Here is a 43,816-nt window from a genome sequence, read left to right on the forward strand (position 1 = left end):
AACCAAGGAAGTTTAAGTGCTGGATCTAATTATAGTATTACTTATGTAAGTAAGGATTTTGTGATCACCGCCAAACCTATTACAGTAACAGCAACTCCAACGCAAACAAAAGTTTATGGAACAACAGATCCCGTTTTTGCTTATACCACTTCACCAAGTTTAGTAGGTGGTGATTCTTTCATTGGAGCTTTAACAAGAACTGCTGGAGAGAACATTGGAAACTATCCAATCACACAAGGAAGTTTAAGTGCTGGATCTAATTATAGCATTACTTATGTAAGTAAGGATTTTGTTATCACCGCCAAACCTATTACAGTAACGGCCGATGCTTCACAAACCAAAGTATATGGAACGGCAAATCCTATTTACTCTTATACTTTTTCGCCAAGTTTAGTAAGTGGTGATTCTTTCATTGGAGCTTTAACCAGAACTGCTGGAGAGAACATTGGAAACTATCCAATCACACAAGGAAGTTTAAGTGCTGGATCTAATTATAGCATTACTTATATAAGCAAAGATTTTACTATTACGGCAAAACCGATCACAGTAACAGCAAATGCTTCACAAACCAAAGTATATGGTACAACAGACCCTATTTTTGCTTATACTGTTTCTCCGAGTTTAGTAAATGGCGATTCATTCACTGGGACTTTAACAAGAGCTACTGGTGAAAACGTTGGCGTTTATGCTATAACACAAGGCTCCTTGAGCGCGGGTGGAAATTATACTATTACCTATAATGGCTCCGATTTTACTATTACAAAAGCTGATCAAGTAATTACTTGGAATCAGACTTTGGAATTAGGTTGTAATGGAGAAACTAGTCTTGTTTTGACTGCTGTCAGCAATAGTGGTTTAGCCATAAATTATACCTCTTCTAACACGGCTATTGCTAGTGTTTCAAATAATTCATTATTTTTCCAAAATTACGGATCCGCAACCATAACGGCTTCGCAACCAGGTAATATGAATTACAATGCAGCCTCAACTGTAGTCCGACAAGCTGTAACGCGTCAACCTAACCTGATTAGAAAACAATTTGAAAACATTATTTTCTTTGACAATAGTTCTAGGAGTTTTAAAGCCTATAGCTGGTATAAAAATGGGGTTTTAGTTCCGAATCAAACGTCACAATATTTCAAAGAAAGTGGTGCCTTGAATGGTACTTATTATGCTGTAGCCACAAAATTAGACGGAACATTAATTACAACTTGTCCGTTGACTTTATCTCCTTCAGGGGAGGATGAGTATATAAGAATTGTTCCAAACCCTGTTAGTAGTAATGCGAATTTCCAATTACTGACGAATATTAGTCCAAACAAATTACAAAATGCACGTGTTGAGCTCTATAGTTTAACTGGAAACTTGTTGAGCACTATAACAACAAGTCAAAGCACTATTGACATGATAGCTCCAAGTATTGAGGGCATTTATATTATAAAAATGACCTTAGCAAATGGTAAATACTTTACTAAAACCCTTTTAGTAAGAAAATAATTTACAGAATATGACATCCTCATTTTTAATGAATGGGGATGAATTATTCTAATAACAAGTAAAAAATTGCCATTACCAATAAGTTTGTGTGAACTAAAAACTAATAAATAAAAAGTAAACCGAGCGTAGCGAATTGGCGAAACATAACATACAGAAAAGCTGACAAATAAATTTTACATCTATGAAATCGCCATTAACAATAGGTTTGTTGCAAACAAACACGAATAAGAAAAAGCGATACCATATATGACCACTAACAAATAACTTTTATATATGAAATTCAATATTAAAAACATAATTGGAACTATAGTTTTATTCATTTCCCAAGGAGTAGCTGCACAGTTTTATATAGGTATACAGTCTGGAATAGCAGCTATTGAAAGTGATGTTGATGGTATACAGACAAGTAATCGCCTAGGCGGAGCTATAAAAGCAGGTTATATCTACTCTTTAAATACGCATTTTGGTATTGGTTCGGGGCTAGAATTCTCACAATACAAACAAGAAGTTTCTTTGTATCAACCTTCTGCAACACTTTCAAGTATAGAAATTGATGCATCAACTTCAGCATTTATTTATAACGTTACTACAAAGAATTATAAAGAAAGACAAACTTTACATGCCTTGCAAATCCCTCTTTTTATTCAGTATAAAACAACTATTAATAAGGGTATTGAGTTTAATTTTAGAGCTGGAGCTAAATATTTTTTACCTGTAAACTATACCATTAAAGCAACAGCCGATTACGTAAATGGAAGCGCTTACTATCCAGATGTAAACTTGACTATCGATGATTTACCAGAATATGGTTTGGGGCGTCTTGACAATTATTCCTCATCAGGAGAGTATAAAACTAAGGGAATTGTAATGAGTTCTTTCGAATTAGGATTTACATTTGATATGGGAAGTAAGCATTCGTTATATGCGGCTATGTTTCTAGAAAATGGATATGGTACAATTTTAGACCAAAACAAGAATGAATCCTATATTAGCTATAATCCAACATCTACATCTGATAGAAAACCAAATGGCTTGTACAGCACCAATAAAGATGCTGAAATTAAACCTGTAGCTTTTGGTGTAACACTAGGATGGAACTTTAGATAAATTCATTTTTCAAAATAATACGAGGGGTATTGACTCAAAATCAGAGTCTTTTTTTGAAAAATATTAGCTTTCATGGAAGTCAATAACACCAAGACAAAACAGATAAAATCATCATTAGAAAATAGTTTTACCCCTTAAAACAAAAAGCTGTTCTGAAATTACTTTCGAACAGCTTTTTGCGTTAATCGAATAGCGTTGGACTTGATTAACTATTCTAGTACTATTTTAACATCGCTTTTACCTCATCGAAATCGCCATCTATAGCTTCCATTTTTAATCCTAGGATTGCAGCAATTAGCGGATAAACACTAACGTTTCGAAAAGACTTTACTTTTTTGCCTGTTTTAAAGTTAGGTCCTTTGGCATAAAAAATAGCTTGCATGTCTTTCATTTTGTTATTATAACCATGTGTGCCTCCAGTGATTTTTTGATCGGGTTTGTTAACTAAACTATAGCCTGCATCAGCTTCAATAACAAAATCTAACGCTCTGGGATTGGTTCCAAAATGTAGTCGCTTGGGTACTTTATTAGTAGGAAACCATTTGATATGAGGTACTTTTTTTAAGGCATTAGCAATCGAATCTTTATACCCTGTTTTGGCTTCAATACTCATAATCGGGTTGATTACTGCGGCATATCCGTACCACTCTGGTTTGAGATAGTCTAAAATAGTCACTTTTTTGTCATTACTGATGGCTGCCATTCCGTGGTCTGATACTACAATTAGATTAATTTCTTTACCGATTGGAAGTGCGTCTAATTTTTGCATGAGTTGCCCAATGACAGCATCGACTTTTGGAACCATTTTTTTATTTTCTTCTGACAAAGGTCCGTGATTATGTCCTGTTTCATCGGGTTGGTCAAAATATAGCGTAATTAAATGAGGACGCTCTGCTTCGGGCAGATTAAGCCACTCGATTACGGTATTGATTCGGGTTTCGTAACTAACCGATTCGTCGTATTCTTTGAATGTACTTGCGCTTTTAACTCCTGTGTCTGAGCCAGGCCAATAGAAACAAGCGGCTTTAACGCCTTGTTCTTCTGCTAGATTCCAAATAGGATTACCGCCGTAAAATTCACTGTTTTTTTTGGCTTCTGTTTTTAGGGTAAATATTTTTTGAGTGGTTGGATCATAAAAATTGTTATTGACAATTCCGTGATGATCTGGGTATAATCCTGTGGCGATGGAGTAATGATTGGGAAAAGTTTTGGTTGGATAGCTGGGTTGCATGGACTTGGCTTTTACTCCATGTTTGGCCAAACTATCAAGATTGGGTGTTTCAAAATACTTTGGATAATCCCATCTAAATCCATCTAAAGAAACCAAAATTACATATGGTTTTTTTTGCTCTTGCGCTGTCATTCCTAATCCTAACAAAAGGAATAACCCTACCACTATTTTTTTCATATTCTTGTTTTGTGCCGCAAAGATACGATAAGAAATGACAGGGAAAAGTTAGCCTTGATGGCAACGCGTTAAGAATAGATTAATTAACTTTTTGGAGCTGCTTACAAAATAGCACAATTGCTGCTCTTAGCCCCGGTAGGAGCGGCATCCTTTGCCTTTTTTCTTAACCCAGAATCCGCATTAGAAATCTACTACAACTAAATTCTTCTTCAAAACCAAGAACTTACTCCCATTTTTAAATTCAAAATACAAAAGTATTACATCTTCAAAAATAGTCCGTGAGCTCTTGCTTTTATTGAATAATTCAGTTTCGCTACGAAGTCTAATGCGGATTCTGGGTTAAGAAAAAAGGCAAAGATATAGCGGATGACGGGTGTGTGCTAACTGATACGCCCATTGTAACTGCTCCTAAAAAAATTAAAAATCAAAATGCACTCCAAAGTTAAATGACCACTGAAATTGGTTGAAGGATTGCTCTTTTAGCGGGCTACTAAATAGATTCATGCCTGGTTCTACAAACAAATGTGTTTGGGGAAAAACTTTGTATTGAAGAGTACTGCTCAACAAGGTTCCGTACACCATATCGTTGACTTGATTGCTTGCGCCAATGAATTCGCCATTGAGGAAAAACTGATTAGAAACCAGCTTGCCAACGAAACCTCCTGTATTGAGTTGAATGTTGGTTTTACTTTTTTGGAAGAGCACATAAGAAACGGTAAGCGGGATCTCTACATACTTAAGATTTTGTGCTATATCTCCAGATGAAAAAGCCATTGGATTGAATGCCATTGACTTGGTTTGAGCAAGGAAAATATAGTCTGAATTGGTAGAAATAGCGTTTACATCTGATTTTTCTGCCACAATTACGCCATTGATTCCGGCTCCTTGTACCATTTGGTTGTTGTAATACGATACACCTTTTAGTTGTTGTCCTAGTTCGTTAAGTTTTAAACCTGAACCTACAGCCCATTTTTTATTGAGTTTGTAATGGGTTGTCACGCCATAGGTTTTGCCTTGTTGTGCTTCGCTTTTTACCCCAAGGGTTTGTTGATTGTTATAATTTTGAGAAGTATTGACTCCAGCTATAACTTGCATAGACCATTTTGACAAAGTTTGTTGTTTTTTGTCTTGTTTGTCCTTGGGTTCTGGTTCTTGTCCTTTTGCTTTTTGCTCTAAAACGGCTAGCTCTTGCTGAATTTGTATTTGCTCTTTACTATTAGCGTCTGAGTTTACGGCAGCAATGATTGTTTTTTTATTTTCATTTATGTGGCTAACACTACTTGAATTAGAATTGTTTTTTACATCATATTCTAGCGAGCTCTCTTGTCTTTCGCTATTATTTGATGCATTAAAAATGGTCTCGAACTTGGATTGGCTTTGAGGTTCTGTTGCTACAATTGCTGGGTTATTCCCCGATGCATGCGGAATGTGGGAGTTGTTTTTTACTTTTTGTTGAAGGGTAACAAAAGGCGAATAGCTTTCTTCGTTGTTGGACTGCCTTACTCCTATTACCTTTTTTTGACCGCTATTCTTTTGTATATGTTGGCTTGATTTGGATGCCATATTGTTGATGTGAATTGTTGCTGATTCGCTTTCAGAGGCTGGACTTGAAAGGACTATCACTGCATTATGATGCTCTTTCGTGCTTTTGCTTGAAAGACTTGTTGTTGATTTTTTAACTGATGTTGTTTCAGTTGATGAATTTTCTTTGAAAACTACTTTTGAATTGCCATCGGTTACTACCGGATTTGACAAAGGGTTTGATTGGGTTTGAAAAAACAAATAGGCGGGTATACCTAAGCCAACCAACAAGCAGGCTGCAGCAAACCACCAAGCCACTACTTTCTTTTTCTTTTTGGGTGTGTCCAATTCTCTTTCTATAGCATCCCACAATTCTGGTGGCGGTGTGCTAGAGAAATTTTCCATTGAAGAAAACATTGTTTCTATCTTTTCTTTTTTCATGCTATTTTAGAATTAAATGCGGCCAAAATTCTTCTCTTCAGATGGCTTTTAGCTCTATTCAAATTGGATTTCGAGGTGCTTTCTGTAATATTAAGCAATTGAGAAATCTCTTTATGTTTCAGTTTTTCGAATACATACAAGTTGAACACCAATCGGTATTGATCTGGTAAATCTTGTATGTATTCAAGCAACTGCTCTTCGCTAAGAGCGGTACGGTCCATCTCCTCTTCTTCGAAACTTTCGTCTATAGGATCATCGTATACTTCAAGTAAAAAAAGGTTTTTTCTGTTCTTTTTTAAAGTTTCGATGCATTTGTATATAAAAATTCTCTTGAGCCAACCTTCAAAACTTCCTTCAAATTTAAATTGATAAATCTTTTGATAAGCTATAACAAAGGCTTCTTGAAACACATCTTTAGCATCGTCTTCATTTTTCATATACTTCAAACAAAGACCATATAAAACAGGAGCGAACAACTGATAGAGCTTTTGCTGGGCCGCCCTATCGTTTTCAACACATTTTTTAATCAGTATTTCTAAGTTGTCTTTCAATTTGTCTTACACTTATAACTTTTAGGCCTACACTCTTGCAAAAGTAACGTTATTCTTTTTGCCTTTAACCACTCCAGAAAATGATTAATTCTTGGTTTTTAATAAAGTGATTTTATCTTGAAGTCTTTTCTTAAAACTTAAGATTGCCGAGCTTTGGTCTGCGGTATCGTCATTATCCAAATAAATTTTGGTCACGACACCACCTTGATGCCACTCGAAATAAATCCCACCTTGATCATGCGAATCTGGAGAACCGTATGTTTTTGTTTGCCCTTTTAGACTGGAAACTTCGCTAGGAATGCCACCAAGAAAAGTAGTGTAATCATCTTTGTATACTAGGCCGGTAAAACCATATTTTGCCATCGTATAATCTCCGTATACGACATCTTTAAAACGTAATACTTTTTGAATATCCAATCGATAGAATTCTTGACATGCACTTCCGGTACAAGCTCCTCTAAAACTACCAATAATGGCATATTCGTTATTTTGTCCTACACGTTGTAAGTAAATAGGTTTAGATGTTTTTGGCATAGCAATCACGTCTTTGGGATAAGTTGTTACGGGAGCCACTACATCGCCAACTTTGGGAGCGACTTCGTAGAACGAAACCACCACCTCACAATCGGTTTCAACAACAGCTTGTATTTTTATATCGTAGCCTTCTGAAGGTTTTTGTCCAGCAAATAGTCCCACCAAACTTGTCGTGGTAAAATCAATTGCAACTGGAGGAGTACACGGTTTAAAAGTAGCATTAAATTTTTCTTGGGAATCGATGATAATAGCTTTGGATGCTACTGTTTCTGTAATCAAGGTATTGCAAGTATTGAAACTTTTATATGCTACATTTCTGGTATTACCACAAGAAATTGAATCCGATTCTGAGTTTAGGGAGCATGAGGTTATCCCAAATGCTATCGCGATAAAAAGAACTATTTTTTTCATTGTAAATGTGTTTTGTTTGTTTCTTTCATAGAGTAGGTTTGGAACAAAAGGTTGCGTTGAAAAACAAAAAATAAATTAATTAATTCTCGAAAAAAGGAATTGATATTAATTCTTACTTTTACTTTTCAAATACACTCAATCTATGTCTGAATTATTTTCTTTTTTATTGGTCTTCATCGTTGCTTTTGGTCTTGGTCTTTTCATAGGCAAACTGTTGTTTACTGCTCGTTTTGAGTCACAAAAAATAAGCTTGGAAGAGAAAATCAATGCTGCTCAACATTTGCTACAACAACAAAAAGAACAAGCTGTATTGGACAAAACTACTTTCGAAAAACAATTACAAAATAGCCTTCAAGAAAAAGAAGCCATCCGAAATGAAAAAGATAGTTTGGCTATTCAACTCTCTAAAAAAGAAGTAGATTTTGACAATCTATTAGAGCGTCATAGAGAACAAAAAAATGAAGTAGAGCATCTTCAGGAGAAATTCACTAAAGAGTTTGAAAATTTGGCCAACAAAATTCTTGACGAGAAATCGAATAAATTCACCGAACAAAACAAGGAGAATATAAAGAATATTTTGAGTCCTCTTCAAGATAAAATTCAGTTATTCGAGAAAAAAGTCGAAGACACCCACAAAGAAAGCATTGACTATCATGCAGCACTGCGCCAGCAAATTCTTGGGCTTCGTGAAATGAATTTACAAATGAGCAAAGAAACCCTCAATTTGACCAAAGCCCTAAAAGGCGACAGTAAAATGCAAGGAAATTGGGGCGAACTGGTATTGGAACGAGTACTCGAAAAATCAGGTCTAGAAAAAGGACGCGAATACGAAGTACAACAAAGCCACGTGACCGAAGCAGGCAGCCGCGTGTTTCCTGACGTGGTGATTAATTTACCCGATGGTAAAAAAATGATTGTCGACTCAAAAGTTTCATTGACTGCCTACGAAAAATACATCAATGAAGAAGATGATAACATCAAAGCCTCTTTATTGAAGGAACATGTCTTTTCTATAAAACGTCATGTGGATCAATTGGGTGAGAAAAACTACCATGATTTGTATCAAATGGAAAGTCCAGACTTTGTCTTACTTTTTATTCCGATAGAGCCTGCATTTGCCATTGCTTTGAATGAAGATGCTGCCTTGTACAACAAAGCCTTTGAGAGAAATATTGTGATAGTTACTCCATCCACTTTACTGGCCACACTACGCACCATTGACAGCATGTGGACCAACCAAAAACAACAAGAAAATGCAGTAGAAATCGCTCGTCAAGCAGGGGCTTTATATGATAAATTTGAAGGCTTTGTAGCTGATTTAATAAAAATTGGAAAAAAAATTGACGAAAGCAAAGTAGAATACGGAGCCGCAATGAATAAGCTTGTGGACGGAAAAGGTAATCTAATTGTGAGTGTAGAAAAACTGAAAAAGATGGGAGCCAAAGCTAAAAAAGCCTTACCCGAAAATGTATTAAAAAGAGCTGAAAATGATACAAACAACCTTTTAAACTAAAACAAATGAAAAAAATTGCCACTTTATTACTACTAGCCGGAGTACTTGTTGTTGCTATATACATGGCTTTCATTTATTATATTCCAGTTAGCGATGGTGTTCGCTCCGGAGAATTAATTAGGTTAAGTCACAAAGGCGTGATTATCAAAACTTGGGAAGGCGAATTGAGTCAAGGTATTTCGGGGGCACAAATTTTTCGTTTTTCAGTACTAGACAAAGACAAAGCAGTTATCGATAGTTTGAAAATTCTACAAGGTCATTATGTTCGCTTAACTTATGAAGAAAAAAAACGCACTTTTATGTGGTGGGGCGAAACCCGTTTTTTCATAACCTCTGTTCAAAAAGAAGCCTCCCCGTTTAATAATAGATAACTCATGACCAATATATTCAAACCAGTTTCCGCATCACATGTCACCATTTCGGAACTAATGCTGCCCTCGCACACTAATTTTAGTGGCAAAATACACGGAGGTTACATTCTTTCCTTACTAGATCAAATTGCCTTTGCAAGTGCCTCCAAATTTTCAGGAAACTATTGCGTTACAGCCTCGGTAGATACGGTAAACTTTTTGCAACCCATAGAAGTAGGAGAATTGGTTACTATGAAAGCCTCTGTAAATTATGTGGGAAGAAGTTCAATGATTGTAGGTATTCGAGTTGAGGCAGAAAATATACAAACTGGTGTCATCAAGCATTGTAACTCCTCATATTTTACGATGGTCGCCAAAGACGATCACGGCAAAAGTGTTCCCGTTCCAGGATTACAGCTCAAGACTTTAAATGATGTACGTCGTTTTAGTAATTGTTTGAAACAAATTGAACTCAAAAAAGTACACGAAGTACACGAAGAAGAATTCGATTATTGTTCTGCAGAAAATCTGGCACATTTATCACAATACAACATCCAATTATCCTTGTAACTCAAATTAGAAAGCACACAAGATATCGAAAAATAATTGCTAAAAACAATTAAAAAATGTAACTTTAAGAGATGCAATTTTTTAATTCACATGAAAAAAATTACCATTCTTTTCTTGTTACTTTTTTATTTCTTTACACAAGCACAAGAACGATTATCTTCTTCGAAAGGAGTACTCAATTTTGAAGCTTCTGTTCCTTTATTTGAAGAAGTGAAAGCTACTAATCAAGAGGTAAGTTGCGAAGTGGAGTTAAAAACTAGCTCGATAAACTGTACCGTTTTTATTGAAAAATTTCAATTCAAAAGAGATTTGATGCGTACCCATTTTAATGACAATTACTTAGAAAGTGATCGCTATCCCAAAGCCACTTTTATTGGTAGAATCGATAAATTGGATTACAAATCCCTCTCCAATCAACCCACAGAATACCAAATTAAAGGTATTATCAGAATACACGGTAAGTCCAAACCTATAGCCTGTAAAGCCCTTATCCTAAAAGTAAACAAAGGAATGGAAATCAACACCACGTTTGTCTTAAATACCGATGACTTCAATATTGAAATACCTTCTATTGTAGCTTCAAAAATATCCAAGCAAGTGACCACTACATTAAAAATCACACCTACAGAATAAGTTATTGATTTTAAGTACAATACAATAAAAACAATTTTATTTTCGTTGTTAAACAAATTCCAAAAACAATAAAGTATGAAAACATTGTATTCTATCAAGCGAAGTCTTGTACTTCTCGGTTTAACTTTGCTACTCTATTCCTGTAGCAATGACGACACCAACTCTAGCACCACTAATTCTCCTGATAATGTAGCGGCTATTGTAAAATCTGGTACATGGAAAATCACCTATTACTTTGATACTGATAAGGAAGAAACCAGCAACTTTAGTGGCTACAACTTTACCTTTGCAAATAATGGCGTTTTAACGGCCACAAATGGCACCTTAACTCAAACGGGGACTTGGTCCATTACAGACAGCAACAGTAACGATGACAGCATAAGCGATTTGGATTTTAATATAGGTTTCTCCTCCCCTGCAACCTTTGCCGAACTAACCGATGATTGGGAAATTATAGAAAAAACAGCAACGGTAATCAAATTAAAAGATGTTAGTGGTGGTAATGGCGGAATCGATTATTTGACCTTTACAAAAAACTAAACTTTAACCTTTAGCTCTATTTTTAAAACGTTGAACAAACCTCAACGTTTTTTTTATGCCAATCTTTAATTGTTTAACTTTACAATACAAGGCAAAAAAAATTGTTCTTTTTATAAATACAAACCGCTATGAATCGACTACAGAATTTCCTTGATTTACACACTGGAGAAGAAGACAAACAAAAAGTATTAGAGAACGTAAAGTCAAATATTTCGTTTAGAGGATCTACTGTCTGGATACTAGCTTGCGCGATTGTAGTTGCGTCAGTAGGGCTAAACGTAAATTCGACGGCGGTTATCATTGGTGCCATGCTCATTAGTCCTTTGATGGGGCCAATTGTGGGCGCAGGTTTTAGTCTAGGAATTTATGATTTTGAATTATTAAAAAAAGCCGCCAAAAACCTTGTTATTGCTACTTTAGTGAGTTTGTTGGTCTCCACGATTTATTTTACGCTCAGCCCATTCAAAGAAACACAATCTGAATTATTAGCCCGAACCTCACCTAATATTTATGATATTTTGATAGCTTTTTTTGGTGGTCTTGTGGGAGTAATCGCAATTACTAGAGTTGAAAAAGGAAACCCAATCCCAGGAGTTGCCATCGCCACCGCCTTGATGCCTCCTTTGTGTACGGCTGGCTACGGACTCGCCATAGGTAACTGGAAATACTTCTTCGGTGCTCTTTTTTTATACACTATTAATTGTGTGTTTATCTGTATTTCGACTTTTGTAATTGTCAAATACTTGAAATACCCAGAGGTAACTCATATCAATCCCAAGTATAGAAAACAAATAAAATACACCATTTCAACTATCATTGTCTTACTGATTGCTCCTAGCGTATATTTTGCCTATGTGTTGATACAAGAAAAAAAATATAAACAAAGAGTAGAGTTGTTTTTAAATGATGAATTCACCGAAAAAGGTTTCGCTATTCTGTATCAAAAAATCAATTATAACAAAAACCCTAAAAGCATCGAATTAGCTTTTTTAAACAAAAAAATAGATAGAAAAGAAACACAAGAACTTTCTGCTCTGCTTAAAAAATATAAAATCGAGAATACGCAATTATTGATTAAACAAGATACCACTGATATAAAAAAATATATCTTAGAAAACAATGCTACCGAAAAAGCAAGAGAAAATGAAAAAGATCTTATGATACTACATCTAGAAAACAAACTCAAATCGTATAACTTCAACAACAAAGCATTACGAGAAGAAATCTCTATATTGTTTCCAGAAATCAAAAACATTTCAGTAGCGAATCATGTATTTAACGAAAACACAGATAGCACTATGACTAAAGCCATCGCGATTTATAAGAGTTCCAAAAACTTAAATTCAAATGACGAAGAAAGACTCAAACAATGGCTAAAGAAAAGAATCGCGAAAAACGATGTTGAATTGTACCGAGATAAAGAAAACTAATTTATTTCAGTACACGATTTACTTGGGCAAAATTTCGGTGGTAATATCCTTCTTTAGTCGAAGAAATGATGACACCACTATTGGTAGAAGAATGAATGAATTTAATCTCATCTCCAATTACATCTACCACCATACCAACGTGGTTGATACGACCACTACCTCTGGTTTTAAAGAAAATCAAGTCTCCTTTTTTTGCCTCTGTAGGAGTAACTCTAATCCCAATATTTGACATCTCACTGGACGACCTTGGAAGCTTAATATCTAATGCACTAAACGTTGAGCACATTAAACCAGAACAATCAAAACCCGCTCTTGTAGTACCTCCGGATCTATATCGAATACCTAAATTATCTGAAGCTTTAGCAATTAAATCATCTGCTATAGAATAATCTCCAAAAAACTTATCAGAACTTGATGCTGTAACTACTGAATCTACCTTAGCCTCCGTTTCATTCTCCGCTAGAGCAGTGGCTCCCTCTTTAATTTTCAACACTGCACCAACTCTCAATTTTTTATGAATCGAAGGATTTAGTTTTTCCAATTCAGCGACAGTAATTCCGTATTTTTTGGCAATGCCAAATTTGGTTTCTTTTGGTAATACTTCATGAACAATCGCTGTAGTTTCAGGTAAGGAAATAGTATTTGTAACCGAGGTTTCTGCTACAACTTGTTCATTTGCTACAGTAACAGGATTTTCAACTTTAACTTCAGACGGTTGTGAAACCTCAATTGCTTGAACCAGTTCGATTGCCTTGTTTTGCAAAGGCACATTTAATTTCTGACCTATTTCAAGTCCCTTGGTTACAATATTAGGATTTAATTTTTCAAGTGCATCAACCGAAATCCCATAGCGTTTAGAAATACCGTATTTTGTCTCAGTAGCTTTCACTTCATGAATTTGCTGTCCTTCGTTCGAAGCATTTGAAGTCACAAATTCACTAATAGAATTATTACTTGAGGAGATGGTTGAGTTTTTTTCAGATTCATTTAATGTAGCAACAACTGGTTCTTCTTTCAATTCGAAGTTTTCAGGCACTACCAATTTTATTTTTTTACCAATTTGTAGGCCTAACTTATCAATCGTGGGGTTACTTTTTTTAACAGCTTCTACTGAGAGATTGAACTTTTTAGCAATACCAAATAAGGTCTCCTTTGGCAAAACAACATAATCTATTTCTTTTGTATTCTTCTTTTTAGTTGACAGCTCTTTTTGAGCCACCTCTTTTTTAAAATTCTTGTTTGGAATTTTTAATACCGAATTCAATTTTAAAATCCCTGAAGCTTTTGGATTTAAATTAAAAATTACTTTTTGACTAACATGGTACTTTTCGGCTATTGAAGAAATCGTTTCACCCTGAGAAATTTTGTGAGAAATAAATTTTTCTTGTGAAAAAACAGTTGTCGTGGTACACACCAAAAGCCAAAATAGTATCGTAAAGTACTTCATTCTAATTTTTTACAAATTGTGGTATTATTTTTATCAAAAAGCTTATTTCACAGAAATTAGATTAAAAAAAACGATGTTTTTAATCTAAAAATCACATTTTTATCAAGAATTACAAATATACTTTTTTTTGGTAATTTAAAAATGTTAAAACTATTATAAAATCAATTTTAACGATCATACTAGAATAAAAAAAAGCTCCAAAGTTTCCCTTTGAAGCTTTCTTCATTGCTTAATTTTTTGTTTTATGCTTGACCTGCTGCTGCAATTAAATTGAGTGCTGAACCTGCAACAAACCATCCTATTTGACTGTCATTGTATGTATGATTCGCCAAAATATTTTCCTTTGTTCCATCAGAATGAACTAATTCTATAGTCAAAGCTTTACCAGCTGCAAACTCAGTCAAATCCAAGAAATTGATGGTGTCATCTTCTTGAATTTTATCATAATCCAACTCGTTTGCAAAAGTTAAAGCCAGCATACCTTGTTTTTTTAAATTCGTTTCGTGTATACGAGCAAATGATTTTACCAAAACAGCTTTCACTCCCAAGAAACGTGGTTCCATAGCCGCATGTTCTCTTGAAGAACCCTCTCCATAATTATGATCTCCCACTACTATCGAAGGAACTCCAGCCGCCTTGTAGGCTCTCTGAACCGTTGGCACAGCCTCATAAGCTCCAGTTAACTGATTTTTAACTTCGTTTGTTTTTTGATTAAAGGCATTGACCGCACCAATCAACATATTGTTAGAAATATTATCAAGATGTCCACGGAAACGCAACCAAGGACCTGCCATAGAAATATGATCAGTAGTACATTTTCCAAGAGCTTTAATCAACAACTTTGCGCCAATGATATTCTTACCATCCCATGGCTCAAATGGAGCTAACAGTTGTAAACGGTCTGAAGTGGGACTTACCAAGATTTGTACATTTGAACCATCCTCGGCAGGAGCTTGAAAACCATCCTCTTCAACATCAAATCCTCGTTTGGGTAATTCGTCACCGAAAGGAGCGTGTAATTTCACTTCTTCTCCATTATCATTCAACAAAGTATCAGTCAATGGATTAAAATCCAATCTTCCAGCAATTGCAAGGGCTGCAACCATTTCTGGAGAGGTAACAAAAGCGTGTGTATTTGGATTTCCATCGGCTCTTTTAGAAAAATTACGATTGAATGAATGCACGATGGTATTCTTTTCTCCTTTATCAGCTCCTGCTCTATCCCATTGTCCGATACAAGGACCACAAGCATTGGTAAACACTTTAGTCCCCATTTTTTCAAAAGTTGCGATAATACCATCTCTTTCTATAGTGTATCGAATTTGCTCAGAACCAGGGTTAATTCCAAATTCGGCTTTTGGAGTAATACCATGATTCACTGCTTGCTCAACAATAGAAGCTGCGCGTGCCATATCTTCATAAGATGAATTGGTACAAGAACCAATTAATCCCCATTCGACTTTTATAGGCCAACCATTAGCTGCTGCTTCTGCCTTCATTTTAGATACCGGAGTACCCCTGTCTGGAGTAAATGGTCCATTAATGTGAGGCTCTAATTCTGACAAGTTAATCTCAATCAATTGGTCAAAATACTGCTCTGGATTGGCATATACTTCAGGATCGGCCGTCAAATATGAAGCAACTGCATCAGCAGCCTCTACCACCTCTTGACGTCCCGTGGCCATTAAATACCTACGCATCGCATCATCATATCCAAAAGTAGAGGTTGTAGCACCAATTTCAGCACCCATATTACAAATCGTTCCTTTACCGGTACACGACATAGCAACAGCACCTTCTCCAAAATATTCTACGACAGCTCCAGTTCCCCCTTTTACGGTTAGAATATCAGCTACTTTCAAAATAACATCTTTCGGCGCAGTCCATCCTGATAACTTCCCTGTAAGTTTTACACCAATGAGTTTAGGAAACTTCAACTCCCAAGACATCCCTGACATCACATCAACTGCATCAGCTCCACCAACACCTATTGCCAACATTCCTAGCCCTCCCGCATTTACAGTATGTGAGTCAGTACCAATCATCATTCCCCCAGGGAAAGCATAATTTTCCAAAACAATTTGATGAATAATTCCAGACCCTGGTTTCCAAAATCCAATACCATATTTGTTAGAAACCGATGATAAAAAATCAAATACTTCTTTCGATTGCGTATTGGCTACAGCCAAATCTGATTTAGCGCCATTTTTTGCCAAAATCAAGTGATCACAATGAACCGTTGTTGGAACAGCTACCGTTTTCTTACCTGCATGCATAAATTGCAACAATGCCATTTGTGCCGTTGCATCTTGACAAGCGACTCTGTCTGGTGCAAAATCTACATAATCAGTCCCTCTATGATATGCCTTTGTAGCTTTTCCGTCCCAGAGATGACTGTATAGAATCTTCTCCGTTAAAGTAAGAGGTCGACCAACAATTTCTCGTGCAGCATCAACACGTTCAGCCATGCTAGCGTACACTTTTTTAATCATTTCAATATCAAAAGCCATAAGATAATTTGTTTTAGTTATTCTTTTTGAACATCACAATTTACGACAATTAGAGTAGCTATTTAAAAAAAAGCCCGAGTTAATACACTCGGGCTTTACATTTTATAAATAATTTATGAAGAATTACATCACTAATTGTTTATTTGATGGCGAAAACTTAGTTAAGTTAATTCCATCAACAGCAGCAATGTACTCCTCTATAGTTGGAGTTCTTCCAAGTACGGTAGACAAGACAACCACAGGCGTTGAAGAAAGTAAAGACTCTCCTTTTTTGTTTTCTGCATCTTCTACTACTCTTCCTTGGAAAAGACGTGTAGAGGTAGCCATTACAGTGTCTCCTTTCGAAGCTTTTTCTTGGTTACCCATACAAAGATTACAACCAGGACGCTCTAAGTACAACATATTTTCATATTCAGTACGTGCAGCAGCTTTAGGCGCATTATCATCAAACTCAAAACCAGAGTATTTTTGTAACACTTCCCAGTCGCCTTCAGCTTTTAACTCATCAACAATATTATAGGTTGGTGGCGCCACTACTAAAGGTGCTTTGAACTCTACTTTACCGTTTTGCGCTTCTATATTTTTAAGCATTTGGGCTAAAATTTTCATATCGCCCTTGTGTACCATACATGAACCTACAAAGCCAAGGTCAACTTTTTTATCTCCTCCATAAAATGACAATGGTCTGATGGTATCGTGAGTGTATCGCTTAGATACATCGGCATTATTTACATCTGGATCTGCAATCATTGGTTCAGCAATTTGATCCAAATCTATTTCTACTTCGGCATAATATTTAGCATTTGCATCTGGAGTTAAAGCAGGTTTTTCACCTGATTTAATTTCGGCAATTCTCTTATTTGCTTTATTGATTAAGCCTTGTAGTACTTGATTTTTGTTATCCATTCCTTTATCAATCATAATTTGGATTCTGCTTTTAGCAATTTCCAATGATTCAATTAAAGTATTGTCTTCAGAAATACAAATAGCAGCTTTGGCTTTCATCTCAGCCGACCAGTCTGTAAATGTAAAAGCTTGGTCTGCCGTAAGTGTACCAATGTGTACCTCGATAACTCTTCCTTGGAAAACATTTTCTCCACCAAATTTCTTAAGCATCTGAGCTTGTGTAGCATGAACAACATCTCTAAAGTCCATATATTCTTTCATGCTTCCTTTAAAAGTCACCTTAACTGATTCTGGAATAGGCATTGATGCTTCACCTGTAGCTAAAGCTAAAGCCACAGTTCCTGAGTCGGCTCCAAATGCAACCCCTTTCGACATTCTGGTATGAGAGTCCCCTCCAATAATAATAGCCCAGTCATCAATAGTGATATCATTTAATACTTTATGAATTACGTCTGTCATAGAATGATAAACCCCTTTTGGATCACGTGCCGTAATCAATCCAAAATCGTTCATAAATTTCATCAACTTTGGAATATTTGCTTGTGCTTTTTTATCCCAAACCGAAGCGGTATGACAGCCTGATTGATAAGCTCCGTCAACTGTTGGCGAAATTACAGTAGCCGCCATAGACTCTAATTCTTGCGCAGTCATAAGCCCTGTAGTATCCTGAGACCCTACAATATTTACTGCTACACGAACATCAGAGCCTGCATGTAATACTTTACCTGGTGTTGTACCAACAGCATTTTTGTTAAATATTTTTTCTACAGCTGTAAGCCCTTGCCCTTCTACAGAAACCTCTTTTGAAGGAGCAAACACCGTTGGAATATCAATTCCTAATGTTTTAGCAGCAAACGTTTGGATTTTTTTACCAAAAACAATTGCATATGAACCACCAGCTTTGATGAATTCCATTTTTTGTGGCGTGAAAGCTTTTGAGATATCGATTAATTCTTGCTCGCCATTATATAATTTCTTTTCCTTAGTATTGATTGTAAGTACCGTACCTGTAGCTACAGAATAAACCTCTTCTAAAATTGGGTCTCCGTTTTCGTTAAGCATTGGTTTTCCATCAGCATCTATTTTTTTAACCCAGTTTTTAAGATCAATACCAATTCCACCCGTTACATCTACAGTTGTCAAGAAAATGGGAGAAATACCGTTTGTTCCTCCAACAATTGGCGCAATATTTACAAAGGGAATATAAGGGCTAGCTTTTTTTCCAGTCCAAAGCGCCACATTATTTACACCAGACATTCTTGAAGACCCTACTCCCATAGTACCTTTCTCTGCAATTAACATCACGCTTTTGTCTGGATGTTGTGCTTGCAAAGCTTGAATATCAGCTTGAGCTTGTGGAGAAATCATGCATTTACCATGCAACTCTCGGTCTGATCTTGAGTGCGCTTGATTTCCTGGAGACAATAAATCTGTAGAGATATCTCCTTCTCCTGCAATAAATGTTACCACCTGAATCTCTTCAGGTATTTCTGGAAGCTTTGTAAAGAACTCTGCTTTTGCGTAACTTTCAAGAATTTCTTTGGCAATTGTATTGCCGTTTTCGTAAGCTACTTTTAGACGATTAGTATCTGCGTCATAAAGGTAAACTTGAGTTTTAAGTACATCTGCAGCTTCTTTAGCGATAGCTACGTCATTACCTAAAGCTAAGTCCAACAAAACTTCAATTGAAGGTCCACCTTTCATGTGTGATAATAACTCAAAAGCAAATGCTGGAGTGATTTCATTTACTACAGACTCCCCTAAAATAATCTCTTTTAAAAACTTTGCTTTTACACCAGCTGCACTAGTTGTACCTGGCAAAGTATTGTAAATAAAAAAGTGAAGAGAATCTGCTCGATATTGATTTTCAATATCTTTAATTTGCGCAATGATTTCGCTCAACAACTCAGCAGTATCAATGGGCTTTGGATGTAATCCTTGAATTTTTCGTTCTTCGATCTCTTTGATGTAATCGTGATAAATGCTCATAATGTAGTATGTTAATGACCCTCCTTATTGATGATTTCAATACCAAAAAGCCATAATAATTAAGTGTTTTATTTTTTTTGTACGCAAATTTAGGAATTAAAGCCGAGAATTAAAAAAATTTAATAGAACTCCCCTTTTTGAAAATTATTATCGACAAAAACAGCAGATCATCATTATTTATTGATAAAAATTCAATTTTTGCAAAGATTTTTGATTATTCAATATTTTAAAAAGATTTTTTTATCAATATGAAAATATACGACAAAATAAAAAAAGACTCTTTGTTGTATTTCAAACAAAGAACCTTTCTAAATAAGACAACTATAACGTTATAATAGCTTTTCTATGATCGTTTCTTCAGAAATTCCCTCTGCATCGGCTTTATAGTTTTTGATGATTCTGTGACGCAAAATTCCTGTTGCCACAGCCTTCACATCTTCTATGTCTGGGGAGAATTTTCCATTAAAAGCAGCATTCGCTTTTGCAGCTATAATCAAGTTTTGCGAAGCCCTTGGACCAGCACCCCAATCCAAATAATTTTTTACATAATCATTAGACAAAGGGTTGTTAGGACGAGTTTTACTAACCAAAGTTACCGCATACTCGATTACATTATCTGCCACAGGTATGCGACGAATTAAATGCTGATACTCTATAATCTCCTCGGCTGTAAATAATGGATTAATAGCTAACTTAACATCTGAAGTTGTATTTTTCACTACTTGTACTTCTTCCAAAAAACTAGGATAATCCAACTTGATTGCAAACATAAAACGATCCAACTGTGCCTCCGGCAACGGATAAGTTCCTTCTTGCTCGATGGGGTTTTGAGTTGCCAAAACAAAATAAGGCAAATCTAATTTATAATTATGACCTGCAATCGTAACTGCACGTTCTTGCATGGCTTCCAACAAAGCGGCTTGTGTTTTTGGAGGAGTTCTATTGATCTCATCAGCCAAAATAATATTCGAGAAAATTGGCCCTTTTATAAACTTAAAATGTCGATTTTCATCTAAAATTTCACTCCCCAAAATATCGGAAGGCATCAAATCTGGGGTAAATTGAATTCTTTTAAAATCCAAACCAAGTGCTTGCGCTAAAGTATTTACCATTAACGTTTTTGCTAAACCTGGCACACCAACGAGCAATGCATGACCACCAGAGAAGATAGAAAGGACAATTTGATCAATCACATCATCTTGACCTACAATAATTTTTGCAATCTCTGTTTTGAGTTGGTTTCGCTTTTGAACTAAAGCATGAATAGCATCAACATCTGACATATAAGTTTGTTTTAATTAAAAAAGAGTTAGTCTATGAAATCATAAAACTAACTCTTTTTATTTATTATATAAAAATTATTTTTTTAACCAGTTATTCGTAAAAGCACAGTCTCTATACTCTCCATTAATTTTGATGTAGGTTTCTTTGATTTTTTCTTCAAACCATTTACCTACTGCTTTGATTTGTTTTTCTTTCAAAGCCAAATCTTTAATTTTGATATAATCTTTAGAATAATCAGCGGTGTGCTCATCGATTCTATTGGTCACGGTTATAATTTTAAAAGTCTTTTTCCCTTGATCTTCTTCCAGAAAAGGCTGAGAAATCTCTTGATCTTTAAGATTAGAAACTCTGCTGTATAAACTTGGATCCATTTTGGTCAACTCAAAACGAGTGTCTTGTGTTTTTGGATTAATCAAAGCTCCGCCATTGGCTCTTGTTTCTTTTTCATCTGAAAGTGTTCTTGCTGCTTCTGCGAAAGTAATATCTTTATCGATGATTCTTTTTCTAATCAAATCTATTTTCTCTTTGGCTTCTTTAATGGATGCTTCAGAAACGGTTGGAGTAAGTAGAATATGACGTAATTCTAATTCTTGTCCTTTTATTTTTTCAACCAAAATGATATGAAAACCAAAATCTGTTTCGAAAGGCTCTGAGATTTCTCCTTCGGCTAATTTGAAAGCAACTTCTTTAAATTCTTTTACAAAAGGTGTTTTTCTATTCATTTTATAGAAACCACCAGTAGCTCTTGATCCTGGATCTTGAGTATACAAAACGGCTTTAGTAGAAAAACTAGCTCCTGCTTCAACTTCTTTTTTGAAGCCTTTCAAACGGTCAATTACTTTTTGTTTGTCTTCTTGGGTTACTTTTGGAGCGATAACAATTTGCGCCACTTCCATTTCAGCGCCAAACGTAGGCAAATCTGCTTTTGGGATAGCTTTAAAGTAATTACGAACTTCTTCTGGAGTGATTTCTACCCCATCAACAATTTTTTTACCCATTTCTGAGCTTAGTTTTTGCTCTTTCAAAACATCGAAAAATGTTGATCTAAGTTCTTCTTCGGAACTTTTTTTGTACATCTCTACGACTTTATCCATTGAGCCTAAATTCTCAACCATATAGTTCAAACGTTCTTCCATCATTCCTTTGATATCAAAATCTGAAACTACAATACTGTCTTGAATGGCTTGGTGAGCATAGAGTTTGTCCTCTAATAATTTTCCAAGCATTTGACATCTTGAAACTCCACTAACAGAGCCTCCAGCAGCAGTAATCTCTAAAAATGATTTGTCGATATCTGAATCTAATACAATATAATCTCCAACGGTTGCTATTACTCCATCTACTTTTTGGCGTTTAGTTGGATTTTCTTTTACTGCCTCTATTGCTTTTTCTTTTATCACTTCTTGTGCATGCATTGCAAAAGTTGCCATTAAAACGAAACAAATAGGAAGTACAAAATTGTATTTTAAAAACTTCATCGAAAAAAGGTTAAATTGTATGTTTAAATTATTATTTGACATGCTAATTTCTTGCTATTACTCTTTTTATGTCATTCGTAACAATTGTATTTTTTTTTGCACTACAAAAATTTCTACTTGAGAAAAAGCATATAAATTGCTAACAAAAATAGCAATTCAAAGACATAATACAACTATAGGCACTACTATTAACAAAAAATTATTAACAAGCCGTATTCGAAATGATTTAAAGTAAAACCAAAAGCGCAAAATGTTGCTCCCTAGCCCCGATAGCAGTGAAAATCCCCCGCTTTTTTTCGCGGGGATTGTAACGGATAGCGGGACGATGATCACAAAAAAGCGAATTCCCAACTGCTCCTAATTACTTCTATACTTTGGATTTGTTTCATTTAGAAGAGATAAAAAAGAGATTTGTACTTGCTTTTTTTTAATTCGTGTTTATAAATAGTACTTTTGCAAACTATTTAAAGCAAATATGAGTTTTTTACAAGAAATACAACGCAGAAGAACGTTTGGCATCATATCGCATCCTGATGCCGGAAAAACTACACTTACCGAAAAATTATTACTTTTTGGTGGTGCTATTCAAGAGGCTGGGGCCGTTAAAAACAACAAGATAAAAAAAGGGGCAACTAGTGATTTCATGGAGATTGAGCGCCAAAGAGGAATCTCTGTATCAACCTCTGTTTTGGCTTTTAATTACAAGGATAAAAAAATCAATATTCTAGATACTCCTGGACACAAGGATTTTGCCGAGGACACGTTCCGAACCTTAACGGCGGTAGATAGTGTTATTGTGGTGATTGACGTTGCGAAGGGTGTTGAGGAGCAAACTGAAAAGTTAGTTGCAGTTTGTAGAATGAGAAACATTCCGATGATTGTTTTTATTAACAAACTTGATCGTGAAGGTAAGGACGCTTTTGATTTGATGGATGAAGTGGAACAAAAACTGGGTCTTACGGTTACACCTCTTAGTTTCCCGATTGGTATGGGTTATGATTTTCAAGGAATCTACAACTTATGGGAAGAAAACATCAATCTTTTTAGCGGTGATAGCCGAAAAAACATAGAAGAAACAATTGCTTTCTCTGATGTAAAAAGTCCAGAACTCGAAAAAATTATCGGTGCAAAACCTGCTGAAAAACTTCGTGACGAGTTGGAATTAATCGACGAAGTATATCCAAAATTTGACAGACAAGAGTATTTGGATGGAAAAATTCAACCCGTATTTTTTGGTTCAGCTTTGAATAATTTTGGAGTAAGAGAATTGTTGGATTGTTTTATAAGCATAGCACCTTCTCCAAGAGCCAAAGAATCTGAAACAAGATTGGTCGATCCTAAAGAAGAGAAAATGTCTGGTTTTGTGTTTAAAATTCATGCGAATATGGATCCAAAACACAGAGATCGTTTGGCGTTTATAAAAATTGTATCGGGAACTTTTGAAAGAAATAAGCCTTATTATCATGTTCGCCAAAAGAAAAATCTAAAGTTTTCTAGCCCCAATGCTTTTTTTGCTGAGAAAAAAGAAATTGTAGACATTTCATATCCTGGGGATATTGTAGGATTACACGATACAGGAAACTTTAAAATTGGAGACACGCTGACCGAAGGCGAAATTATGAGTTTCAAAGGAATTCCAAGTTTCTCGCCAGAACACTTTAGATACATCAATAATGCCGATCCATTAAAAGCAAAGCAGTTGGATAAAGGTGTCGACCAATTAATGGATGAAGGTGTTGCGCAGTTGTTTACACTCGAAATGAATAATCGTAAAGTAATTGGGACGGTTGGTGCACTACAATATGAGGTAATTCAGTATCGTTTAGAACATGAATACGGAGCAAAGTGTACTTACGAAAACTTCCCTGTTCATAAAGCGTGTTGGGTAAAACCAGACGATGCTAAAAATGAGGAATTCAAAGAATTCAAACGTATCAAACAGAAATTTTTGGCCAAAGACAAATACAACCAACTCGTATTTCTTGCTGATTCTGATTTTACTATTCAAATGACACAAAGCAAATTCCCGAGCGTTAAATTATTTTTCACTTCAGAATTTGATTAATACAAGAAAGCCAACTCTAAAAAGTTGGCTTTGTTTTTACTTTACTTTTAAAAAAAAAGGCTTCGTTAAGAAGTCTTTTTTTGTATTTAAGCTTGTCCTGTTGGACCAAAATTTAAAGGAATTGGCGCTTGCTCTGTATCTTTAATTTCACCGTGAGCTAACTCAAAACGATGAACGTTATCCGACAAGGCCTTGATTAATCGTTTCGCATGTTGTGGCGTCAATACTATTCTGGACTTTACTTTTGCTTTTGGCAAACCAGGCATAATACTCACAAAATCCAAAACAAACTCCGAAGAGGAATGATTGATAATCGCCAAGTTAGAATAAACTCCTTCAGCAATACTCTCGTCTAATTCAATATTAATTTGTTCTTGTTGCTCTTTCATAGTAAAAAATTAAAGATTCAAAGAGGTAGTGATTTAAAAAATTCAAAGACGATCGAAATCGTCTTTGAATATATAATCTTACATCTCTAAATACATTAGTAAATGTACTCTTCTTTGTTAGCCATCATATCATTGTAGTCTTCTTTCGAACCTACAATAGTATTATCATACTCTCTCATACCAGTACCTGCAGGAATTCTATGTCCTACAATTACGTTTTCTTTCAAGCCTTCTAATAAATCAACCTTACCTGCCACAGCAGCTTCGTTTAACACTTTAGTTGTTTCTTGGAAAGAAGCAGCAGAGATAAATGATTTCGTTTGTAACGATGCTCTTGTAATACCTTGTAAAATTGGAGTAGCAGTTGCTGTAATAACATCACGAGCTACAACCAAGTTTTTATCCGTACGTTTCAATAAAGAGTTTTCGTCACGCAACTCACGTGGAGTAACAATTTGACCTGGCTTCAATACTGTAGAATCCCCTGCATCTTCCACCACTTTCATTCCGTAAAGATTATCATTTTGAACGATGAAATCTTTAGTATGAATCAATTGATCTTCTAAGAATAAAGTATCTCCTGGATCTTGAACTCTTACTTTACGCATCATTTGACGAATTACAACTTCAAAGTGCTTGTCATTGATTTTTACCCCTTGTAAACGGTAAACCTCTTGAATTTCATTCACTAAGTATTGTTGTACCGCTGCTGGCCCCTGGATTCTTAAAATATCGTCTGGAGTAATGGCACCGTCTGACAATGGCATCCCTGCTCTTACGAAATCATTCTCTTGAACAAGAATTTGACTTGATAATTTCACCAAGTATTTTCTAACATCACCAAATTTAGACTCGATGATAATTTCTCGGTTACCTCTTTTAATTTTTCCAAAAGAAACTACCCCGTCAATTTCAGAAACTACAGCTGGATTAGATGGATTACGAGCTTCTAACAACTCTGTAATTCTTGGTAAACCTCCCGTGATATCGCCTGATTTTGAAGAACGACGTGGGATTTTTACCAGTACCTTACCTGCTTTAATTTTCTCTCCATTCTCTACCATCAAGTGAGCACCAACTGGTAAGTTGTAAGAACGAATCAATTCTCCGTCTTTACCATAAACCAATAATGTTGGGATTAATTTTTTGTTTCTTGACTCAGAGATTACTTTTTCTTGGAAACCAGTTTGCTCATCGATTTCAACCATGAACGATTGTCCTTGCTCTAAATCTTCGTATTCAATTTTACCAGTAAATTCAGAAACAATTACACCGTTATATGGATCCCATTTACAGATAACTTCTCCTTTTGCAACAGATTGTCCATCAGCAACAAAAATACTAGAACCGTAAGGAATATTGTTTGTACTTAATAAAATACCTGTTTTTTCATCAATTAATTTCAATTCAGTAGAACGAGACACAACAATATCAACAGCGTTTCCTTCGTTGTCTTCTCCTTTAACTGTTTTTAAATCCTCGATTTCTAATTTACCAGCAAAACGAGCAATAATACTAGAATCTTCAGAGATACCTCCAGCAACCCCTCCAACGTGGAAAGTACGCAATGTTAACTGTGTCCCTGGCTCACCAATAGACTGTGCAGCAATAACTCCAACAGCTTCTCCTTTTTGTGTCATCTTACCAGTAGCTAAGTTTCTACCGTAACATTTTGCACAAATACCTTTGGTTGCCTCACATGTTAATGCAGAACGTACTTCAACTTTTTCTACTGGAGAAGCTTCAATTGCTTTCACAATAGATTCAGTAATTTGTTCTCCTGCATGAACTAAAATATCGGTGGTTAAAGGATTAATTACATCTTGTAAGGCAACACGCCCTAAGATTCTTTCTCCTAAAGATTCTACAATCTCTTCGTTTTTCTTCAAAGCCGATACTTCTACACCTCGTAGCGTACCACAATCTTCCATGTTAACAATAACGTCTTGAGAAACGTCATGCAATCTACGAGTTAAATATCCAGCATCTGCTGTTTTCAACGCCGTATCCGCAAGACCTTTACGTGCACCGTGCGTAGAGATAAAATACTCAAGGATTGATAAACCTTCTTTAAAGTTCGAAAGGATCGGGTTTTCGATAATTTCACCACCACCAGCAGTTGATTTTTTAGGTTTAGCCATCAAACCACGCATACCCGTTAACTGACGAATTTGCTCTTTAGATCCCCTCGCTCCAGAATCAAGCATCATGTAAACTGAGTTGAATCCTTGTTGATCTTCTCTAATATTTTTCATTGCCAACTCAGTCAATTGAGCATTTGCAGAAGTCCATACGTCAATAACTTGGTTGTAACGTTCGTTATTAGTGATAAGACCCATGTTATAGTTAGCAGAAATTCCTTCTACTTGCTCTCTTGCATCAGCAATTAATTTTGTTTTTTGTTCTGGAATTCTAATATCACCTAAAGAGAAAGATAAACCTCCTTTGAAAGCGAATTTATAACCCATATTTTTCATATCGTCTAAGAAAGCTGCTGTCGTAGGTACATCAGTCGAACTTAATACGTGACCAATAATATCTCTCAAGTTTTTCTTAGTCAATACATCATTGATATATCCAGCTGCTTCCGGTACTACTTCATTAAATAATACACGTCCAGCAGTAGTTTGAATAATCTTATATACTAACTCTCCATTCTCATCAAAATCTTTTGCTCTAATTTTCACACGAGCATTCAACTCTAATCTTCCTTCATTCAAGGCAATATTGACCTCTTCAGCAGAGTAGAATGTCAATCCTTCACCAAGAATAGTCAATTCAGGTGTAGTTAAACGTTCTTTGGTCATATAATATAGACCCAAGACCATGTCCTGAGAAGGTACTGTAATAGGAGCACCATTGGCAGGGTTCAAGATATTGTGAGAAGCTAACATCAATAATTGCGCTTCCAAAATTGCCTCAGGCCCTAATGGCAAGTGAACCGCCATCTGATCCCCATCAAAATCCGCGTTGAATGCCGTACAAACTAATGGGTGCAATTGAATTGCTTTACCTTCAATTAATTTTGGTTGAAAAGCCTGAATACCTAAACGGTGCAAAGTAGGAGCACGGTTAAGCAATACTGGATGTCCTTTGATTACATTTTCAAGAATATCCCATACAACTGGCTCTTTTTTGTCAATTATTTTTTTAGCAGATTTAACTGTTTTAACAATACCTCTTTCAATCAACTTACGGATTACAAAAGGTTTGTATAATTCGGCTGCCATGTCCTTTGGAAGACCACATTCAAACAATTTCATTTCTGGTCCAACAACAATTACCGAACGAGCTGAATAATCCACACGTTTTCCAAGTAAGTTTTGACGGAAACGACCTTGTTTACCTTTTAAGGAATCCGATAAAGATTTCAACGGACGGTTAGATTCTGTTTTAACAGCAGAAGCTTTACGAGTGTTGTCAAATAAAGAGTCAACAGATTCTTGCAACATACGTTTCTCGTTTCTTAAGATAACTTCAGGAGCTTTAATCTCCATCAATCTTTTCAAACGGTTATTACGTATAATTACACGACGGTATAAATCATTTAAATCTGATGTTGCAAAACGACCTCCATCAAGCGGTACTAATGGACGCAACTCTGGTGGAATAACAGGAATCACTTTCATGATCATCCATTCTGGACGATTCTCACGATTCAAATTAGATTCACGGAAAGACTCAACAACTTGAAGACGTTTTAACGCCTCAGTCTTACGTTGTTTTGAAGTCTCATTATTTGCACTATGTCTTAATTCGTATGATAATTCATCTAAATCAATTCGAGCTAATAAATCCATAATACACTCTGCTCCCATTTTGGCAACAAATTTATTTGGATCAAAATCATCTAAATATTGATTATCAGCAGGAAGAGTGTCCAAAATATTTAAATACTCTTCTTCAGTTAAGAAATCTAATCGTTGTAAAGATTCTCCATCAGCATTTTTAGCAATACCTGCTTGGATTACTACGTATCTTTCGTAGTAAATAATCATATCCAATTTCTTAGATGGCAAGCCTAAAATATAACCAATTTTATTTGGTAAAGAACGGAAATACCAGATATGTGCAATAGGCACTACCAAGTTGATATGCCCCACTCTATCTCTTCTTACTTTCTTTTCGGTAACTTCAACACCACAACGGTCGCAGATAATTCCTTTGTAACGGATTCTTTTATATTTACCACATGCACATTCAAAATCTTTTACAGGACCGAAAATTCTTTCACAGAATAAACCATCACGTTCTGGTTTGTGCGTTCTGTAGTTGATAGTTTCAGGTTTTAACACCTCGCCTCTTGACTCTTTCAAAATAGACTCAGGAGAAGCTAATCCTATCGAAATTTTATTGAATCTTTTTACAGGATTCTTATCTTTATTGTTGTTTCTATTATTCATCATAGTTTTTACTATTGATTTATTTGCAATTAAAAATTGATTTTAGATTTATGAATTATTGATAAAATAGTAGTTACTAAATTTCCAAAATTCATTAAGCTCTATTACCACGAATTACTTCTCAAAACTTCTCTCTGAAGTGCTAGTTATGTGTTTCCTGAGAATCAACATAAAAAATCGGAACGGGTTACGGGTATAAATCCTAAAAACTTTTATAAATAGCAATCAGTCCCAATAGACATGGAACTGATTGCTGTGAATTAATTATTCTTCTAAACGAATGTCAAGTCCAAGACCTTTCAATTCATGCATTAACACATTGAATGATTCTGGTAATCCTGGCTCTGGCATAGACTCTCCCTTAACGATTGCTTCGTAAGTTTTGGCTCTACCAATAACATCATCAGATTTAACAGTCAAGATTTCTCTAAGTGTACTTGATGCTCCATATGCCTCAAGTGCCCAAACCTCCATCTCTCCGAAACGCTGACCTCCAAATTGAGCCTTACCTCCAAGTGGTTGTTGAGTAATCAACGAGTATGGACCAATAGAACGAGCGTGCATCTTATCATCAACCATGTGACCTAATTTCAACATATAAATCACACCAACTGTAGCTGCTTGATGGAAACGTTCTCCAGTACCACCATCATAAAGGTGTGTATGTCCAAAACGTGGCACACCAGCCTCATCTGTTAAAGCATTGATTTGTTCGAGAGAAGCACCATCAAAAATTGGAGTAGCAAATTTTCTACCCAAATTCATTCCAGCCCATCCTAAAACTGTTTCATAGATTTGTCCAATGTTCATACGTGAAGGTACCCCAAGTGGGTTCAATACGATATCAACAGGAGTTCCATCTTCTAAGAAAGGCATATCTTCATGACGAACAATACGAGCAACAATACCTTTGTTTCCGTGACGTCCCGCCATTTTATCCCCAACTTTTAATTTACGTTTTTTAGCAATATAAACTTTAGCTAATTTCAAAATTCCTGATGGTAATTCATCACCAACAGTAATAGTGAATTTCTCTCTGCGTAATGCACCTTGTAAATCGTTCAATTTAATTTTATAGTTATGAATTAAATCATTAACCATTTTATTAGTTACATCATCAGCAACCCATTGACCTTTACTTAAGTGAGCGAAATCTTCAACAGCATAAAGCATTTTTTGGGTATATTTTTTACCTTTTGGTAATACTTCTTCACCCAAATCATTCATTACACCTTGAGAAGTTTTTCCATTAACGATTAGGAAAAGTTTTTCAATCAATCTGTCTTTCAATTCAACAAATTTAACTTCAAACTCCATTTCTAAAGCGCTTAAAGCATCTTTATCCTGAGTACGCTTGCGTTTATCTTTTACTGCTCTTGCAAATAATTTTTTATCTAAAACTACACCATGTAATGAAGGAGAAGCTTTTAATGAAGCATCTTTAACATCACCCGCTTTATCACCAAAGATAGCACGAAGTAATTTTTCTTCTGGAGTTGGGTCTGACTCTCCTTTTGGAGTAATTTTTCCAATCAAAATATCACCAGGTTTTACCTCGGCTCCAATTCTGATCATACCATTTTCGTCTAGATCTTTAGTCGCTTCTTCAGAAACATTAGGAATATCATTAGTTAATTCTTCATTACCTAATTTAGTATCTCTAACTTCTAATGAATAATCATCGATATGAATAGACGTAAAGATATCATCACGTACAACTTTTTCAGAAATTACAATTGCATCCTCAAAGTTGTATCCTTTCCATGGCATAAACGCCACTTTAAGGTTACGACCCAATGCTAACTCTCCATTTTGAGTAGCATAACCTTCAGATAAAACTTGACCAAGAGTAACTCTATCCCCTTTTCTAACGATAGGTTTCAAGTTGATACTTGTTCCTTGGTTGGTTTTTCTAAATTTAATTAGATTGTATGTCTTTTCATCAGGCTCAAAACTAACCATTCTTTCTTCTTCAGAACGGTCGTATTTAATAGTAATGATATTAGCGTCAACATATTCTACTACTCCATCACCTTCAGCATTTATCAATACTCTAGAATCTGATGCTACTTGACGCTCTAAACCAGTTCCTACAATAGGAGCTTCTGGACGAATTAAAGGTACTGCTTGACGCATCATGTTTGATCCCATCAACGCACGGTTCGCATCATCATGCTCCAAGAAAGGAATTAAAGATGCAGATATAGAAGCAATTTGATTTGGTGCTACGTCAGCATAATCAACTTGACTAGGTTCAATTACTGGGAAATCACCTTCTTGTCTAGCAATTACGTTGTCAGCAGTAATTTTACCTGTAGCATCCATTTCAATGTTTGCTTGAGAAATCATCATGCCTTCTTCCTCTTCTGCACTAAGATAAATAGGAGCAGATTCTAAATCAACAACTCCATTAGAAACCTTACGGTAAGGAGTTTCAATGAATCCCATTCCATTTACTTTAGCATAAACACCAAGAGAAGAAATCAAACCAATGTTTGGTCCCTCAGGAGTTTCAATAGGACATAAACGTCCATAATGCGTATAGTGAACGTCACGAACCTCAAAACCAGCTCTTTCACGAGAAAGTCCACCTGGCCCAAGTGCAGATAATCTTCTTTTGTGCGTAATCTCAGCCAATGGATTCGTTTGATCCATAAATTGAGACAACTGATTCGTTCCAAAGAAAGAGTTGATAACAGAAGACAATGTTTTAGCATTAATCAAATCTATTGGTGTAAACACCTCGTTATCTCTAACGTTCATACGCTCTCTAATGGTTCTAGCCATACGCGCTAAACCAACACCGAATTGTTGTGACAATTGTTCTCCAACTGTTCTAACACGACGGTTTGATAAGTGATCAATATCATCAATCTCAGCTTTTGAGTTGATCAATTCGATCAAATATTTAACGATAGTTATGATATCTTCCTTGGTAAGCACTTGCTTTTCCATTGGAGTATCTAAACCTAATTTTTTATTAATTCTATAACGACCTACTTCACCTAAGTTGTAACGTTGGTCAGAGAAGAATAATTTATCTATAATGCCACGAGCAGTTTCTTCATCAGGCGGTTCTGCGTTACGCAATTGTCTGTAGATATGCTCAACAGCTTCTTTTTCAGAGTTTGTTGGATCTTTTTGTAAAGTATTATGAATGATAGAGTAATCAACTTGGTTGTTATCTTCTTTGTGTAACAAAATAGATTTAACATTCGAGTCAATGATTTCCTCTACATTATCCTTGTCGATAATTGTATCTCTATCTAAAATAATTTCGTTACGTTCAATTGACACTACTTCACCAGTATCTTCGTCAACGAAATCTTCATGCCATGTATTCAATACACGAGCTGCTAATTTTCTTCCAATGTATTTTTTAAGCCCAGTTTTAGAAACTTTAATTTCTTCAGCTAAGTCAAAGATTTCAAGAATATCTTTATCTCTTTCAAAACCAATAGCACGGAATAAAGTAGTTACAGGTAATTTTTTCTTTCTATCAATATAAGCGTACATTACACTATTAATATCAGTAGAAAACTCTATCCAAGAACCTTTAAAAGGGATTACTCTGGCAGAGTATAATTTAGTTCCATTTGCATGGAAGGATTGTCCAAAGAACACACCAGGCGAACGGTGTAACTGAGAAACTACAACACGCTCTGCTCCGTTGATAACAAATGTACCACTTGGCGTCATGTAAGGAATTGTTCCAAGATAAACATCTTGTACAATAGTTTCAAAATCTTCGTGTTCTGGGTCTGTACAGTAAAGTTTAAGTCTAGCTTTTAACGGCACGCTATAGGTAAGTCCTCTTTCTATACATTCTTGAATGGTATAACGTGGTGGATCTACGAAATAATCGAGGAATTCCAATACAAAGTTATTTCTTGTATCTGTAATTGGAAAGTTTTCCATGAAGGTGTTGTATAAACCTTCGTTACCTCTTTCGTCAGATTTAGTTTCTAATTGAAAAAAATCTTTAAATGACTTCACCTGAACATCCAGGAAGTCTGGATAGTCTGGGATGTTTTTTGTAGAGGCAAAATTCAATCTTTCAGTCTGATTTGTTAGCATCAATGGACAAAATTTTGATTAAAAAAAAAGTAATAGTATCGTATAAATTTATTATACGAAAAAGGGTTTAGGTCTTTGGAACTTAATCCAAGACCTAAACCTAGTTCTCAAAACTGAGTTTAACTATTTAAGCTCAACTACAGCTCCAGCTTCTTCTAAAGATTTTTTAAGACCTTCAGCCTCTTCTTTAGAAACACCTTCTTTTACGTTGCTAGGAGCACTATCAACTACATCTTTAGCTTCTTTCAAACCTAAACCTGTAAGTTCTTTTACTAATTTCACAACAGCTAATTTAGATGCACCAGCATCTTTCAATACAACTGTAAATTCTGTTTGAGCTTCTTCAGCAGCACCTTCACCACCACCAGCAGCAACTACAACAGCTGCAGCAGCTGGTTCGATTCCATACTCATCTTTCAATATTGTTGCTAACTCGTTAACTTCTTTTACAGTTAAATTAACTAATTGTTCTGCGAATTGTTTCAAATCTGCCATTTTTTCTATCGTTTTAAAATGATTTGTAAAAATATAATTTATTTATTGTGCGCTAATTTAAGCAACAAGGAATGTCCTTGCTGAGATATTTTATGCTTCTGTCTCTTCGCTATTAGCGAATTGATTTTGTAAAGCAGAAATAACTCTTTGAGCTGGAGATTGTAATAATCCAATGATTTCTCCAATAAGCTCTTCTTTCGATTTAATTGTAGCTAAAGTATCTAATTGATCATCTCCAATGTATATCTCAGAATTGATATAAGCTCCTTTTAAAATTGGTTTAGCAGCTTTTTTTCTAAAATCTTTGATGATTTTTCCAGGTGCATTAGCTATGTCTGCAATAAAAATAGCACTATTACCAGTCAAAACTGATGGCAAATCTCCATAATCATTATCAGAAGCTTCCATTGCTTTTGCAAGCAAAGTGTTTTTAACTACCTCTAATTTAATACCTGCTTTAAAACAAGCTCTTCTCAAGTTTGAAGTTGTTTCTGCGTCTAAGCCAGAAATATCAGATACATATACAATGTTTGTACCAGCTAACTGTGCAGTTAAATCTTCAATCGCGATTGATTTTTCTTCTCTAGTCATACTAAAAATTTTTAACTACCAATTATACTGCTTTTGGGTCCAAAGCAATAGCTGGACTCATAGTGCTTGTAAGGTGAATTCCTTTAATATAGGTTCCTTTAGCAGCAGTTGGCTTAAGTTTGATTAATGTTTGAATAAGTTCGTGTGCATTGTCAAAAATTTGCTCCGCTCCAAAAGAAACTTTACCAATTCCAGCATGTACAATACCAGTTTTATCAACTTTAAAATCGATTTTACCAGCTTTAACTTCTTGAACAGCTTTTGCAACATCCATAGTTACAGTACCTGTTTTTGGGTTTGGCATTAAACCTCTAGGTCCTAAAATACGACCTAATGGACCTAATTTACCCATAACAGCAGGTACAGTAATGATAACATCAACATCTGTCCAACCATCTTTTATTTTTTGTAAATAATCATCTAGACCTACATAATCAGCACCAGCAGCAGTTGCTTCTGCTTCTTTATCTGGAGTAACTAATGCTAAAACTTTTACATCTTTACCAGTTCCATGAGGTAGAGTTACAACACCTCTCACCATTTGATTCGCTTTTCTTGGATCAACACCCAATCTAACTGCGATATCAACAGACTCATCAAATTTTGCAGAAGCAACCTCTTTAATTAATGCAGCAGCATCTTTCAAAGAGTACAATTTGTTCTTTTCAATTTTTGAAGCAGCCTCTTTTTGCTTTTTTGTCAATTTTGCCATGTTTTTCTCTTAATTAAAAAGGAGAATCTCCTGATACAGTTATACCCATAGATCTAGCTGTTCCAGCAACCATACTCATAGCAGACTCAATAGTGAATGCATTTAAGTCTGGCATTTTGTCTTCAGCAATCGCTCTAATTTGTTCCCAAGTAACACTAGCTACTTTTCTACGATTAGGCTCACCTGAACCAGATTTTAGCTTTGCAGCTTCCATTAACTGAACGGCTGCAGGAGGAGTCTTAACAACAAAATCGAATGATTTGTCTTTGTACACAGTAATTTGTACTGGGCACACTTTGCCAGGTTTATCTTGAGTTCTAGCATTAAATTGCTTACAAAACTCCATGATGTTAACCCCAGCAGCTCCTAAAGCAGGTCCAACCGGTGGCGACGGATTCGCAGCACCTCCCTTAACTTGTAGTTTAACTACCTTACTAATTTCTTTAGCCATTTTTTAAAAAATTTAACACGACAATCATTGGAAGCGATTGTGTGATTATTATAGTGTAACAAAATTATACTTTTTCAACTTGCATAAAACTCAATTCTAATGGCGTTTTTCTTCCGAAAATTTTAACCATTACCTCAAGTTTACGCTTTTCTTCATTGATTTTTTCAACAGTTCCATTAAAACCATTAAACGGTCCATCAATAACCTTAACCGTTTCACCAACATTGAACGGAATAGAACGAGTATCTGTACTAACCGTCAACTCATCTACTTTTCCTAACATCCGATTCACTTCTGCCATTCTTAAAGGAACAGGTTCACCACCTTTTGTTTCCCCTAAAAAACCAATAACACTAGTAATTGACTTAATAATATGAGGTATCTCACCAACCAAGTTAGCTTCTATCATTACATATCCCGGAAAATAAACTTTATCTTTTGCAATTTTTTTTCCTTCCTTAACAGTAACTACTTTTTCAGTAGGCACCAATACTTGAGATACGTAATCCTCCATCCCTAATCTAGCGATTTCAGTCTCGATATATGCTTTTACTTTATTTTCTTGCCCGCTTACAGCACGAACGACATACCACTTTTTCAAATTATTTTCAGTCATCCCCAGAAATTTACGCTTTCAACCAGTTAAAAAATCTCTCTAATGCTTTTGCAAACATTTCATCTACCCCCCAAGTTGCCAAAGCGAATAGTACTGAAAAAACAGCAACAACAATTGTTAGACGTTGAACCTCAGCCCAAGCTGGCCAAGTAACATTTGATTTTAATTCTTCAAATGCTTCTGAAATGTAATTAACAACTTTTGCCATATTTATACTCTGTGTTTTATATTGCACGGGCGGAGGGATTCGAACCCCCATCAACGGTTTTGGAGACCGCTATTCTACCCTTGAACTACGCCCGTATTAAAGCCAGTAACAGTAATAGTTACTGGCTTGAGAATTTATTATAGTTTAAAACTATAGGATTTCAGTCACCTGACCTGCACCAACAGTTCTACCACCTTCACGGATAGCAAAACGTAAACCTACGTTTAATGCAATCTCGCTTAACAATTTAACTTCGATAGTTAAGTTGTCACCAGGCATTACCATCTCTACACCTGCTGGTAAAGAAATAATACCAGTTACGTCAGTTGTACGTACGTAGAATTGTGGACGGTAGTTATTGTGGAATGGAGTGTGACGTCCACCTTCTTCTTTTTTCAAGATATACACCTCAGCTTTGAAGTGATCGTGAGGCTTAACAGAACCTGGTTTACAGATTACCATTCCTCTCTTAATATCTTCTTTTTGAATACCTCTTAACAAGATACCTACGTTATCACCAGCTTCACCTCTGTCAAGGATTTTACGGAACATCTCAACTCCAGTAATTGTAGAAGTTAATTTTTCAGCTCCCATTCCAATGATTTCAACTGGATCTCCAGTATTAGCAACACCTGTTTCAATACGACCAGTAGCAACAGTTCCACGTCCTGTGATTGAGAATACGTCCTCAACTGGCATCAAGAATGGTTTGTTTACATCTCTTTCTGGCTCTTCGATCCAAGCATCAACAGCTTCCATCAATTCAATAATCTTAGGAACCCATACTGGATCATTATTCAATCCTCCTAGAGCAGAACCTTGAATAACTGGACCATTATCTCCATCATACTCATAGAAAGATAACAAGTCTCTGATTTCCATTTCAACTAACTCTAACAACTCAGCATCGTCAACCATATCCACTTTGTTCATGAATACAACGATTCTTGGAATACCAACTTGACGACCTAACAAGATGTGCTCACGAGTTTGTGGCATTGGTCCATCAGTAGCAGCAACAACAAGAATAGCACCGTCCATTTGAGCAGCACCAGTAACCATGTTCTTAACGTAATCCGCGTGACCTGGACAGTCTACGTGAGCGTAGTGACGGTTAGAAGTTTCATACTCAACGTGAGAAGTATTAATAGTAATACCTCTTTCTTTTTCTTCTGGAGCATTATCAATTTGATCAAATGATTTTGCTTGACAGTAACCTGCATCAGACAATACTTTAGTAATTGCTGCAGTTAATGTAGTTTTTCCGTGATCTACGTGCCCAATTGTACCAATGTTCAAATGGGGTTTCGTACGGGTAAAATTTTCCTTTGCCATTTTACTTAATTTTTAATCTTAGTTATATATTTATTTCAATTTCCTACTTACTTGAGCCAACTACGGGAATTGAACCCGTGACCTCTTCCTTACCAAGGAAGCACTCTACCCCTGAGCTAAGTCGGCAGAATCCTTGATTAGGAAGCGCAGAACATACGACCTACTATCTCTAATCTTTTATTCTAAATTTGTGGGGAGAGCAGGATTCGAACCTGCGAAGTTTTCACAGCAGATTTACAGTCTGCCCTCGTTGGCCGCTTGAGTATCTCCCCTTTTAACCATAACCTTTAAAGAACGCGCTCAAACAATATTTGAACCTACATTGAGCCGGTGGAGGGACTCGAACCCACGACCTGCTGATTACAAATCAGCTGCTCTAGCCGACTGAGCTACACTGGCAATTATCAATAAAAAAGTCCGCTATTTCTAACGGACTGCAAATGTATAGATTTTATCTCTTAATCAAAACATTTTTTGAAAAAAAATTGAATTAAATATGAGATCTTATTTTTTCTTTTCTTTTAACCAACAAACGCTCCAATGATTCAGCCGACAAATCAACTGCTTCTTCAAAAGTTTTACATTGTTTTTTTACCAAAAAATCATCCCCCGGAACATTAATCTTGACCTCAACTACCTTATTTTCCTTATCACTTGTCTTTTCAACCTTCATAAAAACATCCGAAGAAACTACCTTATCATAATATTTTTCCAACTTATCCAATCGAACTTGAACAAAATCAACTAGCTTTCTGTCAACAGTAAAGTTAACTGCATGAACATTTACCTTCATAATCATTATTTTTTTGTGGTTAAACATGAAAGAAAACTATTTCTGGCTTCTTGGATGCGCTTGCTTGTATACTTTTTTCAACTCCGATAAGCTACTATTAGTATATACTTGAGTAGACGCCAAACTTGAATGCCCTAATAATTCCTTTATTGAATTTAAATCCGCCCCGTTATTTAGCATATGAGTCGCAAAAGTATGCCTTAAGACATGAGGACTTTTTTTTACCTTTTCAGAGACATCACTAAAGTACGAATTAATTGTTCGATAGACAAAAGATTGACTTAATTTTAACCCTTTTGAAGTTACAAAAAAATATTCAAAGTCGACCAACTCTTCCAATTTTAATCGCTCCTTTATATACAACTCAATACGACCTACCAACATCGACAACATTGGGACTATCCTTTCTTTATTTCTCTTACCAAGCACTTTTATAAAAGCAGCACCAACATTTACATCCTTATACCTCAAATTAATAATTTCAGCCCTACGCATTCCTGTAGCATAAAACATTTCAATCATCAACCTATCCCTTAAAGAGTCAAAATCAGAATCATCACTCAAAACATCATCAAGACTATTCATCTCTTTTTCAGAAAATGGAATCTGTACACTTCTTGAAGTTTTTAACGCCCTATGCTTCAGCAACGGACTAACAGAAATTTGTTTTGTTTTTAATAAAAATTTATAAAAAGCCTTCAAGGAAGCAATTTTCCTATTCACAGACACATTATTCAATCCCGAATCTACTAAAAAAACCACCCAAGCCCGAATATGAACATAAGCAACCTGCTCTAGAACAACCTCAAAAGAAGCTTCTTGTAAAAACAACTCAAAAGCATCCAAATCATCACAATACGCTTTTTGCGTGAGTAATGAATAATTTTTCTCCAAAACAAGATAATCACTAAAAGCTGCTTTAGTAGAAGTCATAAAATAATAAAATAAAAAAAACCGTTAGCATCAAAGTTATAAAACTTTAATCACTAACGGTACTAAATTTTGAAAATAGAATTTTAGATATTCTCTAAACTATCTTTCATATTTTGAATGTAAGCTGCTTTTTGAAACTTCATTCTATTGATTACTGATGGCTTAATAAAAGCAGTACGCGCTCTTAATTGACGAACAGTTCCAGTTTTATCAAATTTTCTTTTATAGCGCTTTAATGCTCTATCGATATTTTCTCCGTCTTTAATTGGTATAATTAACATAATTTTATCACCTCCTTTCGTTAAGTGCGCAAAAGTAGTAAAGTTTTATTAATTTACAATTATTTACAGATAATTATTTTACCGCAGGTTTATAATTTTGTTTATCAATAATCATTTTTGACAATATTTCCTTTAATATTTCTGAAGTACCTCCTCCTATCGGACCTAAACGACTATCTCTAAATAATCTTGCAAGTGGATATTCTTCCATATAACCATACCCCCCTAACATTTGAAGACAGCTATAAATAGTTTCATCAGCCACTTTTGTTGATTTTAATTTAGCCATCGTTGCTTCTTTGACTACATATTCTCCTTTATCTAAGCGTGCAACAGCAGCATAATTGAAGATTTTACAATGCTCTACCTCAGTTGCATGCTCCACAAGAGCGTGACGTAAAGCTTGAAACTTATTTATTGTTGTTCCAAATGCCTCACGGCTAGACATATAATCAATGGTATAATCCAAAGCGAATTCTGCTCTAGCATGTGCATTAATTGCCATAATCAAACGTTCCAAAGCAAAATGCTGCATAATATAAGCAAAACCTTTGTTTTCCTCCCCCATCAGATTTTCTAATGGCACTTCTACATTATCAAATGCAATTTCCGCCGTATCAGAAGCTCTCCAACCTAATTTATCTAATTTGGTCGCCGAAATTCCTTTAGATGAAGTATCCATTAAAAAAATACTAATTCCTTTATTCCCAAGTGCAGGATCTGTTTTAGCAGCAACAACATAATAATCTGCATAGACCCCATTAGTAATAAATGTTTTGGATCCGTTTATAATGTACTTATCTCCTTTTTTTATTGCATTTGTTCGCATTCCTGCAACATCACTCCCACCAAAAGGCTCTGATATACACAACGCTCCAATTTTTTCACCAGTTATACTTGGAACCAAATATTCTTTCTTTATTCTTTCATCACCTTCCGCATTTAGATGTGTCATTGCTAAATAAACATGTGCCCAAATAGCCGCTGCAAAACCAGATGATTTTATTTTTTGAAGTTCTTCTAACAAAATCACCATATAAAATAAATCTAGATTTAGACCACCGTATACTTCAGGATAAGAAATACCTAAAAAACCCATCTCTCCGAACTTCTTCCAAATAAAACGGTCGATAGTTCCAGATTTTTCCCATTGCTCAATATAAGGTACCACTTCCTTCTGCAAAAAATCCTTTAAACTTGCCCTAAACAAATCATGTTCTTCTGAAAAATATACTGAATTCATAAAATGCGTTTTTTGTTTTATTTTTAGAACTTCAAATATAACGCAATTATTTTTGCTTTATCAACAGGAAAACCCTTAATTTTTGACAAATCCTCAATATTTTTAAAATCACCATTCATGCTTCTATAAATTAAGATTTGTTTAGCCAATGCATATTTGAAGTAAATAAACTGAGACAGTTCTTTTAAAGAAGCGTTATTCACATCGATTAGTTCGAGTTCCGGTAATTTAGACACATAAAACTGACTGTTTACATTTTCGATTACTTCTGGAGACAACCCCCAGACCTCATTTAATTGTTCCATAGCCACAAAACCTTTCAAACTACTTCTTTGAGCGATTATTCGATTCGCTATGACCTCACCAATACCGTAAACCTTAATTAAATCTTCTTTTGTGGCAAAATTAATATCCATCTTAACTAGCTTCTTTCTGTCTTTTGTACCATAAAAAATAATTGCTTCCCTATTATTCTCTTTTTTTCCATTCACCCAATCAGGAAATTTAAAAAAAGGAGCAATTTTGCTCAAGAGAACATCCGAAACACCAGTTACCTTTTGAAATTCTTCTACAGAATTTACATAACGATTTGTTTTTCTAAAAGCATGCAGTCGATCAATTTCTTCTACAGACATTCCTAATTTATACCCTTTATAGTCTGATATAAAATTAGGATTGAACGGGTAAAGAGTACTCTTTGTCTGTTTGTTGTTCTTTAGCTCATCAATCTTTACTTGTAACGAAAGCCAATCTTTTGCGGCTAAAGGAATACTATTATTAACATTTTCTCCAACAAACCAATAAACCAATTGTAAAATGATTATAATTCCAAATAAAACCAAAAGCCCTTTTCGCTGACTATTGGTAAACTTTAAGTAAAACAAAAACCTATTCAACATCATAAAGCAATTAATATTCCAGCTAAAAATAAAAAAAACACAATATCTTAACAAGAAAAATACACAGTATTTAAACAATAACAACAAACATAACTAATTCATAATCTATAGTATTATTATTTTACAGATAGAAATTTGAAAAAAAATAGGCTTACAAGAGATAATTTTTTTTATTTTTTATAAAAAACAATACATTTGGAACTTAATAACTAAAACAACAAATAACCATGTCAATTTGGAGAGTTAAACCAATATCAGCTTTTGAAGCCGATATGAAAAAAAGTAATTTGAAAAGGGTTCTTGGAAAATGGAGCCTTACTGCTATTGGCGTTGGAGCCATTATTGGTGGTGGTATTTTCGTTCTTACAGGAACAGGAGCGTATTATCATGCTGGCCCTGCTTTAGCAATTTCATTTATAATTGCAGGTATTGCCTGTGTTTTTGCTGCTCTATGTTACTCAGAGTTTGCTTCTATTTTACCTGTTGAAGGATCTGCATACGCTTATGCTTACGGAACAATTGGAGAAATTTTCGCTTGGATTATAGGCTGGGGTCTTATTCTAGAGTATGCTATGGGATCTATGACGGTCGCCGTTTCTTGGTCAGGCTACTTCAATAAACTACTTAAAATGTTTCACATTGTTTTGCCAGAATACCTAACAACTGATCCTGCTAGTTATACAGGAGAAGGTTTTTCAATGAATTTACCAGCATTTTTAATTGTATTATTTGTAATTTCTATTTTGATAAAAGGTACAAAAAGTGCCGCAACAGCGAATAATCTGATTGTACTTCTTAAAGTATCTGCTGTTTTGTTTGTGATTATTGCAGGAGCTTTTTTCATTAATACTGACAACTGGCATCCTTTTATTCCTGAGGCTACTCAAATTATTGAGAAAGAATCCACTCATAATGCATACGGGTTAACAGGAATCGTTTCTGGTGCTGCAGCTATTTTCTTTGCTTATGTTGGTTTTGACGCTGTTTCAACACAAGCTGGTGAAGCAATTAATCCTAAAAAAGATGTACCGTTTGCTATTATTGCTTCGTTATTGATTTGTACTTTTCTCTACATTCTTGTGTCATTAGTTTTGACTGGAATGATGAATTACCAAGATTTTAATCCGCTAGGAAAATATCCTGATGCTATCAAAGCTCCTGTTGCTTATGCTTTCGACAATGCAGGTCAAGGTTGGGCTGGATTCATTATAACAATTGCGGCTACTGTTGGATTAATTTCAGTATTGATGGTTATGATTATGGGACAATCTAGAATTTTCTTGGGTATGTCTAAAGATGGTTTGATTCCTCAAGTATTTTCAAGAGTTAATCCAATTTCTGGAACTCCAAGAACCAACTTGATGATTTTAGGTGGAATCATAGCGACTGTTGCCGCTTTTACCCCTATTAACAAACTTGCAGATATGACTAGTTTTGGAACTTTATTTGCCTTTACAATGGTTTGTATTGCGGTTTGGATTCTAAGAGTAAAGCAACCCAATTTAACCAGAACTTTTAAAGTACCTGCTTTACCTATAATTGCTATTTGTGGAATTTTAATCAATACTTATTTAATGATTAACTTGAGTTTAGATGCACAGTTACTATCCTTGGGATGGCTTGCTATTGGAATCATAGTATATTTTGGATATAGTAAAACAAGATCAAAATTAAACAACGAAGAGACTGAACAATAGTCAATTTTATATTTAAAAAAGAAGCCGTTTCAAAACTGAAACGGCTTCTTTTTTATAAATCGAATACGGAAGATCTTTTTGCGCGGACTAAATCTTTCAAACGAATCCAAAAAGCTAAAGTTAAATACACTGCAAACCATAAACCTGCTGTAACAAATGACAAGTAAATAAAGAACAAACGAACATTTGTAACACGCATTCCTAATTTATCGGCTAAACGTGAAGACACATGAAAGCCGTGTTTTTCAAAGAAAAATTTAAGTTTGATAATTGCTGACATTACTTTGCAATTGAATTAATGAAATAGTGAGACAAAATTACATTTTTATCTTCAGTATTTAGAAGAGGATACAAAATGATTGCAAAAAAAACCAATTGACAACTACTAGCCCCGATTACTATGATATATACAAACTAAAAATTTATTTATTTTTTAGTTTAAAAAAAGACATAACAAGCCTTCGAATAAGAATTACACGAAGGTTTGTTGTGCCTTTCATAAGTTATT

The 43,816-nt window shown here is 35.2% G+C and carries 35 protein-coding genes and 4 tRNA genes (1 of these 39 running past the window's edge); 10 read left to right on the forward strand and 29 right to left on the reverse strand.

Annotation, left to right across the window (positions count from 1 at the left end):
- Positions 1–1,497 carry the final stretch of an MBG domain-containing protein gene (locus tag ACZ1AQ_RS13215; protein WP_489633348.1) on the forward strand. 4,833 nt of this gene lie to the left of the window's left edge, so only the last 1,497 of its 6,330 coding nucleotides appear in the window; its start codon lies off the left edge, out of view; the stop codon is at positions 1,495–1,497.
- A gap of 273 nt (positions 1,498–1,770) precedes the next feature.
- Positions 1,771–2,604 carry an outer membrane beta-barrel protein gene (locus ACZ1AQ_RS13220; protein WP_489633349.1) on the forward strand — a complete coding sequence of 278 codons (834 nt, stop codon included), beginning with the start codon at positions 1,771–1,773 and terminating at the stop codon, positions 2,602–2,604.
- Between the two features lie 220 nt (positions 2,605–2,824).
- On the opposite strand, the gene ACZ1AQ_RS13225 is transcribed toward ACZ1AQ_RS13220, so the two are convergent.
- The 4 genes from ACZ1AQ_RS13225 to ACZ1AQ_RS13240 form a co-directional block, all read right to left on the reverse strand.
- On the reverse strand, positions 2,825–4,012 hold the full coding sequence (locus ACZ1AQ_RS13225) for an alkaline phosphatase family protein (protein ID WP_489633350.1): 1,188 nt from the start codon (positions 4,010–4,012) through the stop codon (positions 2,825–2,827).
- Between the two features lie 417 nt (positions 4,013–4,429).
- Positions 4,430–5,974, reverse strand: a complete 1,545-nt coding sequence (locus ACZ1AQ_RS13230; RefSeq protein ID WP_489633351.1) for a hypothetical protein — start codon at positions 5,972–5,974, stop codon at positions 4,430–4,432.
- On the reverse strand, positions 5,971–6,525 hold the full coding sequence (locus ACZ1AQ_RS13235; protein WP_489633352.1) for an RNA polymerase sigma factor: 555 nt from the start codon (positions 6,523–6,525) through the stop codon (positions 5,971–5,973). The genes ACZ1AQ_RS13230 and ACZ1AQ_RS13235 overlap by 4 nt, the downstream gene beginning before the upstream one ends.
- Before the next feature lie 84 nt (positions 6,526–6,609).
- On the reverse strand, positions 6,610–7,470 hold the full coding sequence (locus tag ACZ1AQ_RS13240; RefSeq protein WP_489633353.1) for a protease complex subunit PrcB family protein: 861 nt from the start codon (positions 7,468–7,470) through the stop codon (positions 6,610–6,612).
- 142 nt (positions 7,471–7,612) lie between these two features.
- Between ACZ1AQ_RS13240 and ACZ1AQ_RS13245 the strand changes: the two genes are divergently transcribed.
- From ACZ1AQ_RS13245 to ACZ1AQ_RS13270, 6 genes are all read left to right on the forward strand, one after another.
- A complete protein-coding gene (locus ACZ1AQ_RS13245) occupies positions 7,613–8,983 on the forward strand; it encodes a DNA recombination protein RmuC (RefSeq protein ID WP_489633354.1) in 1,371 nt (456 codons plus the stop codon).
- Positions 8,984–8,988: 5 nt separating this feature from the next.
- Positions 8,989–9,354, forward strand: a complete 366-nt coding sequence (locus ACZ1AQ_RS13250; RefSeq protein ID WP_489633355.1) for a 6-phosphogluconate dehydrogenase — start codon at positions 8,989–8,991, stop codon at positions 9,352–9,354.
- A 3-nt stretch (positions 9,355–9,357) separates the two neighbouring features.
- On the forward strand, positions 9,358–9,903 hold the full coding sequence (locus ACZ1AQ_RS13255) for an acyl-CoA thioesterase (protein WP_489633356.1): 546 nt from the start codon (positions 9,358–9,360) through the stop codon (positions 9,901–9,903).
- 90 nt (positions 9,904–9,993) lie between these two features.
- Entirely contained in the window at positions 9,994–10,536 is a 543-nt protein-coding gene (locus ACZ1AQ_RS13260) for a YceI family protein (protein ID WP_489633357.1), read from the forward strand.
- Positions 10,537–10,611: 75 nt separating this feature from the next.
- Complete coding sequence (locus ACZ1AQ_RS13265) at positions 10,612–11,076, forward strand: hypothetical protein (protein WP_489633358.1); 465 nt, start codon at positions 10,612–10,614, stop codon at positions 11,074–11,076.
- A gap of 128 nt (positions 11,077–11,204) precedes the next feature.
- A complete protein-coding gene (locus ACZ1AQ_RS13270) occupies positions 11,205–12,506 on the forward strand; it encodes a TIGR00341 family protein (protein WP_489633359.1) in 1,302 nt (433 codons plus the stop codon).
- 1 nt (position 12,507) lies between these two features.
- Here the strand turns inward: ACZ1AQ_RS13270 and ACZ1AQ_RS13275 are convergent, their stop codons facing one another.
- From ACZ1AQ_RS13275 to ACZ1AQ_RS13295, 5 genes are all read right to left on the reverse strand, one after another.
- Complete coding sequence (locus ACZ1AQ_RS13275; protein ID WP_489633360.1) at positions 12,508–13,953, reverse strand: peptidoglycan endopeptidase; 1,446 nt, start codon at positions 13,951–13,953, stop codon at positions 12,508–12,510.
- Positions 13,954–14,195: 242 nt separating this feature from the next.
- Positions 14,196–16,463: an aconitate hydratase gene (locus ACZ1AQ_RS13280; RefSeq protein ID WP_489633361.1), complete on the reverse strand. Its 2,268-nt coding sequence runs from the start codon at positions 16,461–16,463 to the stop codon at positions 14,196–14,198.
- Between the two features lie 123 nt (positions 16,464–16,586).
- Complete coding sequence (locus tag ACZ1AQ_RS13285) at positions 16,587–19,358, reverse strand: bifunctional aconitate hydratase 2/2-methylisocitrate dehydratase (RefSeq protein ID WP_489633362.1); 2,772 nt, start codon at positions 19,356–19,358, stop codon at positions 16,587–16,589.
- Between the two features lie 329 nt (positions 19,359–19,687).
- Positions 19,688–20,641: an AAA family ATPase gene (locus ACZ1AQ_RS13290; protein WP_489633363.1), complete on the reverse strand. Its 954-nt coding sequence runs from the start codon at positions 20,639–20,641 to the stop codon at positions 19,688–19,690.
- A gap of 75 nt (positions 20,642–20,716) precedes the next feature.
- A complete protein-coding gene (locus ACZ1AQ_RS13295) occupies positions 20,717–22,120 on the reverse strand; it encodes a peptidylprolyl isomerase (RefSeq protein WP_489633364.1) in 1,404 nt (467 codons plus the stop codon).
- Positions 22,121–22,595: 475 nt separating this feature from the next.
- On the opposite strand from ACZ1AQ_RS13295, the gene ACZ1AQ_RS13300 reads away from it, so the two are divergent.
- On the forward strand, positions 22,596–24,185 hold the full coding sequence (locus ACZ1AQ_RS13300) for a peptide chain release factor 3 (RefSeq protein WP_489633365.1): 1,590 nt from the start codon (positions 22,596–22,598) through the stop codon (positions 24,183–24,185).
- An 86-nt stretch (positions 24,186–24,271) separates the two neighbouring features.
- On the opposite strand, the gene ACZ1AQ_RS13305 is transcribed toward ACZ1AQ_RS13300, so the two are convergent.
- The 19 genes from ACZ1AQ_RS13305 to ACZ1AQ_RS13395 all read right to left on the reverse strand — a co-directional run bounded on the left by ACZ1AQ_RS13305 (position 24,272) and on the right by ACZ1AQ_RS13395 (position 41,614).
- The gene (locus tag ACZ1AQ_RS13305; RefSeq protein ID WP_438061672.1) at positions 24,272–24,574 is read right to left on the reverse strand and encodes a DUF3467 domain-containing protein; all 303 of its coding nucleotides are present in this window, start codon (positions 24,572–24,574) and stop codon (positions 24,272–24,274) included.
- A gap of 95 nt (positions 24,575–24,669) precedes the next feature.
- Positions 24,670–28,980 carry a DNA-directed RNA polymerase subunit beta' gene (rpoC, locus tag ACZ1AQ_RS13310; protein WP_489633366.1) on the reverse strand — a complete coding sequence of 1,437 codons (4,311 nt, stop codon included), beginning with the start codon at positions 28,978–28,980 and terminating at the stop codon, positions 24,670–24,672.
- Positions 28,981–29,241: 261 nt separating this feature from the next.
- A complete protein-coding gene (gene rpoB / locus ACZ1AQ_RS13315) occupies positions 29,242–33,054 on the reverse strand; it encodes a DNA-directed RNA polymerase subunit beta (protein WP_489633367.1) in 3,813 nt (1,270 codons plus the stop codon).
- A 123-nt stretch (positions 33,055–33,177) separates the two neighbouring features.
- Positions 33,178–33,549, reverse strand: coding sequence for a 50S ribosomal protein L7/L12 (rplL, locus tag ACZ1AQ_RS13320; protein WP_300977835.1), 372 nt, complete (start codon positions 33,547–33,549; stop codon positions 33,178–33,180).
- Between the two features lie 90 nt (positions 33,550–33,639).
- Complete coding sequence (gene rplJ, locus ACZ1AQ_RS13325) at positions 33,640–34,140, reverse strand: 50S ribosomal protein L10 (protein WP_489633368.1); 501 nt, start codon at positions 34,138–34,140, stop codon at positions 33,640–33,642.
- 22 nt (positions 34,141–34,162) lie between these two features.
- Positions 34,163–34,852, reverse strand: coding sequence for a 50S ribosomal protein L1 (gene rplA, locus ACZ1AQ_RS13330; protein ID WP_489633369.1), 690 nt, complete (start codon positions 34,850–34,852; stop codon positions 34,163–34,165).
- Positions 34,853–34,865: 13 nt separating this feature from the next.
- Positions 34,866–35,303 (reverse strand): 50S ribosomal protein L11, encoded by a 438-nt coding sequence (gene rplK, locus ACZ1AQ_RS13335; protein ID WP_489633370.1) that lies wholly within the window; start codon positions 35,301–35,303, stop codon positions 34,866–34,868.
- Positions 35,304–35,367: 64 nt separating this feature from the next.
- Complete coding sequence (gene nusG, locus ACZ1AQ_RS13340) at positions 35,368–35,919, reverse strand: transcription termination/antitermination protein NusG (RefSeq protein ID WP_489633371.1); 552 nt, start codon at positions 35,917–35,919, stop codon at positions 35,368–35,370.
- A 10-nt stretch (positions 35,920–35,929) separates the two neighbouring features.
- Positions 35,930–36,127 (reverse strand): preprotein translocase subunit SecE, encoded by a 198-nt coding sequence (secE, locus tag ACZ1AQ_RS13345; protein ID WP_489633372.1) that lies wholly within the window; start codon positions 36,125–36,127, stop codon positions 35,930–35,932.
- A 24-nt stretch (positions 36,128–36,151) separates the two neighbouring features.
- A tRNA-Trp gene (locus ACZ1AQ_RS13350) sits at positions 36,152–36,222 on the reverse strand.
- A 55-nt stretch (positions 36,223–36,277) separates the two neighbouring features.
- Positions 36,278–37,462: an elongation factor Tu gene (gene tuf, locus ACZ1AQ_RS13355; protein ID WP_489633373.1), complete on the reverse strand. Its 1,185-nt coding sequence runs from the start codon at positions 37,460–37,462 to the stop codon at positions 36,278–36,280.
- Positions 37,463–37,516: 54 nt separating this feature from the next.
- Positions 37,517–37,588, reverse strand: a tRNA-Thr gene (locus ACZ1AQ_RS13360).
- A gap of 65 nt (positions 37,589–37,653) precedes the next feature.
- Positions 37,654–37,734 (reverse strand) — tRNA-Tyr (locus ACZ1AQ_RS13365).
- A 53-nt stretch (positions 37,735–37,787) separates the two neighbouring features.
- A tRNA-Thr gene (locus tag ACZ1AQ_RS13370) sits at positions 37,788–37,861 on the reverse strand.
- A 91-nt stretch (positions 37,862–37,952) separates the two neighbouring features.
- Positions 37,953–38,255 carry a ribosome hibernation-promoting factor, HPF/YfiA family gene (gene hpf / locus ACZ1AQ_RS13375; RefSeq protein WP_489633374.1) on the reverse strand — a complete coding sequence of 101 codons (303 nt, stop codon included), beginning with the start codon at positions 38,253–38,255 and terminating at the stop codon, positions 37,953–37,955.
- A 36-nt stretch (positions 38,256–38,291) separates the two neighbouring features.
- On the reverse strand, positions 38,292–39,188 hold the full coding sequence (locus tag ACZ1AQ_RS13380) for a tyrosine-type recombinase/integrase (protein WP_489633375.1): 897 nt from the start codon (positions 39,186–39,188) through the stop codon (positions 38,292–38,294).
- Between the two features lie 83 nt (positions 39,189–39,271).
- Positions 39,272–39,469 carry a 30S ribosomal protein S21 gene (gene rpsU, locus ACZ1AQ_RS13385; RefSeq protein WP_064716531.1) on the reverse strand — a complete coding sequence of 66 codons (198 nt, stop codon included), beginning with the start codon at positions 39,467–39,469 and terminating at the stop codon, positions 39,272–39,274.
- Positions 39,470–39,542: 73 nt separating this feature from the next.
- Positions 39,543–40,712 carry an acyl-CoA dehydrogenase family protein gene (locus ACZ1AQ_RS13390; RefSeq protein ID WP_489633376.1) on the reverse strand — a complete coding sequence of 390 codons (1,170 nt, stop codon included), beginning with the start codon at positions 40,710–40,712 and terminating at the stop codon, positions 39,543–39,545.
- Between the two features lie 23 nt (positions 40,713–40,735).
- Positions 40,736–41,614: a ComEA family DNA-binding protein gene (locus ACZ1AQ_RS13395; protein ID WP_489633377.1), complete on the reverse strand. Its 879-nt coding sequence runs from the start codon at positions 41,612–41,614 to the stop codon at positions 40,736–40,738.
- 224 nt (positions 41,615–41,838) lie between these two features.
- Here ACZ1AQ_RS13395 and ACZ1AQ_RS13400 point away from each other — a divergent pair, with 224 nt between their 5' ends.
- A complete protein-coding gene (locus ACZ1AQ_RS13400; protein WP_489633378.1) occupies positions 41,839–43,308 on the forward strand; it encodes an APC family permease in 1,470 nt (489 codons plus the stop codon).
- Between the two features lie 52 nt (positions 43,309–43,360).
- Here ACZ1AQ_RS13400 and ACZ1AQ_RS13405 read toward each other — a convergent pair whose 3' ends face one another.
- Positions 43,361–43,588 carry a hypothetical protein gene (locus ACZ1AQ_RS13405; RefSeq protein ID WP_064716527.1) on the reverse strand — a complete coding sequence of 76 codons (228 nt, stop codon included), beginning with the start codon at positions 43,586–43,588 and terminating at the stop codon, positions 43,361–43,363.
- Positions 43,589–43,816 lie beyond the last annotated feature (228 nt).

It is taken from the genome of Flavobacterium sp. UM26 (assembly GCF_057922445.1).

What these genes read in the sequence shown, in the direction of transcription:
- ACZ1AQ_RS13220 (WP_489633349.1), top strand. Translation starts at nt 1,771, where the DNA reads ATGAAATTCAATATTAAAAACATAATTGGAACTATAGTTTTATTCATT.
- ACZ1AQ_RS13225 (WP_489633350.1), bottom strand. Translation starts at nt 4,012, where the DNA reads ATGAAAAAAATAGTGGTAGGGTTATTCCTTTTGTTAGGATTAGGAATG.
- ACZ1AQ_RS13230 (WP_489633351.1), bottom strand. Translation starts at nt 5,974, where the DNA reads ATGAAAAAAGAAAAGATAGAAACAATGTTTTCTTCAATGGAAAATTTC.
- ACZ1AQ_RS13240 (WP_489633353.1), bottom strand. Translation starts at nt 7,470, where the DNA reads ATGAAAAAAATAGTTCTTTTTATCGCGATAGCATTTGGGATAACCTCA.
- ACZ1AQ_RS13245 (WP_489633354.1), top strand. Translation starts at nt 7,613, where the DNA reads ATGTCTGAATTATTTTCTTTTTTATTGGTCTTCATCGTTGCTTTTGGT.
- ACZ1AQ_RS13250 (WP_489633355.1), top strand. Translation starts at nt 8,989, where the DNA reads ATGAAAAAAATTGCCACTTTATTACTACTAGCCGGAGTACTTGTTGTT.
- ACZ1AQ_RS13255 (WP_489633356.1), top strand. Translation starts at nt 9,358, where the DNA reads ATGACCAATATATTCAAACCAGTTTCCGCATCACATGTCACCATTTCG.
- ACZ1AQ_RS13260 (WP_489633357.1), top strand. Translation starts at nt 9,994, where the DNA reads ATGAAAAAAATTACCATTCTTTTCTTGTTACTTTTTTATTTCTTTACA.
- ACZ1AQ_RS13265 (WP_489633358.1), top strand. Translation starts at nt 10,612, where the DNA reads ATGAAAACATTGTATTCTATCAAGCGAAGTCTTGTACTTCTCGGTTTA.
- ACZ1AQ_RS13270 (WP_489633359.1), top strand. Translation starts at nt 11,205, where the DNA reads ATGAATCGACTACAGAATTTCCTTGATTTACACACTGGAGAAGAAGAC.
- ACZ1AQ_RS13275 (WP_489633360.1), bottom strand. Translation starts at nt 13,953, where the DNA reads ATGAAGTACTTTACGATACTATTTTGGCTTTTGGTGTGTACCACGACA.
- ACZ1AQ_RS13280 (WP_489633361.1), bottom strand. Translation starts at nt 16,463, where the DNA reads ATGGCTTTTGATATTGAAATGATTAAAAAAGTGTACGCTAGCATGGCT.
- ACZ1AQ_RS13285 (WP_489633362.1), bottom strand. Translation starts at nt 19,358, where the DNA reads ATGAGCATTTATCACGATTACATCAAAGAGATCGAAGAACGAAAAATT.
- ACZ1AQ_RS13290 (WP_489633363.1), bottom strand. Translation starts at nt 20,641, where the DNA reads ATGTCAGATGTTGATGCTATTCATGCTTTAGTTCAAAAGCGAAACCAA.
- ACZ1AQ_RS13295 (WP_489633364.1), bottom strand. Translation starts at nt 22,120, where the DNA reads ATGAAGTTTTTAAAATACAATTTTGTACTTCCTATTTGTTTCGTTTTA.
- ACZ1AQ_RS13300 (WP_489633365.1), top strand. Translation starts at nt 22,596, where the DNA reads ATGAGTTTTTTACAAGAAATACAACGCAGAAGAACGTTTGGCATCATA.
- ACZ1AQ_RS13305 (WP_438061672.1), bottom strand. Translation starts at nt 24,574, where the DNA reads ATGAAAGAGCAACAAGAACAAATTAATATTGAATTAGACGAGAGTATT.
- rpoC (WP_489633366.1), bottom strand. Translation starts at nt 28,980, where the DNA reads ATGATGAATAATAGAAACAACAATAAAGATAAGAATCCTGTAAAAAGA.
- rpoB (WP_489633367.1), bottom strand. Translation starts at nt 33,054, where the DNA reads ATGCTAACAAATCAGACTGAAAGATTGAATTTTGCCTCTACAAAAAAC.
- rplL (WP_300977835.1), bottom strand. Translation starts at nt 33,549, where the DNA reads ATGGCAGATTTGAAACAATTCGCAGAACAATTAGTTAATTTAACTGTA.
- rplJ (WP_489633368.1), bottom strand. Translation starts at nt 34,140, where the DNA reads ATGACTAGAGAAGAAAAATCAATCGCGATTGAAGATTTAACTGCACAG.
- rplA (WP_489633369.1), bottom strand. Translation starts at nt 34,852, where the DNA reads ATGGCAAAATTGACAAAAAAGCAAAAAGAGGCTGCTTCAAAAATTGAA.
- rplK (WP_489633370.1), bottom strand. Translation starts at nt 35,303, where the DNA reads ATGGCTAAAGAAATTAGTAAGGTAGTTAAACTACAAGTTAAGGGAGGT.
- nusG (WP_489633371.1), bottom strand. Translation starts at nt 35,919, where the DNA reads ATGACTGAAAATAATTTGAAAAAGTGGTATGTCGTTCGTGCTGTAAGC.
- secE (WP_489633372.1), bottom strand. Translation starts at nt 36,127, where the DNA reads ATGGCAAAAGTTGTTAATTACATTTCAGAAGCATTTGAAGAATTAAAA.
- tuf (WP_489633373.1), bottom strand. Translation starts at nt 37,462, where the DNA reads ATGGCAAAGGAAAATTTTACCCGTACGAAACCCCATTTGAACATTGGT.
- hpf (WP_489633374.1), bottom strand. Translation starts at nt 38,255, where the DNA reads ATGAAGGTAAATGTTCATGCAGTTAACTTTACTGTTGACAGAAAGCTA.
- ACZ1AQ_RS13380 (WP_489633375.1), bottom strand. Translation starts at nt 39,188, where the DNA reads ATGACTTCTACTAAAGCAGCTTTTAGTGATTATCTTGTTTTGGAGAAA.
- rpsU (WP_064716531.1), bottom strand. Translation starts at nt 39,469, where the DNA reads ATGTTAATTATACCAATTAAAGACGGAGAAAATATCGATAGAGCATTA.
- ACZ1AQ_RS13390 (WP_489633376.1), bottom strand. Translation starts at nt 40,712, where the DNA reads ATGAATTCAGTATATTTTTCAGAAGAACATGATTTGTTTAGGGCAAGT.
- ACZ1AQ_RS13395 (WP_489633377.1), bottom strand. Translation starts at nt 41,614, where the DNA reads ATGATGTTGAATAGGTTTTTGTTTTACTTAAAGTTTACCAATAGTCAG.
- ACZ1AQ_RS13400 (WP_489633378.1), top strand. Translation starts at nt 41,839, where the DNA reads ATGTCAATTTGGAGAGTTAAACCAATATCAGCTTTTGAAGCCGATATG.
- ACZ1AQ_RS13405 (WP_064716527.1), bottom strand. Translation starts at nt 43,588, where the DNA reads ATGTCAGCAATTATCAAACTTAAATTTTTCTTTGAAAAACACGGCTTT.